The sequence below is a fragment of the Brachybacterium sacelli genome (assembly GCF_017876545.1).
In the GTDB taxonomy this organism is placed as follows: domain Bacteria; phylum Actinomycetota; class Actinomycetes; order Actinomycetales; family Dermabacteraceae; genus Brachybacterium; species Brachybacterium sacelli.
In genome coordinates this window covers 2614845-2670734 of sequence record NZ_JAGIOD010000001.1, presented here as the reverse complement: position 1 = coordinate 2670734, position 55890 = coordinate 2614845, and the positions used below count along the sequence as shown (strand labels likewise).

53 protein-coding genes, 1 tRNA gene and 2 pseudogenes (2 of these 56 running past the window's edge) are annotated in these 55890 nt (G+C 70.3%); 27 read left to right on the top strand and 29 right to left on the bottom strand.

Annotation, left to right across the window (positions count from 1 at the left end):
- The 11 genes and pseudogenes from JOF43_RS12045 to JOF43_RS22615 all read left to right on the top strand — a co-directional run.
- A protein-coding gene (locus JOF43_RS12045; protein WP_209903288.1) for a conjugal transfer protein TrbL crosses the window boundary here: on the top strand, positions 1–54 show its end. Its footprint begins 1452 nt before the window's first position; 54 of the gene's 1506 nt are visible here — the last part of the coding sequence; the start codon falls outside the window, past its left edge; the stop codon is at positions 52–54.
- 8 nt (positions 55–62) lie between these two features.
- Positions 63–1529, top strand: a complete 1467-nt coding sequence (locus tag JOF43_RS12040) for a PrgI family protein (protein WP_209902327.1) — start codon at positions 63–65, stop codon at positions 1527–1529.
- 93 nt (positions 1530–1622) lie between these two features.
- Positions 1623–2480 carry a hypothetical protein gene (locus tag JOF43_RS12035; RefSeq protein ID WP_209902325.1) on the top strand — a complete coding sequence of 286 codons (858 nt, stop codon included), beginning with the start codon at positions 1623–1625 and terminating at the stop codon, positions 2478–2480.
- Positions 2477–3967: an ATP-binding protein gene (locus JOF43_RS12030; RefSeq protein WP_209902323.1), complete on the top strand. Its 1491-nt coding sequence runs from the start codon at positions 2477–2479 to the stop codon at positions 3965–3967. The genes JOF43_RS12035 and JOF43_RS12030 overlap by 4 nt, the downstream gene beginning before the upstream one ends.
- On the top strand, positions 3967–4524 hold the full coding sequence (locus JOF43_RS12025; protein ID WP_209902321.1) for a hypothetical protein: 558 nt from the start codon (positions 3967–3969) through the stop codon (positions 4522–4524). Before JOF43_RS12030 ends, JOF43_RS12025 begins: the two co-directional genes overlap by 1 nt.
- Positions 4521–6305, top strand: coding sequence for a TraM recognition domain-containing protein (locus JOF43_RS12020; protein ID WP_209902319.1), 1785 nt, complete (start codon positions 4521–4523; stop codon positions 6303–6305). Before JOF43_RS12025 ends, JOF43_RS12020 begins: the two co-directional genes overlap by 4 nt.
- Before the next feature lie 103 nt (positions 6306–6408).
- Entirely contained in the window at positions 6409–6855 is a 447-nt protein-coding gene (locus JOF43_RS12015; protein ID WP_209902317.1) for a single-stranded DNA-binding protein, read from the top strand.
- A gap of 17 nt (positions 6856–6872) precedes the next feature.
- Positions 6873–7487 (top strand): hypothetical protein, encoded by a 615-nt coding sequence (locus JOF43_RS12010; protein WP_209902315.1) that lies wholly within the window; start codon positions 6873–6875, stop codon positions 7485–7487.
- Entirely contained in the window at positions 7487–7717 is a 231-nt protein-coding gene (locus tag JOF43_RS12005) for a hypothetical protein (RefSeq protein ID WP_209902313.1), read from the top strand. Before JOF43_RS12010 ends, JOF43_RS12005 begins: the two co-directional genes overlap by 1 nt.
- A 209-nt stretch (positions 7718–7926) precedes the next feature.
- Positions 7927–8394: pseudogene (locus JOF43_RS22620) on the top strand (recombinase family protein); the annotation flags it as partial.
- Between the two features lie 91 nt (positions 8395–8485).
- Positions 8486–8992, top strand: a pseudogene (locus tag JOF43_RS22615) (recombinase family protein); the annotation flags it as partial.
- Between the two features lie 610 nt (positions 8993–9602).
- Here JOF43_RS22615 and JOF43_RS11995 read toward each other — a convergent pair.
- From JOF43_RS11995 to JOF43_RS11970, 6 genes are all read right to left on the bottom strand, one after another.
- Positions 9603–9675: transfer RNA gene (locus JOF43_RS11995), tRNA-Ala, on the bottom strand.
- Between the two features lie 76 nt (positions 9676–9751).
- Positions 9752–10639 carry an inositol monophosphatase family protein gene (locus JOF43_RS11990; protein WP_209902312.1) on the bottom strand — a complete coding sequence of 296 codons (888 nt, stop codon included), beginning with the start codon at positions 10637–10639 and terminating at the stop codon, positions 9752–9754.
- 62 nt (positions 10640–10701) lie between these two features.
- Positions 10702–12012, bottom strand: a complete 1311-nt coding sequence (locus JOF43_RS11985) for a D-arabinono-1,4-lactone oxidase (protein WP_209902310.1) — start codon at positions 12010–12012, stop codon at positions 10702–10704.
- A gap of 66 nt (positions 12013–12078) precedes the next feature.
- The gene (locus JOF43_RS11980) at positions 12079–13284 is read right to left on the bottom strand and encodes an alanine racemase (RefSeq protein WP_209902308.1); all 1206 of its coding nucleotides are present in this window, start codon (positions 13282–13284) and stop codon (positions 12079–12081) included.
- 1 nt (position 13285) lies between these two features.
- Positions 13286–14170, bottom strand: a complete 885-nt coding sequence (locus JOF43_RS11975) for a hypothetical protein (RefSeq protein ID WP_209902306.1) — start codon at positions 14168–14170, stop codon at positions 13286–13288.
- A 36-nt stretch (positions 14171–14206) separates the two neighbouring features.
- On the bottom strand, positions 14207–14833 hold the full coding sequence (locus JOF43_RS11970; RefSeq protein WP_209902304.1) for a GNAT family N-acetyltransferase: 627 nt from the start codon (positions 14831–14833) through the stop codon (positions 14207–14209).
- Positions 14834–14898: 65 nt separating this feature from the next.
- On the opposite strand from JOF43_RS11970, the gene JOF43_RS11965 reads away from it, so the two are divergent.
- The 5 genes from JOF43_RS11965 (at position 14899) to JOF43_RS11945 (ending at position 18318) form a co-directional block, all read left to right on the top strand.
- Complete coding sequence (locus JOF43_RS11965; protein WP_209902302.1) at positions 14899–15549, top strand: 5-formyltetrahydrofolate cyclo-ligase; 651 nt, start codon at positions 14899–14901, stop codon at positions 15547–15549.
- A gap of 83 nt (positions 15550–15632) precedes the next feature.
- Positions 15633–15995: an FmdB family zinc ribbon protein gene (locus JOF43_RS11960; RefSeq protein WP_209902300.1), complete on the top strand. Its 363-nt coding sequence runs from the start codon at positions 15633–15635 to the stop codon at positions 15993–15995.
- A 230-nt stretch (positions 15996–16225) separates the two neighbouring features.
- The gene (locus JOF43_RS11955) at positions 16226–16882 is read left to right on the top strand and encodes an SAF domain-containing protein (RefSeq protein WP_209902299.1); all 657 of its coding nucleotides are present in this window, start codon (positions 16226–16228) and stop codon (positions 16880–16882) included.
- 36 nt (positions 16883–16918) lie between these two features.
- Complete coding sequence (mscL, locus tag JOF43_RS11950) at positions 16919–17347, top strand: large conductance mechanosensitive channel protein MscL (protein WP_209902297.1); 429 nt, start codon at positions 16919–16921, stop codon at positions 17345–17347.
- A gap of 113 nt (positions 17348–17460) precedes the next feature.
- On the top strand, positions 17461–18318 hold the full coding sequence (locus JOF43_RS11945) for an A/G-specific adenine glycosylase (protein WP_209902296.1): 858 nt from the start codon (positions 17461–17463) through the stop codon (positions 18316–18318).
- Positions 18319–18390: 72 nt separating this feature from the next.
- Here JOF43_RS11945 and JOF43_RS11940 read toward each other — a convergent pair whose 3' ends face one another.
- The 3 genes from JOF43_RS11940 to JOF43_RS11930 all read right to left on the bottom strand — a co-directional run bounded on the left by JOF43_RS11940 (position 18391) and on the right by JOF43_RS11930 (position 22570).
- Entirely contained in the window at positions 18391–18942 is a 552-nt protein-coding gene (locus JOF43_RS11940; RefSeq protein ID WP_209902294.1) for an amino-acid N-acetyltransferase, read from the bottom strand.
- A complete protein-coding gene (locus tag JOF43_RS11935) occupies positions 18939–19799 on the bottom strand; it encodes a DedA family protein (RefSeq protein WP_245354092.1) in 861 nt (286 codons plus the stop codon). Before JOF43_RS11935 ends, JOF43_RS11940 begins: the two co-directional genes overlap by 4 nt.
- A gap of 188 nt (positions 19800–19987) precedes the next feature.
- Positions 19988–22570, bottom strand: coding sequence for an ATP-dependent Clp protease ATP-binding subunit (locus JOF43_RS11930; protein WP_209902292.1), 2583 nt, complete (start codon positions 22568–22570; stop codon positions 19988–19990).
- 329 nt (positions 22571–22899) lie between these two features.
- Between JOF43_RS11930 and JOF43_RS11925 the strand changes: the two genes are divergently transcribed.
- On the top strand, positions 22900–23592 hold the full coding sequence (locus JOF43_RS11925; RefSeq protein WP_209902291.1) for a FadR/GntR family transcriptional regulator: 693 nt from the start codon (positions 22900–22902) through the stop codon (positions 23590–23592).
- Positions 23593–23604: 12 nt separating this feature from the next.
- On the opposite strand, the gene JOF43_RS11920 is transcribed toward JOF43_RS11925, so the two are convergent.
- Genes JOF43_RS11920 through JOF43_RS11905 form a run of 4 tightly spaced genes read right to left on the bottom strand, consistent with a single transcriptional unit; the run spans position 23605 to position 28096 of the window.
- Positions 23605–24474, bottom strand: coding sequence for an amidohydrolase family protein (locus JOF43_RS11920; protein ID WP_209902289.1), 870 nt, complete (start codon positions 24472–24474; stop codon positions 23605–23607).
- Positions 24467–25471 (bottom strand): aldo/keto reductase, encoded by a 1005-nt coding sequence (locus JOF43_RS11915; RefSeq protein WP_342592163.1) that lies wholly within the window; start codon positions 25469–25471, stop codon positions 24467–24469. The genes JOF43_RS11920 and JOF43_RS11915 overlap by 8 nt, the downstream gene beginning before the upstream one ends.
- Before the next feature lie 5 nt (positions 25472–25476).
- On the bottom strand, positions 25477–26799 hold the full coding sequence (locus tag JOF43_RS11910) for an alpha-L-fucosidase (protein WP_209902287.1): 1323 nt from the start codon (positions 26797–26799) through the stop codon (positions 25477–25479).
- Positions 26783–28096, bottom strand: coding sequence for an enolase C-terminal domain-like protein (locus tag JOF43_RS11905; RefSeq protein WP_209902285.1), 1314 nt, complete (start codon positions 28094–28096; stop codon positions 26783–26785). Before JOF43_RS11905 ends, JOF43_RS11910 begins: the two co-directional genes overlap by 17 nt.
- A 625-nt stretch (positions 28097–28721) precedes the next feature.
- Between JOF43_RS11905 and JOF43_RS11900 the strand changes: the two genes are divergently transcribed.
- Genes JOF43_RS11900 through JOF43_RS11885 form a run of 4 tightly spaced genes read left to right on the top strand, consistent with a single transcriptional unit; the run spans position 28722 to position 34314 of the window.
- Positions 28722–30509, top strand: coding sequence for a type 2 periplasmic-binding domain-containing protein (locus tag JOF43_RS11900; protein ID WP_209902283.1), 1788 nt, complete (start codon positions 28722–28724; stop codon positions 30507–30509).
- Positions 30510–30512: 3 nt separating this feature from the next.
- On the top strand, positions 30513–31487 hold the full coding sequence (locus JOF43_RS11895) for a carbohydrate ABC transporter permease (RefSeq protein ID WP_209902281.1): 975 nt from the start codon (positions 30513–30515) through the stop codon (positions 31485–31487).
- A gap of 7 nt (positions 31488–31494) precedes the next feature.
- Positions 31495–32496, top strand: a complete 1002-nt coding sequence (locus tag JOF43_RS11890; RefSeq protein ID WP_209902279.1) for an ABC transporter permease — start codon at positions 31495–31497, stop codon at positions 32494–32496.
- Positions 32497–32556: 60 nt separating this feature from the next.
- Complete coding sequence (locus tag JOF43_RS11885; protein WP_209902277.1) at positions 32557–34314, top strand: type 2 periplasmic-binding domain-containing protein; 1758 nt, start codon at positions 32557–32559, stop codon at positions 34312–34314.
- A 7-nt stretch (positions 34315–34321) separates the two neighbouring features.
- Here JOF43_RS11885 and JOF43_RS11880 read toward each other — a convergent pair whose 3' ends face one another.
- Positions 34322–35590, bottom strand: a complete 1269-nt coding sequence (locus tag JOF43_RS11880; protein ID WP_245354091.1) for an alpha-L-fucosidase — start codon at positions 35588–35590, stop codon at positions 34322–34324.
- A gap of 114 nt (positions 35591–35704) precedes the next feature.
- Here JOF43_RS11880 and JOF43_RS11875 point away from each other — a divergent pair, with 114 nt between their 5' ends.
- The 6 genes from JOF43_RS11875 (at position 35705) to JOF43_RS11850 (ending at position 42177) form a co-directional block, all read left to right on the top strand.
- Positions 35705–36382, top strand: coding sequence for a DUF624 domain-containing protein (locus JOF43_RS11875; protein ID WP_209902273.1), 678 nt, complete (start codon positions 35705–35707; stop codon positions 36380–36382).
- A 110-nt stretch (positions 36383–36492) separates the two neighbouring features.
- Positions 36493–37977, top strand: coding sequence for a malate:quinone oxidoreductase (locus JOF43_RS11870; protein WP_209902271.1), 1485 nt, complete (start codon positions 36493–36495; stop codon positions 37975–37977).
- A gap of 81 nt (positions 37978–38058) precedes the next feature.
- Positions 38059–38853 carry a (Fe-S)-binding protein gene (locus JOF43_RS11865; RefSeq protein ID WP_209902269.1) on the top strand — a complete coding sequence of 265 codons (795 nt, stop codon included), beginning with the start codon at positions 38059–38061 and terminating at the stop codon, positions 38851–38853.
- Positions 38850–40436, top strand: coding sequence for a lactate utilization protein B (locus tag JOF43_RS11860; protein ID WP_209902268.1), 1587 nt, complete (start codon positions 38850–38852; stop codon positions 40434–40436). Before JOF43_RS11865 ends, JOF43_RS11860 begins: the two co-directional genes overlap by 4 nt.
- The gene (locus tag JOF43_RS11855; protein ID WP_209902266.1) at positions 40433–41215 is read left to right on the top strand and encodes a LutC/YkgG family protein; all 783 of its coding nucleotides are present in this window, start codon (positions 40433–40435) and stop codon (positions 41213–41215) included. The genes JOF43_RS11860 and JOF43_RS11855 overlap by 4 nt, the downstream gene beginning before the upstream one ends.
- A complete protein-coding gene (locus JOF43_RS11850; protein ID WP_209902264.1) occupies positions 41212–42177 on the top strand; it encodes an aldose 1-epimerase family protein in 966 nt (321 codons plus the stop codon). Before JOF43_RS11855 ends, JOF43_RS11850 begins: the two co-directional genes overlap by 4 nt.
- Positions 42178–42304: 127 nt before the next feature.
- Here JOF43_RS11850 and JOF43_RS11845 read toward each other — a convergent pair whose 3' ends face one another.
- The 15 genes from JOF43_RS11845 to JOF43_RS11775 form a co-directional block, all read right to left on the bottom strand.
- The gene (locus tag JOF43_RS11845; protein ID WP_209902262.1) at positions 42305–42634 is read right to left on the bottom strand and encodes a histone-like nucleoid-structuring protein Lsr2; all 330 of its coding nucleotides are present in this window, start codon (positions 42632–42634) and stop codon (positions 42305–42307) included.
- Positions 42635–42764: 130 nt separating this feature from the next.
- Positions 42765–42932, bottom strand: a complete 168-nt coding sequence (locus JOF43_RS11840) for a hypothetical protein (RefSeq protein ID WP_209902261.1) — start codon at positions 42930–42932, stop codon at positions 42765–42767.
- Between the two features lies 1 nt (position 42933).
- The gene (gene lysS / locus JOF43_RS11835; RefSeq protein WP_209902259.1) at positions 42934–44442 is read right to left on the bottom strand and encodes a lysine--tRNA ligase; all 1509 of its coding nucleotides are present in this window, start codon (positions 44440–44442) and stop codon (positions 42934–42936) included.
- Between the two features lie 43 nt (positions 44443–44485).
- The gene (gene panC / locus JOF43_RS11830; protein ID WP_209902257.1) at positions 44486–45364 is read right to left on the bottom strand and encodes a pantoate--beta-alanine ligase; all 879 of its coding nucleotides are present in this window, start codon (positions 45362–45364) and stop codon (positions 44486–44488) included.
- Positions 45361–46263 (bottom strand): Rossmann-like and DUF2520 domain-containing protein, encoded by a 903-nt coding sequence (locus JOF43_RS11825; protein ID WP_209902255.1) that lies wholly within the window; start codon positions 46261–46263, stop codon positions 45361–45363. The genes panC and JOF43_RS11825 overlap by 4 nt, the downstream gene beginning before the upstream one ends.
- Positions 46260–47969: a PH domain-containing protein gene (locus JOF43_RS11820; protein ID WP_209902253.1), complete on the bottom strand. Its 1710-nt coding sequence runs from the start codon at positions 47967–47969 to the stop codon at positions 46260–46262. Before JOF43_RS11820 ends, JOF43_RS11825 begins: the two co-directional genes overlap by 4 nt.
- Complete coding sequence (locus tag JOF43_RS11815; protein ID WP_209902251.1) at positions 47966–48535, bottom strand: PH domain-containing protein; 570 nt, start codon at positions 48533–48535, stop codon at positions 47966–47968. The genes JOF43_RS11820 and JOF43_RS11815 overlap by 4 nt, the downstream gene beginning before the upstream one ends.
- A gap of 100 nt (positions 48536–48635) precedes the next feature.
- On the bottom strand, positions 48636–49145 hold the full coding sequence (locus JOF43_RS11810; protein WP_209902249.1) for a DUF3180 domain-containing protein: 510 nt from the start codon (positions 49143–49145) through the stop codon (positions 48636–48638).
- Positions 49142–50053 (bottom strand): 2-amino-4-hydroxy-6-hydroxymethyldihydropteridine diphosphokinase, encoded by a 912-nt coding sequence (gene folK / locus JOF43_RS11805; RefSeq protein WP_209902247.1) that lies wholly within the window; start codon positions 50051–50053, stop codon positions 49142–49144. Before folK ends, JOF43_RS11810 begins: the two co-directional genes overlap by 4 nt.
- The gene (gene folP, locus JOF43_RS11800) at positions 50050–50910 is read right to left on the bottom strand and encodes a dihydropteroate synthase (protein WP_342592162.1); all 861 of its coding nucleotides are present in this window, start codon (positions 50908–50910) and stop codon (positions 50050–50052) included. The genes folK and folP overlap by 4 nt, the downstream gene beginning before the upstream one ends.
- Positions 50911–50914: 4 nt before the next feature.
- Entirely contained in the window at positions 50915–51481 is a 567-nt protein-coding gene (gene folE, locus JOF43_RS11795) for a GTP cyclohydrolase I FolE (protein ID WP_209902245.1), read from the bottom strand.
- Between the two features lie 2 nt (positions 51482–51483).
- Positions 51484–53682: an ATP-dependent zinc metalloprotease FtsH gene (ftsH, locus tag JOF43_RS11790; protein WP_245354090.1), complete on the bottom strand. Its 2199-nt coding sequence runs from the start codon at positions 53680–53682 to the stop codon at positions 51484–51486.
- Position 53683: 1 nt separating this feature from the next.
- The gene (gene hpt, locus JOF43_RS11785) at positions 53684–54238 is read right to left on the bottom strand and encodes a hypoxanthine phosphoribosyltransferase (protein ID WP_209902243.1); all 555 of its coding nucleotides are present in this window, start codon (positions 54236–54238) and stop codon (positions 53684–53686) included.
- 44 nt (positions 54239–54282) lie between these two features.
- Positions 54283–55377, bottom strand: coding sequence for a tRNA lysidine(34) synthetase TilS (gene tilS, locus JOF43_RS11780; RefSeq protein ID WP_209902241.1), 1095 nt, complete (start codon positions 55375–55377; stop codon positions 54283–54285).
- Positions 55377–55890 carry the 3' end of a D-alanyl-D-alanine carboxypeptidase gene (locus JOF43_RS11775; protein WP_209902239.1) on the bottom strand. 896 nt of this gene lie beyond the right edge of the window, so the window shows 514 of its 1410 coding nt (coding positions 897–1410); its start codon lies beyond the right edge, outside the window — the gene reads right to left on this strand; its stop codon occupies positions 55377–55379. Before JOF43_RS11775 ends, tilS begins: the two co-directional genes overlap by 1 nt.

Below are 55890 nucleotides of genomic sequence, written 5' to 3'. Positions count from 1 at the left end.
CGGCCGCCGAAGCAACCACCCCCACCGGCACCGAAGCCCAACGGCAAGGAGTAAGGGCGGCCATGACCACGAAGAACGAGCGCACGGTGTCCTCGGAGCTGGTTCCGGTGAAGTTCTCCCGCCTCACCCGGCGAGGCGTGCTGCTGGGCCTCTCGCTATCCCAGCTCATCACGCTGGCGATCGGCGTGCTGGCGGTCGTCGGCGCGCTCTACGCCGGTGGCGGCATCCTGCTGGCCTACACCGCACCAATCTGGGTGCTTGCCGCGGCGCTGACCTGGATACCCGTCGCCGGACGCCCGGCTGTGGAGTGGCTGCCAGTGGCGTTCTGGTGGCTCTGGCGCACTACCGCCGGCCAACTCTTGTATCGGCGGCGCGTAGTGACACCGCGTCCGGTCGGCACCCTCGCGCTGCCCGGTGACGTGGCCCGGCTGCGCGAGTACACCGACCCCGAAACGAACGCCGGGATGATCCACGACCCCCACCAGCAGACCCTGACGGTGATCTGCGAGGTGTCGCATCCGGCGTTCGTGCTGCTCGATCCCGGCGAGCAGGAACGCCGCGTCACCTCCTGGGGGCGCGTCCTGGCCACCGCCTGCCGATCCGGTCGTATCGCCACCCTCCAAGTGCTGGAGCGCACGCTGCCGGATTCGGGAACCGGCCTCGCAGAATGGTGGGAGGCTCACGGGACCGACGACGACACCTGGGCAGCCACCACCTACGCCGAACTCATCGACCGTGCTGGCCCTGCTGGGGAGAGGCACGCCACCACGCTGTCGCTGAGCCTGGACCTGAAGAACGCCGCCCGGCAGATCAGGACCGCCGGCGGCGGCATCCGGGGTGCTGCCGCAGTCCTGCGCCAAGAGATGTCGACCCTGGTCGCCGCGCTCCGCTCGGCCGACCTCACCCCATCCGGGTGGCTCACTCCCGGGCAGATCGCGGTCATCCTCCGTGGTGCGTACGACCCGGCGATCGCTGCCACGCTCGCGCGGCACGGCGAACTCGGCCAATCTCTTGCCACCGCCGGCCCCGTCGCGGTCAACGAGTCCTGGACGAGGCTGCGCACCGACTCAGCCCACCACGGCGTGCTGTGGGTCTCGGAGTGGCCACGCTCGATGGTCTACCCCGGATTCCTCTCACCCGTGCTCTTGTCGACTGGCATCCAACGGTCGTTCTCGTTGATCTGCACCCCGATGCGTTCCGACCAGGCCGCCCGGGACATCCGCAAGAAGAAGGTCGAACACATCTCCGACCACGCCCAGCGCGCCAAGATCGGGCAGATCGAAGACGCCGCGCAAACCGCTGAGTACCAGGACGTGCTCCAGCAAGAGGCCGATCTGACCGCGGGCCACGGAGTGCTGCGCTACACCGGACTCATCAGCATCTCCGCACCCACTATCGACGAACTCGACGCGGCCGTGGCTGCGATCGAGCAGGCCGCGATCCAGGCCTCCTGTGAGACCCGGCTGCTCGTCGGGCAGCAGGCCGCCGCCTTCACCGCTGCCGCGCTGCCGCTGTGCCGCCGCATCTGACGCGACGCCTGGGTCGGTCGTGTGGCTGAGCGGGTGCACCTGACCAGCGACCCCGAATCCGGGGAACCTACTCACGTTCATGGGAGCCCGCTCATGCCCACGTTCCACGACCCACTCGCCGATGCCGCCGAAGCATCCGAAGCGCTACGCGGCCTGGCCCACGCCAGCCGGGTCTTCGAGAACCCGGCCGACACCTACACCGTGTTCGGCGACATGGTCGCCGGGATGCGGTCACTGCGCCAAGTGCTTGACCAGCTCGCCAACACGCACCTCACGCACCGCGACCGTGCGTTCGATGACAACGGCAACCACACCGCAGGAGCACAGGACGCCCTGGCCGCAGCCGACGAGCTGCACCAGGCCGGCACCCTCCTGGACCAGGCCTATGACCGACTTGATGCGGCGTTCTCCCATTCAGGACGAATCGCCTGGAACCGCGACCCCACCCTGGCCGATCCCATCGAACACCAGGGAGCCACCGAGGAACCCGTCTCGCGGTGGATCAGCGTCGTGTTCCTCCAAGGCGAGGAGGCCGACGACGTGCTGGAGCTGATCGACCGCGACGGCCCGGACGCGGGCATCGAACATCTGACGGGCTTCGACTACGGGGACGAGACGACCGACGCCGCCCTGGAGAACGGCTACGTCTACGACGAACCCCCAACCGGCCCGCTCGACCGGGTCGTCACCGAGGGCGACTACACCCTCACCTACAACCCGGCGATGGCCCACGTCAGCCTGCTCCGCGCCCATACTGTCCCGCTCGATCCGGCGCTGGACGACGCCGACGTGATCCCGGTGCGCGAGGCCATCGCCGGCAACGGTGCCCACGACCCGAGCGCACCCGCCACGACTCCGGGCGCGGCGCCAGCGCCGGCGGTGGCTGAGACGGACTGGTTCGCCGGCCCGGCCCGGTCGACCACATCTGCGGGCCGGGGGCTGTCCCTGTGACCGGGCAGGAGCCAGAGCGCCTACACACCGCCGTTCTGGTCGCCCCGGCGAGGGAGCGCCGCCGACTGCGCAAGCAGCGGCGCCAGGCGGCCGCGAAGCTCCAAGCCGAGCAGCACCGCACCGAGAAGGCAGCAGCGACAGCCAAAGCCGAAGCAGAGAGCGCCGAACGCAAAGCCACAAAGTATCTACCCGCCGCGGGGGAGCCCGGCCCGGCGGCGCTGCGCACCCCGGGCCGGTTCCGGCTACCACGACATCAGGACACGTCGGCGACGTTGGCTGGGGCGTATCCGTTCGTCGCCGAAGGCGGTCTCGGCGCCGACGGGGTGTTCGTCGGCCAAGACCTCTACTCCGGCGGCAGCTTTGTTTACGACCCGTGGGTGCTCTATGCCCGCGGGATCATCACCGCTCCCAATGTCGTGCTCGCCGGGATCGTGGGCTCCGGCAAATCGTCCCTGGCGAAGTCCCTCTACACCCGCAGCCTGCCGTTCGGGCGGCGCGTGTATGTGCCCGGTGATCCCAAGGGAGAGCACACCGCTGTGGCCGAAGCGGTCGGCGGACGGGCGATCATCCTGGGCCACGGCCTCAACACGAGACTGAATCCCCTTGATGAGGGGCTTCGGCCCTCCGGGTTCTCCGATGAGCAGTGGGCGACCACGGTCGCCTCCCGTCGCCGTGACCTCATCGGGGCACTGGCCGAGACCGTGCTGGCGCGGGGGTTGACGCCATTGGAGCACACCGCGATCGACCTCGCCCTGACCGAAACAGTCCGGGAGAACGATGTTCCGATCCTGCCGATGGTCGTCGACCACATCCTCACCCCCAACGAGGACGCCGACGATGGCAGGTTGGCCGAGGACGGCCGGCTCGTTGGACATGCACTGCGCAGACTCGTGGCCGGCGACCTCCAAGGGCTCTTCGACGGACCGTCCACGGTGGCGTTCGACCCGTCGTTGCCGATGATCTCCCTCGACCTGTCACGCGTGACCGAGAACTCCATGCTCATCAGCGTGCTGATGACGTGCTCCAGCGCGTGGATGGAGTCCGCACTGCTGGACCCTGCCGGTGGGCAGCGGTGGGTGATCTACGACGAAGCCTGGCGCCTCATGTCCCACCCCGCCCTGCTGCGGCGCATGGATGCGCACTGGCGGCTGGCCAGGCATTACGGGATAGCGAACATGCTCATCTTCCACAAGCTGAGCGACCTCGACAACGTCGGCGACGCCGGCTCCGCGATGCGCTCCCTGGCCAACTCGCTGTTGGCCAACGCCGAGACCCGCATCGTCTACCGCCAAGAATCCGATCAGCTCGGACCCACCGCCCACGCGCTGGGCCTCACCGGTACCGAGCAGAAGCTTCTCCCAACCCTTGGCGTCGGGCAGGGCCTGTGGCGGATCAAGGACAGGGCCTTCGTGACCCAGCACCAGCTGCATCCCGCTGAGCTGGAGCTGTTCGACACCAGCTCGCGGCTTACGTCGGGAGTGACGTGATGAACCGCAAATTGCCACGTCGTGCGCCCTGGCCAGAGCCGGAGCAGGCCCCGGTCGTGCTGACACACGTGATCATCAGCGTGACCGAGGCGGGCGCGCTGGACGTCACCGTCGACGGTGCCCCATATCGGCCGCCGCAGGAAGGCGGCATATGGACGCGGAGCACCTTCGGTGCCCTGCTGGATGCCATCACCGCCGACCGCACGATCGCCGTCAGGATTGAGGTGCGCGAGAGCGACGGGAGCGTGTTCACCGACATCATCCGCGCCCGCCGCCGCACCACACCTCCGCCGCCCGAGATCGACCCCGAACAACAGCGCGGCAAGAGCAAGGGCGCGCAGGGACCAGAGCTGGTCGAGGTTACCGCGGACGGGTTCGTGCCCGGTGAGGACGTGGCCGTCGCGGCCATCGTCTCCCACACCGATGCCACCAGCACCGGCTCTGCGCGATCTCTCCTCGACAAGGATCAGCTCGGCTCCCTGGTGCGTGACGGTACGGGCGAGGTCGTGTTGTTCGGCCGGGTCTCTGGCGCCGTCCATGTTCGGCGGTTGCCGTGAGCGCGCCGCAGCAGCGGCAGAGCGGGAGCATGGGCGATGAGCTGACCAACGCCGCCCTCATCGGGCTGGTCGGGATGTTCGGGGTCGCGCTCATCCTCCGCGCCGCAGGCAGTGTGTCGGCGTTCCTCACCGGCGCACCCCAACCCGAAGCGGGACCAGCATCGGGGCTCGGTGTGCTGTTCAACCCCGGCAACCCCGCGGCCACCCTCGACAGCGACGAGCTGAACTCCGTCGCGTACTGGATCACCGCCGCGGTGATGCTCGCCGGCCTCGTCGCCGCCGGGGTATCGGTATGGGTGCGGCTGCGCCGTCACTCCCGGAAGGTCGAGACCGACCCGCGCCGGCTCGTCGGAACCGCCACCAACCATGACGTGGCACAGACCGCCTCGCCGAAAGCGCTGCTGCGCCGGGCCGGGACGCTGCGCCCCTCCCTGAACGACCCCGAGCCGAGGGATGTCGGCTACCGGATCGGCACCTCCAAGGGCCGTGAGGTGTGGGCGAGCGTGGAGGACTCTATCCTGCTCATCGGCCCACCCCGCTCCGGCAAGGGCCTGCACATCGTGATCCCGGCGATCCTCGATGCACCCGGCGCCGTCGTCACCACCAGCACCCGCCCGGACAACCTCACCGCCACCCTGCGCGCCCGGCAGCGCATCGGGCCGGTGGCGGTCTTCGACCCCCAGCACCTCGCCGCAGGCATCCCCGCCGGACTGCGCTGGTCCCCGGTCCGCGGGTGCGAGAACCCGTTGACGGCGATGATCCGCGCCACCGGCCTCGCCGCAGCCACCGGACTGTCCGCGGGTGGTGTGGAGTCCGGCGGCTTCTGGGAAGGCAAAACAAGGACCGCCCTCCAAGCCCTCCTACACGCCGCCGCCCTGGACCACCGGCCACCGGCTGAGCTGTTCCGGTGGACCCTCGACCCCACGGCGGCCGCCGAGGCCGTCGCCATCCTCACCAACTCGCCGGGCGCCGCGACTGGGTGGGCGGACTCGCTCGGGGCGATGATCGACTCCGACCCCAAGACGAGAGATTCCATCTGGCAGGGTGTCGCCCTCGCCCTCGGAGCACTGGCCGACCCCCGGGTTCTCGATGCCGTCACACCACGACCAGGCGAAGACTTCGACCCCGAACGCTTCATCCAAGAACGCGGAACCCTCTACCTCCTCGCGACAGGAGCCGGCGCCGGAGCTTCGGCCGCACTGGTGGCGGCGTTCGTCGAAGACCTCATCGAGACCGCACGAAAGATCGCCGCCCGCTCACCGGGCGCAAGGCTCGACCCGCCACTGCTGCTCGCACTGGACGAGATCGGCAACCTCGCACCCTTGCCGTCGTTGCCGACACTCATGGCTGAAGGTGGCGGCACCGGCATCACCACCCTGCCCGTCCTCCAGTCCCTCGCCCAAGCCCGCGACAAGTGGAATGACAACGCCGCAGGAGCGATCTGGGACGCCTCCATCGTCAAGATCATCCTCGGCGGCACCTCCAACTCCCGAGACCTCCAAGACCTCTCCACGCTGATCGGCGAACGCGACGAATACACCGACTCCGTCACCCTCGGCGACCACGGCACCCGCTCCAACCAACGCTCCGTCCGTCGCGTGTCGATCCTGCCGCCCGATCGGATCAGAACCCTGCCATTCGGCACCGGCGTCACCCTCCTGCGCTCCGCGCCACCGATCGTGACTGACCTGCGCGCCTGGCCATCACGTCCCGACGCCGATCAGCTCCGCGAGGACCGGGCCGTGATCGAAGCGTTGCTACGCCGCCCCACCGACTCCTGACAGCCGTGTCCTGACATGCCGCGTCCACGGGCGCGCGCGTGCACCTGCCTGACACAGCGGCCCGAACGGATGGTCGCCACCGAGAAGTCAGGAAGGCTTTGTCATGGCTATTCAGACGCAGGAGTCGTTGTCGGGCTTCATCGCTTCGGACCCGCAGTTGCGCGAGACGTCCAAGGGCGATGCCCGGTTCTACGCGCGGATAGGAAAGGAGCACTTCCGCCGCGAAGACGACGGGACGTTCACCCAGATCGAGACGACCTATCACCACATGGTGATGTTCGGCCGTTCGGCCGAACACGCCAACGCGAGGCTCGCCAAGGGCGACAACTTCATCGCCGAGGGCTACACCCGCCCCGTCAGCTACGAACGTAACGGGCAGAACGTCGAGGGTGAGGAGTTCGTGGCCAAGAAGATCGGCCACGATGCCGCCCGCACCCGCTACGACGTGGACCGCACGCCGCGTCGGGCCGCGGTGGAGCGGGAGGCGGCCGCGTTCGAGACACCACACCGCCCGGCACCGGCGGGCCAGTCGTCGTCGCTGAGCCTGTGAACCCGGGGGCGGCGACGATGACTGACGACACCCCCGACATCAACCCCGGCGCCGGGACGGACGAATCCGTCCTGGACGAACCGGATGTCTTCGACGATCCGGCGCGGATCAGTGCTGCGGACGTGGCCGAGCCGCCGCACCCGGTGAACTGGAATCTGCTGACCGCGCACGACCTGGAACAGGAATGGCTGGCGCTGAACCAGTGGGTGGATTGGCTGCGGCACACCTACGGGCTGCCCGCCAGCGTGATCCCACCGTTCTGGCATCACCACCCCGAGCTGGTGTGGGAGCTGTCCGCTCTGCATCTGCATTGGCTGTGTGCCTACGACGCCGAGCAGAACGGTTCCGCCCCGAGCGGGTGGCATCGCGACTTCGCCGAGACCCGCAACCGGCTCCGGGACTGGGTGGCCGCCTCCGGCACTCGCCTGGACCGGGACCGGCCCACCCGGCAGACAGTCTGGCCCGGCGAGGACCCCGCACCGCCGGTGGAGGACATCGTCGTCGCGGACCGCGACGAGGAGTTCGTGGACTGGGTCCAAGCCGACGTGCGGCGCCGCCAGCAGGCCGAGGACGAGTTCTACACCCACATCGACCCTGACGTCGATCCCGAGACCGGGGAGGTGCGGGACTGATGGGCTCCTATGCGAAGAAGACGAATCGCCGTCGCTACGAGGACCGGTCGTTCTCCGTCCGCGCGGTCCATCGTGACCGGCCAGACCTCCACAAACTCGCCGAGGTACTGATCCGGCTGACCTTGCAGGAGACCGGCCGCACCCGCGCCGAACACCGGGCAGCCGAACCACCCGACACCTACCGCCCCGCCACCGGCGGCGCCTCGTCGGCTGCGGCTACCGAGCAGTGACGGACCGAGACGGTAGAATGAATGAAGCAAGCCTCGCGCACCGCATGAGGTGTTGTGGTCCTAAACCCCGCCGACTGGCGGGCAACACGCACCGTGACCTCCTCGGGTCTCGTCCTACAGCCTTCGGGCTGCTCTCACGATCAACACCACCGTCCGAGCCTTCACCGGCTCACGGGCGCGAGGGCCGATCCGAGTGAGAGAAGGACCCGATGACCATCGCGTCCACCAACAGCGGCCCCGTCCGCAACGACCCGGTACAGAGCCTCATCGACCCGCCCGACGGTGCCGCCGTAGCAGTGTCGTATCTGCGCGTGTCCACCAAGGAACAAGCGGAGAAGGGCGGCCGCGACGAGGGCTTCTCCATTCCGGCTCAGCGCGAAGCTAACCGGCGCAAGGCCGAACAGCTCGGTGCGGCCATCGTGGAGGAGTTCATCGACGCCGGTGAGTCCGCCCGTAAGGCCGATCGGCCCGAGCTGATGCGGATGATCCGCTACGTCAAGCAGCACAAGGTCGCCTATTGCATCGTCCACAAGGTCGATCGGCTCGCTCGTAACCGCGCCGACGACGTGACCATCCACCTCGCTCTCCAGCAAGCCGGAGTCCTACTCGTCTCAGCGACTGAGAACATCGACGAGACCCCCTCGGGGATGCTGCTGCACGGCATCATGTCCACCATCGCCGAGTTCTACTCCCGCAACCTCGCCACCGAAGTCACCAAAGGCATGACGCAGAAAAGCAGCAGGCGGTGGAACACTCGGCAAGGCGCCCATCGGCTACCTCAACGTCCGCACCCGCGACGAACTCGGCCGCGAGGACCGCACGGTCGAACTCGACCCAGAGCGAGCGCCCCTGGTCGAGTGGGCGTTCAAGACCTACGCCTCGGGGAACTGGACCGTCAGCCAGCTCCACGACGAACTCACCTCGCGCGGTCTGATGAGCCTGCCCACCCCGAAGCGCCCGTCCAAGCCGCTGGCGGTGTCCTCAGTGCACCGGATGCTCACCAACCCCTACTACAAAGGCGACGTGACCTACCGGGGCGTCACCTACAGGGGAGCCCATCAGCCACTCGTGCCCGCCGAAGTCTGGTACCAGGTCCAATCCGTGCTCACCGCGCACAAGTCCGCGGTCGAGGCGACCCAGATTCACGACCACTACCTCAAAGGCACCATCCACTGCGGACAGTGCGGCTCCCGGCTGATCGTGTCCAACGCGAAGAACCGGCACGGCAACGTGTACTGCTACTTCGTCTGCTCCGGCCGACACTCCCGACGCACCACCTGCGACCGCAGTGCCATCCTCATCGCCGATGTCGAAAAGCTGATCGAGGACTACTACCAGCGCATCCAGATCACCCCAGCTCAGCACGAAGGACTCGCCGGGATGCTGCACCACGAGTTCGACCAACTCATGTCCGCCGAAGTCGAGGAACTGGCCCAACTCACCGCCAACCGCGACCGGCTCCAACACGAGCAGGAACGGCTCCTGCAAGCCCACTACGCCGACGCGATTCCGCTCGCCCTCCTGAAGAGAGAGCAGGACCGCATCCTGGGTGAACTCGACCAAGTCAACCGGCGCATCGACGCCCACCACGGCGAGTACGCCGACGCCCGAGCCCACCTCGACGACGCGCTGAACCTGCTGGCCAACTGTGCCGACATCTACAACCGGTGCGACGACGCCAACCGGCGCCTATGCAACCAGGCGTTCTTCACCAAGGTCTACATCGACGAAGACGACGAACTCCGCGTCGAGAACAACCGGCCCTTCGAGATGCTGCTGGACCCCGAAATCAACGCCAACGCCCTCACCTGGGCCGAACACGCAGACAAGGCCCGAACCACCACCAACGATTCTGTTGGCAAGGGTTCGAGCCTTGTGCGTCGGGTGGAGCTAGGGGGATTCGAACCCCCGACCTTCTCATTGCGAACGAGACGCGCTACCAACTGCGCCATAGCCCCATGTCGCGTGGCGACCTCGACAGATTAGCACCGGTGCGCACCGGGTGACGAACCGACGAGGCCGCCTTGACGAGGATCACAGATCCGCGTCGCGGAACTCCTGGACCTGCTCGTGGAGCTGGTCGAGCAGCTCGAGTCGCTCGGGACCCGTGCAGGCGACGTAGGCGGGGTGCAGGAAGGCGGGCAGATCCTTCCTCCCGCGCCCCGGCCAGGTGCGGATCGACCCTCCGGCGCGGTGGACGAGGTGGAAGCCGGCGGCGATGTCCCAGGCGTTGATCGAGGCCAGTGCGGTCGCATCGGCCCAGCCGGCGGCGACGTAGGCGAGTTCCAGGGCCGCCGTCCCGAGGTGACGGACCGCGGAGTGCTCCTGGTGGATCTCCACGTGGGCGCGGGCGGCGAGCTCGGGGAACTCGACGGCGTCCCGCTGTCCGGGGAAGCCGGTCAGCAGCAGGGCGTCGGCCGGACCGTTCGTCGAGCGCGGGGTGAGCGGGACACCGTTCAGCATCGCGGGCCCGTCGGCGGCGGAAAACACCTGGCCGAGGATCGGGGCGTCGATGACGCCGGCGACCAGCTCGTCGTCGACCGCCACGCCGATCGAGATGCAGAACAGGGGCAGTCCCGCGGCGAAGTTGCTGGTGCCGTCGATGGGGTCGACGTAGAAGCTCACCTCCGGTCCGTCGGAGCCCGCGGCCGGGTCGTCGGCGGGGCGCTCCCCGCCTTCCTCGCCGACGATGCGGCAGGTCGGCAGCAGGCGCCGCAGCTCGGCGACGATGATCTCCTCGCTCGCGCGATCGTGCTCGGTGACGATGTCGTGGCTGGAGGTCTTGTACTCACGACCCAGGTCGTCGCGGTCCAGGGAGCGGATGTAGTCGGCTGCGGCACCCGCCGCGGTGGTGGCGATCTCGAGCAGGTGGGAGGGGCTCGGGACAGGCGTGGACGGGGAGCGGGGCGGGGAGGTGTTCATCGCCCTCAGCCTAGGCCGAGCCGGTCATGGGCGTGGAGTGGGCCGCTAGGCGGACCGTCCGATCATCGCAGCAGGTGGTGGAGGTACGGGGTCATGAGCAGCCCGCCCGGATCGGCCTCGGCGCGCACGGCCCGGAAGTCCTCGAAGCGAGGGTAGAGGGCGGCCAGCTCCTTCGCTCCCAGCCAGTGCTGCTTGCCCCAGTGGGGCCGGGCCGCGAAGGGGGCGAGAGTGCGCTGGACCATCAGCAGGTACGGCCCGGGGTCCTCGCGGTGGTAGCGGTGCGCGGCGATGTACACGCTGTCCCGGTCGTAGGCGGTGGACAGCCAGACGTCATCGGGCGCGGCACGGCGCACCTCGAGCGGGAAGGTGACACGCACGTCCTCCTCCTCGAAACGGGCCTGCAGAGCGGCGAAGGCCTCCCCGAGGTGCTCGGCGGGGATCGCCCACTCGGACTCGTGAAATCGCACCCGGCGCGGTGCCACGAACACGGAGCCGGAATCATCCAGCACCCGCGGCCCGGCGAAGGCCCGGGAGGCGAGCTCGGCGGCCGGACGGCTGAGGGAGGGGACGAGAGCGGCACCGCGGCACGCCAGTTCCCAGGCACCGTTGCCGAGCACCTCCTGCTGGAGCGTCATGGCCAGACGGCCGGGGCGGCGGCGCGGCGTCGACGCGGGCACCCGGCGCATGGTGCGCACCGTCGCGCGGTCGGTGCGGGGGAACCAGTACAGCTCGTGGTGGTCGATGATCGAAGTGTCGGCGAGGAACGATCCGAGTGCCTCGTCGAGGTCGACGGTGGACTCGACGAGGTCGAGCCGGTAACGGGGGATGCACGCCAGGGTGACCTCGAGGACCACGCCGAGGGTGCCGAGTCCGAGTCGTGCCGCCTGGAACAGGTCCGGGTCGCGGCTCGGCGAGGTCTCCACGATCGACCCGTCGGCCAGGGCCAGGCGCAGGCCGCGGACCATGCCCGCGAAACCCGTGAAGCGCGCGCCGGTACCGTGCGTGCCGGTCTGGATGGCGCCCGCGAGCGACTGATGGTCGATGTCGCCCATCACCGACAGAGCGAGGTCGTGCGGCGCGAGCAGCTCGGCGATCTCCCACAGACGCGTCCCGCCGCGCACCGTGACCAGCCCCGTGCCCGGGTCGGCGCGCACCAGTCCTCGGTAGTCGTCGAGGGAGACCAGGACGCCGTCGGTCGCCACCAGCGGGGTGAAGGAATGCCCGCCGCCGATCACCCGCAGCGGCAGCCCGGCCCCACGTGCGGTGCGCAGCGCCGTGAGGATCTCGTCCTCGCTGGTCGGGGTGAGGACCTGCTGCGGAGTCCAGCGGACCTTCCCGCTCCAGGTGCGGTGGGTGGGGCTCGAGATCGCCACGGTGGTCTCCTTCCAGGGCGGGGCGGGCGGGACCGGGCCCGACGAGTCGAGGCGGGATGGGCCCTGTCAGAGGAAGAGTGCCCCCTCGCCGCGGTAGGTGAGGGCCGAATCCACCACCTCGTCGCCGGTGACCAGCACATAGGAGGGCAGATGCTCCGCGGGCTCCCCCGCCTTCGCGTGGCGCATCCAGACGGTGTCGCCCACCCGCAGGTCGTCGGCAGCGGGACCGACGACGGGGGTCTGGACCTCGCCAGCCGCCTCCTGGGGCGCGTAGGAGAGGCCGGGCGGACGGGTGAGGGTCGGCAGCCGGTCCTCGCCGGGCACGCCGCTGGCGATCCAGCCGCCACCGAGCACAGTGGCGACCTCGCGCGCGGGACGTCGGACGACGGAGAACCCGAGATGGAGCGCAGGGCGGGGACGGAAGTCGCGATAGCGGTCGAACAGGCCCGGTCCGATCAGTCCGGAGCCGGCCGCGATCTCGGTGACGGCGGCCTCGGCGCCTGTGGACTCGATCGAGCCGGTGCCGCCGCCGTTGACGAACTCGAGGTCAGCGACCTCACGCACGGCGGCGACCGCCTCCTCGCGGCGGGCCGCGATGTCGGGACGCGAGAGCGCCTTCATGGCGCGCACTGCCGCACCGTAGGGGGTGCGGGCCGCATCGGTGACCCCGGCGATGTGCCCCTCATAGGCCATCAGGCCGACGAGCTCGAGTCCCGGACGACGAGCGATCTCCCGGGCGAGCTCACGGGCCTGCTCGGGGTGGCGCACCGGGGAGCGGTGGGCGCCGAAGCGGACACCGGGCAGCGGCGCGAAGGAGACGTCGAGCTCGAGCGCGAGGCGGATCGGCCGCGCAACGTCGCGCAGTCCCGCGGTGGCCTCGAGGAGGAGATCGAGCTGAGCCACCTCGTCCACCATCAGGGTGATCGCCTCGAGCGCGGGAGGATCGAGCATCAGCCGGCGCAGCGCCCCGCGCTCGGCCGTGGGGTAGGCGACGACGAGGTCGTCGAACCCGTGTCCCGACAGCCACAGGGCCTCGGGCAGCGTGTAGGCGAGCACTCCCCGATACCCGGGGTGCGCCAGCGCCCGCTCCAGCAGGGCGCGCACCCGCAGGGACTTCGAGGCGACCCGGATCGGGGTGCCGCCGGCGCGCCCTGCCAGCTCCGAGAGGTTCGCGTCGAAGGCGTCCAGGTCGAGCACGGCCATCGGCCGCTCGACCCAGCCCTCGCGAGCGAGGGTCCGTTCGACAGCCGCCAGGCGGGCCGACTCGCTCATCTCAGGCCCGGCGACGGGCGAGGACCTCGTCGAGCTGCAGGTCCTGTGCGGGAGCGTAGGCCTCGTCGGCCGCCTCGAGCTCCTCGACCCCCTCGCTCTCGAGCGGGACGGGCGTGGGCTGCATGCTCTGGCGGTGGGCGGCGTGACGGGTGGCGAGATCCTCGACCTCGCCGTGCAGGGCGTAGGTGGGGCGCGGGACCGGCCGCGGCATCCACTCGCCGGGCGCGGCGACCTGGTGGGCCGCGCGCTCGGTGGTGGAGTCGAGGGACTCGCGCTGAGCGGGCTCATCCGACGGAGCATGCGCGAGGGGCGGCTCCGCGGCAGGCTCTGCGGCCGTGGTCGCGGTGGCCCGACGGGCGGTCTCCCGCTCGGCCCGCGACCGGCGAGCACGGGTGGCGGCACGAGTGGTGCGTGCCCGACGCTCGAGCTCGGCGCGCCGCAGGCCGACGAGATACACAGACAGGCCGGCGACCGCGATCAGCGGCACCCACCAGGCGATGACCTGGGCGAGCGCAAGGCCGATGAGGGCCACGGTGCCCACGGCCAGCAGCGCCAGGACGGTCCGCATCAGCCGTCGCGAGCGCGCCCTCGCCTCGAGGACGTCGATGCGGGTTCCGGGCACGGCATCGAAGCGGGGACGGCTGGTGGGGTCGGCGGGGCGCAGGAGCAGGCGGTCCTGGGACATGGCGGCATTCACCTCACGGGAGGAGCGGCGGGTGTGGACGGCCTCGGACAGGTCCCGGGCCTCCGAGGTCATCTCGGTGAGCTCGGCGGCACGGGCGCGACCCATCAGGTCGCGCCGGCGCGCGGTGCGCGGCAGGGCGTAAGCCACCCACAGCAGCAGCAGAAGGCCGAAGAGAACGGCTCCGAGGTTGATCGACTCCACACCGATACAGTAATGACACCGATGTGATTTCCCTGGTCACCCCATGGGCGTGTCGGGAGGGAACTCTCGATTCAGCCGCGCGAGCACTCCGTGGCCGTCCGCGCCCGTGACGACTTCCTCGGCCGTGAGCGCGAAGACCAGATGGTCCCGCCATCCACCGTCGACGTGGATCGCCGAGCGCCGCAGGCCCTCGGGACGCAGGTGCAGCTTCTCGACCACGCGCAAGCTCGCCGTGTTCTCCGGCCGCACCGTGACCTCGATCCGGTGGAGCCCCATCTCGGCGAAGAGGTGGTCGATGACCAGCGCCGCCGCTCGCGGGACCAGGCCGGCCCCGGCCCGCTCGTGGTCGACCCAGTAGCCCAGCACCGTCGAGCGCAGCGCCCCGTACTGGATCGGGCCCGCCGTGATCTGCCCCGCCAGTCGACCGCCGACGGTGATCGTGAGCGGCAGGTACCAGCCGTGCCGCGCCTGCTGCTCGTTCCACCGACGCAGGGCGGTGAAGGGCAGCTGACGGGCGTCACGCTCGGGGTCGGTCGCGTCCCACGGGCGCAGCCAGTCCCGGTTCCGCTCGCGCAGGCGCTCGAACTCGGAGCGGTCCCGCAGACGCAGGGGCCGCAGGGTGAGCTCCCCGTCGCGCAGGGTGAGCGGCCAGACGTGAACCATCGCGTCATCGTAGACGGATGCCGATCCCGCGGGTGCGCAGGCGCTCCGCGTGAGAGCCTGGGGTCATGGACACCGCGGCGATGAGGGCTCGCAAGCAGGACCTGCGCGCAGGGCTGAGGGCGCGCCGCGCGCAGACCTACGCGGGCGAGGCGGGCGCCGCGCGCCGGTCCCGGGAAGCGCAGCAGCTCCTCGGTCGCGCCGCGCCGCTCCGGGCGCTCGTGCGCTCCGCCGTCGAGACCGGGGGCGAGGCACCGCTGGTGGCGGCCTACCATCCCACCCCCGTCGAGGCGGACGTCATGCCCCTGGCCCGCGAGCTCGCCGGACTCGGTGCCCGACTGATCTTCCCGGCAGCTGCCGGCCGCCGGCTCGAGTGGATCGCCTGGGACGGCCACTCCCCCTTCGTCGACTCCCCGGGACGCGGCTTCGGCCGGGAGCCCGAGGGGGAGCATCTCGGACCCGACGCGCTCTCGCGGGCCCTCCTGGTGCTCACTCCGGCGGTGGCCGTGGACCGCTCGGGGACCCGGATCGGGCACGGCGCCGGCTATTACGACCGGGCATTGGCCGGGGTGGGCGACGGCACGCGCGTGGTCTCCGTGATCCATCCCGACGAGCTGCTCGAGGTGGGAGCACTGCCCCGCGGCGAGCACGATGTGCCGATCCCCGCCGTCCTCACGGCCGACGCGCTCGTCCGCTTGGTCACGATCGACGTCTCCTGAACCCCGCGCCCGGTGGGAAAGGACGTAGAATCGCTCCGGCCGCGGACGCGACCGCGCTGACAGAAGATCCCGGAGGACGCCTCGTGCCCACCTATGTCTACGCCTGCAAGAGCTGCGGGCATCGGTTCGAGCAGTACCAGAGCTTCAGCGAGGACTCGCTGCTGACCTGCCCCGAGTGCACGCAGGACGCTCTGCGGAAGGTCTTCGACTCCGTGGGCATCGTCTTCAAGGGTTCCGGTTTCTACTCCACCGACTCCGCGAGCTCCGGCGCCTCCTCGTCCTCCACCGCGAACGGCGCCTCCTCGACCGCCGACGGTGCGTCCTCGAGCAGTTCCGACGCGAGCTCCTCACCCTCCGGCGACTCCTCCAGCAGTGGGTCCTCCTCCAGCGATTCCTCCGCCGGCTCCTCCTCGAGCGCGCAGCCGGCGGCCGCGGCGGCCTCCTGACCTCTCCGTCCCCTTCGCCGGCGAGGGTTTGATCCGAGCCGAGTCGATCCCGCCGGGCGCGCTCGAGCCCGGCGAGCACCTTGTGGGCCCGTATCGGCCGGGCGCGCTCCTGGCAGGTGTGACCGGGCGCCCGCGTGTTCACGTCGTGGTGCGTCCTCCACAACAGGCCGTCATCCACATGACCTGTCCGCGGCCGGCGGAGGGGCGGGTCGCCGCCTAGATTCAGGCGCATGCTCTCCCGGATCCGCGCACAGCTCCCCACCTGGCGGCGTGCCCTGCGCCGTCGCCGCCGCACTCTCGTCGTGCTCGCGCTCGCACTGGGCGTCGCCGTGCTCGCGCCCCCTCTGCTGCCCCCGAGCGTCCGGGGCACCACGGTGGTGGCCGCCGCGGTCGACCTGGAGCCCGGAACCGTCCTGGCGGAGCAGCATCTGCGCACGGTGCGGGTCGCCGACGAGCTCGCGCCCCCGGGAGTCGTGAGCTCCCCGGCGCAGCTGGTGGGACGAGAGGTCGCCCTCCGGGTCCCGGCCGGGACACCTCTCCTACCGGGCCTCCTCGTCGCAGCCGGCGCCGCCGCGATCCCCGAGGACTCCGCGTTGATGGCGCTGCCCGTGCCCGCGGCGCTGGTCCCCCGCCTGGCCCCCGGGGCGCATCTCGACCTCCTCACCTCGGGCCTCGACGCCTCCTCCGTCGCCGCGGTCCCTGCCGTCGTCGTGGAGCCCCCGGAGTCGGAGGATGCGGACGCGATGATCGGACAGAGCCCGTCCGGGACGGCGCACGTTCTGGTCTCCGTCGAGCGGTCGCGCACCCGAGAAGTCGCCCACGCTGTGCGGGAGGGCTGGGTCACGGTCTCGATCGTCAGCTACAGTCCCCTGGTGTCGCCTCGGTGACATGATCCCGATCCCAGATCCCAGTAAGGATGACCCATGAAGGGTTTCAAGGACTTCATCATGCAGGGCAACGTCATCGACCTCGCGGTCGGTGTCGTCATCGGCTCCGCTTTCACCGCTCTGATCAGCGCCTTCGTGGACAATCTGATCCAGCCCGTCATCAACATCTTCGGCGGGGGCAATGTCCATGGCCTCGCCTTCCTGATCACCAACGAGTCGACCCGCGTCGATATCGGAGCGATCCTCTCCGCTGTCATCGCCTTCCTCATCACCGCGGCGGTCGTGTACTTCGTCTTCGTCCTGCCGATCTCCCAGGCGCGTAAGGCGGACCGCAGGCGCCGCGGCCTCCCCGAGGAGGAGGAGACCGCCGAGTCCGAGGACATCGTGCTCCTCACCGAGATCCGCGACGCCCTGACGGCGCAGCGCGATCAGACCTCCGACCCCCAGGCAGGGCCGCAGGCCTGAGCGGAATCCGGGGTGCCGCGGCACCCCACCACTGCGACGCGGGGCGGGACCTGAAGGTCCCGTCCCGCGTCGGTCGTGACTGCGCCGCCCCTCGGGAACGAGCGGCTGAGGACGTGGTCGACACGGTGATCGACTGGTTCGCCGTCCAGGGCCGCGACCTGCCGTGGCGCCGTCCGGGCACCTCTGCCTGGGCGATCCTGGTCTCCGAGGTCATGCTCCAGCAGACCCCGGTGGTCCGGGTCCTCCCCCGCTGGCACGACTGGCTGGAGCACTGGCCGACCCCCGCGGATCTCGCGGACGCACCGACCGCCGAGGTGCTGCGCCGCTGGGACCGCCTCGGGTACCCCCGTCGCGCGCTGCGCCTGCAGGAGTGCGCACGCGCCATCGTGCGCGAGCACGGCGGGGAGGTCCCCCGCGGTCTCGACGCGCTGCGTTCCCTGCCCGGCATCGGTGAGTACACGGCCGCCGCCGTCACCGCCTTCGCCCACCACGGCCGCGCCGTGGTGGTCGACACGAACATCCGGCGGGTGCTCGCCCGCAGCGTGCGCGGCCGTGCCCTGCCCGACGCCTCGTATTCCGCGGCTGAGCGCGCCCTGGCCACCCGCAGCCTCCCCACCGACCGCGAGCGCTCCGTCGCCTGGAACCAGGCGGTCATGGAGCTGGGCGCTCTGGTGTGCACGGCCCGCTCCCCGCAGTGCGCCCGATGCCCACTGGCGAAGAGCGGCTGCGCCTGGTTCGCCGCAGGCCGGCCTGCCGCCGCCGAGGGCACCCGCCGCCGGCAGGCCTTCGAGGGCACCGACCGTCAGATGCGCGGGAAGATCATGGCCGTGCTCCGTCGCGACGGCGAGGCGGCCGTCACCGACCTGCTCGCCCTGGATCCCGCGGATCCCGCGCGCGTCGAGCGCTGCACGGCGACGCTGGTCGCGGACGGACTCGCGGTGCACGCAGGAGAGCGGCTGCGCCTGCCCTGAGCCGAACGGGCCGGCAGGGCCCCAGGGCCGACGAGTCGGCCGACCACCTGCTGCGTCCTGCCGTCCGGCCGCTCACCGAGTTCGGCCGCCGACCCCGTCCTCGCGTCCGACCGCCGCGTCCTGGGTGCCGAGCGCTTTGAGCATGCGGGTGTTGCCGAGGGTGTTGGGTTTGACGCGGGCGAGGTCGAGGAACTCGGCGATGCCCTCGTCGGGAGACCGCAGCAGCTGGTTGTAGACCTCGGGATCCACCTCGTCGGCCATCACCTCGAAGCCGTGGCGGGAGAAGAACTCGACCTCGAAGGTCAGGCAGAAGACCCGGCTCAGCCCGAGCTGGACCGCGCGCTCCAGCAGGGCGACCAGCATCTGGTGGCCCAGCCCGCTGCCTCGCTGGTCATCGCCGACGGCGAGGGTGCGCACCTCGGCGAGGTCCTCCCACATGACGTGGAGAGCGCCGCAGCCCACGACGGCTCCGTCGTCCTCGACGGCGACGAGGAACTCCTGCACCGCCTCGTAATAGGAGACCAGGTCCTTGCCCAGCAGGATGCCGGTGTGGGTCATGGGCTCGACGAGCCGATTGATCCCTCGCACATCGGCGGGCACGGCGGGGCGGATGACGATGCTCATGCGGGGCTGTCCTGTCCCTGGGAGGCGAGCGACGTGGAGTCGTCCGCGCTCTCGCCGTCCTCGTCCTCCTGGTCGGTCCCGGGCGCGTCGGCGCGGTGACCCTCGGCGTCGGCCTCCGTGGGGCGGACGGGCGCGTCCTCGCCGTCGCGCTCCTCGTCACCCTCCTCGGAGGATCCGTCGACGCCCAGGCGGTCCGTGACGATCTCGCCACGACGCTCGGCCCGGCGGTCCAGCATCCGGTGCATGGCAGCGATCAGCCGCTCCACGATGAGCGCGAGCACGACGGCCGCGACCAGGGCGACGGTGATCGCGAGCAGGTGGTGCTCGCCGAACCAGGCTCCGGCGACGGCCCCGATCGCGCAGGAGTACACGGCCCACACGAAGGTGGACAGCAGCGAACGCGGCCAGAACTCCTTGTGGGGGTAGTGCACCGCTCCCGCGACCAGGTTCACCGCGGTGCGGCCGAAGGGAATGTAGCGGGCGGTCATCAGGAACAGCAGGGCGCGGCGCTGGAGGCCGCGGTCGGCTGCCTCGACAGCGCGGCGCCCTTTGCCCTCGCGCAAGAACTTGAAGCGCTCCCAGCCGATCTTGCTGCCCAGCCAGTAGCCCATGTTGTCGCCGGTCCAGGCGCCCATCCAGGCGGCGAGGCCGATCAGGAGGATGTAGGGGCGCCCCGAGGAGGACCACAGGGAGGAGAGGGTGACGATGGTCGATTCGCTGGGAACCGTCGGGAAGAAGCCGTCGAAGGCGGCGAAGCCGTAGACGACCAGGTAGATCCACCAGGCATCGGCGACGCCCATGATCCAGCCCTCGATCTGACCGGTCAGGGACAGCAGCCAGTCGATGGATCCGCCCATGCGTCCTCTCCTCCGATTCCTCGGGATAGGGCCCGGCTCCGCCGCCGGGCAGGTGCTGCGTGCCCGATGCCGTCACGGGCATCGTGCCCGGGAGCGTCCCGGCCACGGTCGTTCGCGGGAGCGTCCGGACACCAGCCACGAAGCGGACGAGCCGGCCCCGCCGCTGTGGCGGGACCGGCTCGAATCGCTCAGGAGGCGCTGGCCTCCGCGCTGTCCGTGTCCGGAGCTGACGCGCCGTCGGGGCGGGTCATCTCGTCGGCACGGGCCTGCGTCATCGATTCGACATCGACCGTCTCGGTGATGGTCTCGAGCTCGCCGCTCGCGCCGCGTCGGCTGAAGGTCAGCTCGCCGAGCAGACCCTCACCCTCCGCGTCGACGATGATCGTATCGCCCACGTGGACCTGGCCGAACAGGATCTTCTCAGACAGGACGTCCTCGATGTCGCGCTGGATGGTGCGACGCAGGGGACGTGCGCCGAGGACCGGGTCGTAGCCCTTCTCGGCCAGCAGCGCCCTGGCCTTCTCGGTGAGCTCGATCGTCATGTCCTTCTCGGCCAGACGCCCGGACAGCTTGCCGATCATCAGGTCGACGATCTGCATGATCTCCGTCTGCGACAGCTGCGGGAAGACCACCGTGTCGTCGACACGGTTGAGGAACTCCGGCTTGAAGTGCTGCTTGAGCTCCTCGTGGACCTTCGCCTTCATCCGGTCGTAGTCCGTATTCAGGTCGCCGCCCGCGGTGAAGCCCAGGGAGACGCCCTTGGCGATGTCCCGGGTGCCGAGGTTGGTGGTCATGATGATCACGGTGTTCTTGAAGTCGACGATGCGACCCTGGGAATCCGTGAGCCGGCCGTCCTCGAGGATCTGCAGCAGCGAGTTGAAGATGTCCACGTGGGCCTTCTCCACCTCGTCGAACAGCACCACGGAGAACGGCTTGCGCCGCACCTTCTCGGTGAGCTGGCCGCCCTCGTCGTAGCCGACGTAACCGGGAGGCGAGCCGAACAGGCGGGAGGCCGTGTGCTTCTCGCCGAACTCGGACATGTCCAGCTGGATGAGGGCTTCCTCGTCGCCGAAGAGGAACTCCGCGAGCGCCTTGGCCAGCTCGGTCTTGCCGACGCCGGTGGAGCCGGCGAAGATGAACGAACCACCGGGACGCTTGGGGTCCTTGAGCCCGGCGCGGGTACGACGGATGGCCTGGGACAGCGCCCGGATGGCCTCGTTCTGGCCGATGACGCGCTTGTGCAGCTCGTCCTCCATGTGGAGCAGCCGCGAGGACTCCTCCTCGGTGAGCTTGACGATCGGGATGCCCGTGGAAGCGGCCAGCACCTCGGCGATGACCTCTTCGGAGACCGTGGTCACCGCGTCGGTCTCACCGTGGCGCCAGGCCTTCTCCTTCTCCTCGCGCTCGGACTTGAGCTGCTGCTCCTCGTCGCGCAGGGAAGCGGCGAGCTCGAAGTCCTGCCCGTCGATCGCCTCCTCCTTCTTCATGCGCGCGGTCTCGATGCGGGCGTCGAACTCCTTGAGCTCGGGCGGCGCGGTGAGGCGGCGGATGCGCAGCCGGGCACCGGCCTCGTCGATCAGGTCGATCGCCTTGTCCGGCAGGAAACGGTCGTTGACGTAGCGGTCGGCAAGGTTCGCCGCGGCCACGAGGGCGGAATCGGTGATGGTCACCCGGTGGTGCGCCTCGTACTTGTCGCGCAGGCCCTTGAGGATCTCCACCGTGAGCGTCACCGAGGGCTGATCCACCTGGATCGGCTGGAAGCGGCGCTCGAGAGCGGCGTCCTTCTCGATGTGCTTGCGGTACTCCTCGAGCGTGGTGGCACCGATGGTCTGCAGCTCTCCGCGGGCCAGCATCGGCTTGAGGATGCTGGCGGCGTCGATCGCGCCCTCGGCGGCACCCGCCCCGACGAGGGTGTGGATCTCGTCGATGAACAGGATGATGTCGCCGCGGGTGCGGATCTCCTTGAGCACCTTCTTCAGGCGCTCCTCGAAGTCGCCGCGGTAGCGGGAGCCGGCGACCAGGGAGCCGAGGTCGAGGGTGTAGAGCTGCTTGTCCTTGAGCGTCTCGGGGACGACCTCGGCCACGATGGCCTCGGCCAGTCCCTCGACGACGGCGGTCTTGCCGACGCCGGGCTCGCCGATCAGCACCGGGTTGTTCTTGGTGCGGCGCGAGAGCACCTGCATGACCCGCTCGGCCTCGTGCTCGCGCCCGATGACCGGGTCGAGCTTGCCCTCGCGGGCGGCCTGGGTGAGGTTGCGGCCGAACTGGTCGAGCACGAGCGAGCCGGAGGGCTGACCCTCGGAGGGCCCGCCGGAGGTGGCCGGCTCCTTGCCCTGGTAGCCCGACAGGCGCTCGATGACCTCCTGGCGCACGGCCGACGGCTCGGCCTTGAGGCGGGAGAGCACCTTGACGGCGGTGCCCTCTCCCTCGCGCAGCAGGCCCAGTAGGATGTGCTCGGTGCCGATGTAGTTGTGTCCCAGCTGCAGCGCCTCTCGCAGGCTCAGCTCGAGGACCTTCTTCGCGCGGGGCGTGAAGGGGATGTGGCCGCTGGGGGTCTGATTGCCCTCTCCGATGATGTCGCGCACCTGCTCGCGCACGGCATCGAGGGTCACGCCGAGGGCCTCGAGGGCCTTCGCTCCGACTCCCTCGGCCTCGTGGATGAGCCCCAGCAGAATGTGCTCGGTGCCGATGTAGTTGTGGTTCAGCAGCCGTGCTTCGTCCTGTGCCAGGACGACGACGCGACGGGCGCGATCTGTGAAGCGTTCGAACATGGTCCTCCCCCGTCCGGTGGTGGTGATGGATCGAGACTACGCGCGATCGGCGCGGATTCACCGCCTGTTCGCCGCGGGCGTGACCGGGCGCCCCGCGGTGGGAGCCGGACGGCGCGGACGGGTCGCCGTCGGGGCTCCGTAGTGGCGTGGTGGAGGTTCCAGCGGCTGTGGCTGTGGCACGCGTGTGATGTCTTCCGTCCGCTGCGGCGGGACGCAATGGCCGTCGTACGACGGACCGGCGGGTCCCGCCCCGGTGGGCCGGGGTCGTGAACTAGCATCGATCACGTGATGACCGGCACCTTCGCCGGTCCAGCGAGGAGTGGGACGCCATGCCAGCACCGCATGCCGTGACGGACCGTGCGATCGACGCGATCAAGCAGATGATCATCGACGGCGAGCTCGGCCCCGCCGACCGCCTGCCCCCGGAGAAGGAGTTGGCCGAGCGGATCGGGGTGAGCCGCAACTCATTGCGCGAGGCCGTCAAGGCGCTGTCGGTGATCCGCGTGCTGGACGTGCGCCAGGGCGATGGCACCTATGTCACCTCGCTCGCGCCGAGCCTGCTGGTCGAGTCGCTCGGGTTCATCCTCGATCTGCATCACGGATCCGGTGAGGAGCAGATCCTCGAGGTGCGCCGGCTGCTCGAGCCCACGGCGGTGGAGCAGGCCTGCTCCCATCTGAGCGAGCACGACTTCGCCCGTCTCGAGCAGCTGATGGTCGATCTGTCCGAGCACTCCAGCGTCGAGGAGCTGGTGCAGGCGGACATCGACTTCCATCAGCTGATCACCAGCCGCTGCCCCAACGCCTATCTCTCCTCGATGCTCGAGGGGCTCGCCAGTGCCACGGCGCGGGCCCGGGTGTGGCGCGGACTCACCGAGGACTCCGCCGTGGACTCCACTCTCGCCGAGCACCGCCGGATCCTCGATGCGCTGCGCAGCGGACGCGGGGATCTCGCGCGGGTGCACGCCGCCGCGCACATCGGGGGCGTCGAGAGCTGGGTCCTCAAGAGCGCCGCGCTCGACTGAGCACGGCAGGGATCAGGTGATGAGCCGGCGGTACACGCGCTCGGCGGTGCCGTGCAGGATCTCACCGCGGTCCGCGGCAGGCAGCTCCTCCAGCAGGGTCATCAGGCCGGCGGTTCCGGAGGCGAGATCGAAGGCGGCCGGGGCGATCGGCCAGTCGCTGCCGAACATCAGCCGGCGGGGTCCGAACACCTCCCCGGCCAGTGCAACTGCCCGGCGCAGGTCCGTCGGCGCCGCGTCTCCGGCGCCGCTGGTGGCGAGTCCGGACAGCTTGGCGATGCTGGTCCCCTGACCGGCGAGGGCGCGGAGGGACCGTTCCCAGCGCTCCATCGCCGCGGCATCGCCCAACGGGGGCTTGCCGAGATGGTCCAGCACCACCACCAGGGAGTCGACCTCGCGGCCGACGCGGACTGCCTGGTCGAGGTGACGGGGGAAAGCGTCGGGCACGTCGAGCGGGAGCCCGTGGGCGGCGAGCAGGGCCAGGCTCTCGCGAACCTCCCGACGGTCCAGGAAACCCGGGTCCGGCTCGTCGTGGATCAGGTGGCGCACCCCGACGACGTGCCGCATCGCATGCGCGTCGGCCAGCAGCTCGGCGGTGCGGGCGGGGTCCCCCAGTGGCAGCCAGCCGACCACGTCGGCGCATCGGACAGGTCCGGGACCCGCTTCGATGCGGGCCGCGGCCTCCTGCATCGCACCGGTGTCCTCGAGCGTGTCGTCGGCCTGCACCAGGACCACGCGCCGAACGCCGAGCGCGGCGTGCTGAGGTGCGGCCTCCTCCCAGCGGGCGTCGCGGCGCAGGGCCTCCGCCGCCCCCTCGAGCCATCGATAGCCGCCGCCGCTGCGGTCCCACAGGTGCAGGTGGGTATCGGTGATCGCCTCAGGCATCGATCTGGTCCCAGAGCTCCTCGGGGATCTCGCGGGCTGCCCGCTCGAGGTTCTGGCGCACCTGGTCCGCGGTGCGCATGCCGAGGACCACCGAGGAGACCGCCGGGTGGCGCAGCGGGTAGCCGACGGCGAGGTCCGGGAGCTCGACCCCGTGCTCGGCGGCGAGCGCGGCGAGGGCCCGGGCACGCTCCAGGAGCTCGGACGGTGCGCCGGCGTACTCGTACATCGCGTCCTCGGGCACCTCGGGGCGCGAGAGGATCCCGGAGTTGAACACGGAGACCGCGACCACCTCGACTCCCCGCTCGAGGCAGGCCGGCAGCAGCTGCTCGGCGGCGGGCTGTTCGAGCAGGGTGTACCGCCCGGACAGCATGATCACGTCGAGCTCTCCGGTGCGCACGGCCCGCAGGAGCACGCCGACGTCCTTCGACCCGACGCCGACATGACTGATCAGACCCTCCTCACGCATCGCCGCGAGGGTGGGAAGCGCCTCGGCGAAGGCCTGCTCGGTGGGGCCCTCCTCGGGGTCGTGCAGGTAGAGCACGTCCACCCGGTCCACGCCGAGGCGCTCGAGCGACTCGGCGTGGCTGCGACGGATCCCCTCGGCGCTCATGTCCCACACGCGCCGGCGGGTGTCCGGGACCGAGAACCCGTGGGCCGTGTCATCCCCGCCGCCGGGGCCGGGCACCAGGAGCCTTCCCACCTTCGTCGAGAGCAGGTATTCCTCGCGAGGGTGGGCGGCCAGCAGCGCGCCGAGCCGACGTTCGCTGGTGCCGACCCCGTAGTGCGGGGCGGTGTCGAACAGGCGGATGCCGCCGTCCCAGGCGGCCTCCACGGCCCCGCGCGCCTCCTCGTCGGTGGTGACCCGGTAGAGATTGCCCAGCTGGGCGGCACCGAAGCCGAGAGCGGGAAGGCGCTGAGGGATGCGCCGACGACGGCGGCCGAGAGCGGTCTGCGGATCGTCCCCGGTCGGATCGGACCGTGCCCCGCGCGGCGCCACGGCGCTCAGGATCCCGCCCCCGTCGTCCCGGCGCGCAGGCGCACCTCGAGGACCGGCAGGAGCACGTCGGGGCGGGAGATCGGCAGGGTGAAGGTCACGGTGTCCGCGCTGATCCCGTCGACGGTGGTGTGGCTGCCCTTCCGGCCCGGGTCGAGGGTGGAGAAGGCGATCTCCGACCCGTCGTTCAGCAGGCGGGCGAAACGCACCGACCCGGCGAGGCCACGCACGTGCAGGTGCGTGAGCGGCCACGCGGTCAGGTGGATGTAGAGACGGTCCCCGCGCTGCGTCATCAGCGTCCCGGGCGGCGCCTGGATCCCCGAGGACGGATCGACCGGACCTGCGCCGTGCACGGAGTCGTGATGAAGGTCCATCCAGCGCCCGAGGTCCGCCAGCGAATCCGTGTCCTCCCGCCGCAGGCCGCCCCGTCCGTCGGGGCCGATGTTCAGCAGCATGTTTCCGCCCTTGCCGACGGTGTCCACCAGCATCCGCAGGAGGAGGTCGGAGGATTTGAACTCGAGGTTGTCCCGGTCGTAGCCCCAGGAGCCGTTGGTCGTCTGGCACGCCTCCCAGCGCTCCAGCTCACCCTGATCGTCCCGCATCGGCTCGGCGGGCTGGTACTGCTCCGGGGTGACCAGGTCCGCCGGGATACCGAGTCGATCGTTGACCACGCATCCCGGCTGGAGCTCGCGCACCATGGCCAGCAGACCCTCGGAGTCCCAGTCCTCGGGCCCCTTGCCGTTCTCCCCGGGGTACGTGAAGTCGAAGAACAGGTAGTCGACCTCTCCGTACCCGGTCAGCAGCTCCCGGACCTGGCCGTGCAGGTAGGCACGGTAGCGGGCGATGTCACGGTCGGCGTTCAGCTCCGCGACGTCCTCCCGATCGCGGAGCGGGTGCACCGAGTCGATCGGGAACTGAGGATGATGCCAGTCGATCAGGGAGTGGTAGAAGCCGACCCGCAGCCCTTCCTCGCGCAGCGCCTCGACGAACTCGCGCACCAGATCTCGCCCGCAGGCGTGCACCGAGGTGTATTCGGTCAGCGCGCTGTCGTACAGGCAGAAGCCCTCGTGGTGCTTGGTGGTCAGGACCGCATAGCGCATTCCGGCCGCACGAGCGGTGCGCGCGATCAGACGTGCGTCGAAGCGGTCCGGGTCGAACAGCTCCGCGTAGCGTTCGTAGTCCTCGGGGCTTCGTCGCTCGCGGGTCATGCTCCACTCGTGGCGGGCCGGGATCGCATAGAGCCCGAAATGCACGAACAGGCCGAACCGTGCCTGGTCGAACCAGGCGGACGCACCGGCGCTCGGGGCAGTGGTCTCAGGCGACCGGGACATGGATCTCCTCCGTCCAGACCGGACCGGTGGGGTACAGGTGCGAGTCGACCGTCGAGGGGTGGATGCGGGCGCCGGAGCCTGCCGTCATCGGTGCCTGATAGGCACCGTCGAGGATCGAGACCGGAGTCTCGAAGTGCTCATGGAGGTGGTCGACGTACTCGATGTAGCGACGGGGGTGCTCCGCGCTGACCGCGGCGGCATCGAAGAAGGCGTAGTGCTGGACCAGTTCACACAGGCCGACGCCTCCTGCATGCGGGCACACGGGGATCTCGAACTTCGCGGCCAGCAGCAGGATCGCGATGTTCTCGTTGACCCCTCCCACGCGGGCGGCATCGAGCTGGAACACATCGATCGCCCCGGCCTGCATCAGCTGCTTGGCGATGATCCGATTCTGCACCTGCTCCCCCGTCGCGACCGGCAGCGGCGCGACGGCCTTCCGGATCGCCGCGTGGGCGAGGACGTCGTCGGGGCTCGTCGGCTCCTCGATCCAGGCGGGCCGGTAGGGGGCCAGCCGCTGGAGCCAGGCGATGGCCTCGTCCACGTCCCAGCGCTGGTTCGCGTCCATCGCGATGGGGACGTCCTCCCCCAGCACCCGGCGCGCGATCGCCATGCGCCGCACGTCGTCCTCGACGTCGCCCCCGACCTTGAGCTTGACCATGGCGAATCCTTCCGCGCGGGCCTCCACGAGGAGCTGGGCGAGCTTCTCGTCGCTGTACCCGAGCCAGCCGGGGGTCGTGGTGTAGGCAGGGATCCCGCGAGTGCGCAGGGCCGCGATGCGCTCCGCCTTGCCGGGCTCCGCGCGCCGCAGGATCTCGAGCGCCTCCTGGCGCGTCAGGGCGTCGGTGAGGTACCGAAAGTCGACGAGGTCGACGATCTCCTCCGGCGCGAGCTCCGCCAGCAGCAGCCACAGCGGCTTGTCCTCGCGTCGCGCCCGCAGATCCCAGGCCGCGTTGACCAGCGCGCCGATCGCCATGTGCATCACGCCCTTCTCAGGACCCAGCCAGCGCAGCTGCGAGTCCTCGATCAGGGCCCGGGAGAAAGCGCCGAGGTCACCGAGAACGCCCTCGACGTCTCGGTCCAGCACGTGAGGGGCCAGCGCCTGGATCGCGGCGGCCTGCACGTCATTGCCACGACCGATCGTGAAGACCAGTCCGAAGCCCGCCTCCTCGTCGCTCGTGCGCAGTTCGACGTAGGCGGCTGAGTAGTCGGGATCGGGATTCATCGCGTCCGACCCGTCGAGATCGCGCGAGGTCGGGAACCGGACGTCGCGGACTGCGAGCGAGGTGAACGTGGCCATGGGCACTTTCCTCCTGGAACGGGGCATGCGCCGTGCCGGTCAGGCACGTCGCGCAGACCTCGGATGTTCCGAGGAGATTACGACAGGTCGGATCCTTGAGCAACCTCGAGCCGCAGCCGATCCGCCAGACATCAGACGACGGGACGCCTCCCGGCACGGGCAGCGCGGCGTTCGGAGATGCTCCCGCCGGCCATCGACCCCTCGGATCTCTCGGTGAGAGCCGGCTCTCCGCACTCGCCACCGGACCGACCCTGTCACGTCACGTACCAGTCGGCACGGATGCCGGTTCGGCACGCCCCCCTTGCATCACTGCTGGTCGCACCGAATGTAGTCGCATCTCGCGACTCGAAGGAGCACTCCCTGGCCCGCCACGCGTCCGACGCGCTGTCGATCACGCCACCGCCGAGCATCGTGCCGATTCCTCGCACCTGGGCGCCTGACATCGGATGTGCGGTGTCCAGCAGCGTGCCGACGTAGCACGCCGACCCGGGGCTCCCCTGGCCCGGATGATGAGTTCAGCGCGCCCGAGATGACGCCGAGAGATCGGATCTCTCTCTTGCCCACCCCTCCGATCTATGCCATATTCTCCGCACCAGCATCCTCGGACGAAGGAGTCTTCGTGGACATGGACGATCAGCGTGATGCTCCGCCGGCGTCAACGACCCCTCTGGCACGCCGTACCTTCCTCGGCCGCAGCGCTGCGGCCGGCGCCGCGACCGTCGCGGTTCCCCTTGCCCTGAGCGCCTGCGGCGGTGGCGACGAGGCGACCGATGAGACCACCGGAGGTGACGAGTACGAACCCGGCAGCGCGAGCCTGAAGCACGAACTCGCGCCGGAGATCGAGGGCATCAACTACCCGGAGGACTACGTCGGGCCACGGGCTCGCGAGCTCCAGCCCTTCGGGGACGGTGAGAGAGAGTTCACGATCCTCTCCCAGATCGATCCCGGCATGGATCTCGAGACCAATTCCTACTCCACCCATCTCGAGGAGACCACCGGCGTCTCCGCGAAGTACGTGACCGTTCCCGCCGGTGAAGACGGCAAGACCAAGGTCAACGCGATCGTCGCCGGAGGCGACCTGCCCGACGCCATGATGGTGGGGCAGGACATCTTCACCCTCTCCGAGATCAGCATCTACGGCCAACAGGGCCTCTTCCTGCCGCTGGACAAGCTGATCGACGAGAACGCACCGCACATCCTGGACATGTTCAGCTCCTTCCCGGACATGCGCCCGCAGTACTCCTCGCCCGACGGCCGGCTCTATGCGGTGCCCTCGATGAACGACTGCTACCACTGCAAGGCTGCGAACGTCCGCACCTGGATCAACGCCGACTGGCTCGAGGCGGTCGGGGCCGAGGTGCCCCAGACCCTCGAGGAGTACGAGGCGGTCATGGAGGCCTTCCGTGACTGGTCCGGCCGCCCGCAGGGCTCGGCGCTGACCACCGCCAGTGCCGAGACCATGCTGCAGCTGATGCAGTTCTTCATGGGCTCCTTCCTCGAGATGCCCGACCTGCACCTGCGCCGCGCCGGCGACACCATCGAGTGGCTTCATCGCGATCCCGCCTTCCGCGAGGGCATGATCTGGATCCAGGAGCAGTTCGCGAAGGGGAATCTCGACCGCGGCATCCTCTCGAACACCGCTGAGCAGTACCAGAAGCTGGGTGACGCGGCCGACGGGCCCCTGTTCGGGATGGCCTACGGATACTCGACCTTCCACTTCGCCGCCGCCGCCGACCCGTCGGACCCCCAGGACGTCTCCCGGGTCATGAAGATCATGCCCCCGCTGGAGGGACCGGCGGGCGTGCGCTCGTGCCAGTGGGATCACTTCTCCTACGGCTACCCGAACTTCGTCATCACGCCGCAGTGCCCCGACCCGGTGCAGATGATCCGCTGGGCCGACCATCAGTTCGAGCTGGGGCTGACCATCTCCCTCACCCGTGGCGAGCAGGGCACGGACTGGGACTGGGCGGACCAAGGGCTGCAGGGGATCGACGGCCAGCAGGCCGTGTACCAGATCCTGGATCCCGGCACGGAGCTCACCAACCGCGTCTGGCGCGAGTGGGGGCCCCTGTACAAGTCGATGTCACAGCGGCACTCCGAGGCCGTTCCGGAGAACTCCCCGTCGATCGAGCCGATCCTCTACGCCGGGACCTCGATCAACGAGCCCTTCGCGACCCCGGAGGAGATCGGTGTGCCGCCGTTGATCCATGACATGGAGCAGTCCGCGCAGGTCGGCGAGATCATCACCAATCTCGAGGACCACGTGAAGCAGCTGATGGCCGACGTCGCCACCGGCCGGGCCGACGCCGGGGAGGACGCCGCGTGGAATGCCTACCTCGACGGGGCCGAGGCCATGGGTGTGGACACCTATCTCAGCATCAGCCAGGCCGCCTACGACGAGCAGTACGGCTGAGCGATGGCCGTGATCGAATCCCCTTCGCATCACGAGGAGGCGACGCCGAGCCGGCGGCCCGGAGCCTCCCCCGCCTCCCGGCCCCGCCGGATCAAGGAACCGGCTTCGGACCGGGTCCTGAACGTCGTCATGATCGTCGTGCTGATCATCTTCTGCACGACGATCATCTACCCCTTCGTCTATATCGTCAGCGCGTCACTGTCGGACCCCCGCGCCGTCTCCTCGGGGGAGATGTGGCTGTGGCCGATCGGTGTCAGCCTCGATGCGTACGAGGCGATCTTCGACTACCCCGCGATCCCCCGCGGATTCCTGAACTCTCTGTTCTACTCCGCCGCCGCGATGACGATCGGCACCGCGGTGACGATCACGGGAGGCTATGCGCTCTCCCGCAGCGACCTGGTGGGCCGCAATGCGCTGACGATCCTCTTCGTCCTGACGATGATGTTCTCCGGCGGCATGATCCCCACCTACCTGGTGGTGCAGCAGCTGGGACTGTTGAACACCGTCTGGTCCATCATCCTGCCCACCTGCGTGAGCGTGTGGCAGCTGATCGTCACCCGCACCTTCTTCCAGACCACCATCCCTCACGAGCTGCTGGAGTGCTCACTCATCGACGGAGCGAGCGACCTGCGGTTCTTCGGCCAGATCGTGCTGCCGCTGTCCAAGCCGATCATCGCGGTGAACCTGCTGCTGTACGGCGTGGCGACCTGGAACTCGTACTTCAACGCGCTCATCTACCTCACCGATGAGTCGCTCTATCCGCTGCAGCTGGTCATGCGGAACATCCTGCTGGAGAACAGCTTCGACCCCTCGGAGATGACGAACGCAGATCCCGCCCGTATCGCCGCGATGCAGAAGCTCGCGGACCAGCTGAAGTACGCGCTCATCATCATCGCATCCGTCCCTCCGCTCATCGCCTATCCGTTCGTGCAGAAGCACTTCGTCAAGGGCATGATGATCGGCTCGCTGAAGGGTTGAGGCACCAATGAGCACCGACAACTTCGTCGATCAGCTGAGGGTCGAGGACGTCCCGAAGCGGACACGCAAGCGCAAGGTCGTCCTGCCCGGGCAGCGGAAGATCTCCCTCCGGCACCGCCTGCGGACCTCCTGGCAGCTGTACCTCCTGGTGCTGCCGGCCGTGATCTGGGTCCTGATATTCATGTACTGGCCGATGTACGGGATCCAGATCGCCTTTCGCGACTTCACTCCTGTCGGCGGTCTGACGGGCTCCGAATGGGTGGGGATGAAGCACATCTCCCGCTTCGTGGAGAGCTACAACTTCTGGCCCCTGCTGCGCAACACGCTGGTCCTCGCCTTCTACGAGCTCATCGCGGGATTCCCGATCCCCATCGTCCTCGCCCTCGCGCTGAACGCGGTGCGCCAGAAGTACTTCTCCCGCGTCGTCCAGCTCATCACCTATGCGCCGAACTTCATCTCCGTGGTCGTGGTGGTCGGCATCCTGGTCATGCTGCTCGACCCCTCCACCGGGATCCTGCCCCATGCGCTGAACCTGCTGGAGATCACCCCACCGGCCTTCCTCACCGATCCCGGCTGGTTCCGCCACACCTACGTGTGGTCCGGGATCTGGCAGACCGCAGGATTCAGCGCGATCATCTACCTCGCGGCTCTGACCGCTGTGCCCCCCGAACTGCACGAGGCCGCGAAGGTCGACGGTGCCTCACAGCTGCGTCGCATGTGGCACATCGAGGTGCCGGCGATCCTCCCGATCGCCATCGTGCTGATGATCCTCAGCGTCGGGACGATCATGAGCGTCGGCTTCGAGAAGGTCCTGCTGATGCAGAACCCGCTGAACCTCACGACCTCCCAGGTGATCGACACCTACGTCTACGAGGTCGGTCTGAAGAGCCCGATCCCGCAATACAGCTATGCCACCGCGATCGGTCTGTTCCGCAGCGTCGTCGGGCTGATCCTCCTGGTCGCCGTGAACTCGCTCGCGAAGCGGGTCGCCAAGGCCGGCCTCTTCTGAGGCGCGCGACGGCGCCCGCCCCCGCTTTCCTCCCCCGCACCTCGACGTCAGGAGCACGCGATGACCCCACAGCACTCCCGGATCCCCACCTCGGGCCCGCTCAGCCGCCGCGCCCTGCTGGCAGGCGCCACCGCGCTGCCGGTGGGGGCGGCCATGGCCGGCTGTTCCGGTGACGGCACGTCATCGACAGCAGCACCCCAGGTGGAATACGCGCAGGGCAGTGCCGCCCTCGAGGTCGGGCTGGGCGCCGAGATCGACGGTGTCCCCTATCCCGAGGGATACGTGGGCCCCCGAGCACGGGAGAGCGAGCCCTTCGGGGACGGCAGCACCTCGTTCGCGATCACCACCCGCAGTCTCGCGGGATTCGACCCGAGCACCAATTGGTTCTCGGCATTTCTCGAGCGGGAGACCGGGGTGAAGGTCTCGTACAGCACGGTGCCGCGCGGCGACGAGGGGGCACCGAAGGTCAACGCGATCCTCGCCGGCGGGGAACTCCCCGACGCGCTGATGCTCGGCCCCGAATGGATGGGTGGATTCACCAAGTCGGAGCTGTACGTCTACGGGCAGCAGGGGCTGTTCCTCGCCCTGGACGAGCTGTTCGACCGCTTCGCCCCGCAGCTGCAGGAGGTGTTCTCCCAGAATCCGGAGTTCCGGAAGGCGTGGACGGCGCCCGACGGCGCCATGTACGCCTTCCCGTCGGTCAACCAGTGCTACCACTGCAAGTCCTCCCCCTTCCGCACCTGGGTCCACACTCCGTCGAGGGAAGCCGCCGGGTTCGCCGAACAGCCCGCGACGCTCGAGGAGTTCGAGCAGATGCTGCGCGGGATGAAGGAGGCCGATCCGGAGATCCGCCCGATGTCCGGAGGGAAGGACGATCTTCCGCTCCGACTGATCGGCGCGGCCTTCCTCGACCTGGGGGTGAACCAACTGCGGCGCGATGGCGACGCCATCGTCTTCACACCGACGGATCCGGCGATGCGTGACGTCTTCCGCACCGCTGCACACCTGGTGCGCGAGGGATTGCTGGACCGCAATGCCTTCACCCAGACCACCGATCAGCTGATCCGCCTCGGCATGCACGAGGCGGGCAGCCGCTTCGGCGTCTGCCAGGGCGTCTCGCAGGGAAGCTTCGTGGATGTCGAGTACACGGATCCGGAGGCTCGCTACCGCGAGTTCGAGCCGCTGCAGCCCTTCGCGGGTCCCGGTGGCGACCCCGTCATCGCCTGGGACGACCAGCCCGGAGCAGGGTCGGTGGGTCTGGTGATCCCCGCAGACACCGCCGATCCCGAGACGCTGGTCCGCTGGGCGGACTTCCAGCTGGGGCTGCTGTCCACCCTGTCCATGCGCCTGGGGCCGAAGGGCGACTTCTGGACCTGGGCCGAGGCGGGGGACCTGGGGATCGACGAGGGCCCCGCCCTGTACAAGAAGGTCCCCCAGGAGAAGGAGGCGCAGAACATCGGCTGGGAGGAGCACGGTGTGTTCAACCTGGCGCTGGACGTGCGCCACGGCGAGGCCGTCGACGAGATGACGAGCTTCGAGCCGATGCTCTACCGCGCCGGAAAGATGTACGAGAAGTATGCGGCGGCACCGGAGGCTCTGTTCATCGCCCCGTTCTTCGACCAGGATCAGGCGGCTCAGGTCGGAGAGCTGCGCACGAACATCGATGCCGCCTACGTCCGCGGGGCGACGAGCATGTGCCTGGGAGAACTCGACCCGGAGTCCGACGCGGACTGGGAGTCCTACCTGTCCTCCCTGTCCGACGCGGGCGTCGACCAGTACCTCGAGGTGCTGACGGAGGCGGACACGAACCAGGCCTGACCCCCGGTCAGTCCACCGGGGCGGTCGAGGGCGCCTTGTCCGCCTCGTCGAGCTGCGGGATGGGAGCACCGCCGGCGTCGTGGACGTACGCCGCCTCGAGGACGGCGCCCTCACCGACCACCTCGACGAGGAGGGTCCGGTCGCTGGCCGGCGCCTCCAGCCGATGGATGCGTCGCACCCCCACGGTGCCTCCCTCGGCGATCAGCCGGCCGCTCTCGGTCGTGACCCGGTGCCCCGTGATGCGCTGACCGTCCTCGAGCCACTCCCGCAGCTCGAGATGGTCGAAGCCGGCTCCCGCATCCGCGGGCATCTCGAGGCGCACCCGACCGTCCGGCTCCCGCAGGACGGCCGCTGCGACAGGAGCACCGAACCGGGCATCGAGCGCAGCGCGCAGCTCGCGACAGCGCACCTCATCGTCCTCGCCGATCCGTCCCTCGCGATCCGGGGGGATGTTCAGCAGCAGGTTCGCTCCCAGGCCGATCGATCGGTCGTGGATCCCCAACAGGTGCCCGAGGCTCTTGGGCTGCTCCCCCTCCTGCCAGAACCAGCCGCGGCGCAGGGAGACATCGCATTCGGGAGGCAGGTAGCGGGCCTCCCCATGGTCGACGACGTCGGGATCGTACTGGTTGAGATCGGTGGATCGGGTGACGTACTCGACGGGGTCGGAGGCCAGGCCGTCCTCGTTCCCGATCCAGCGGATCGTGGCCGGTCCCATGTTGAACACCATGGCCTGTGGCTGCAGCTCGGAGATGACCTCCCCGATCCGGTCCCAGGCGTACTCGCGCCCCGCCGAACCGGCACCGTCGAACCACAGTTCGTGCAGCTCGCCGTAGTTCGTGCACAGCTCATGCAGCTGCCCGAGGTAGAACTCGTCGTACTCGGCCGGATCCTCGTACTGCGGTGCATTGCGATCCCACGGAGAGAGGTACAGGCCGAGCTTCATCCCGTGACGCCGACAGGCCTCTGCCAGCTCCCCGACCACGTCCCCGCTCCCCCCGCGCCATGGCGAGGACGCCACGGAGTAGTCGGTGGTGGCCGTCGGCCAGAGGCAGAATCCGTCGTGGTGCTTCGCGGTGAGGATGACGTAGACGGCCCCCAGATCGCGTGCGGTGCGCACCCACTGGTCGGCGTCGAGCGCGACGGGGTCGAAGAGCTCAGCGGGCACGGTGCCGTCGCTCCATTCCTTCCCCGCGAAGGTGTTAATCCCGAAGTGGAAGAAGACGCCGAAGCCGTCGCGCTGCCACTGCAGCTGTTCGGGGGTGGGTCGGAGAGGCATCGGCGGGGCAGCCGGACGTCCGGGGACTGGTTCCATCGCCCAATCCCATCAGACATCGGGCCTCTGGGGAACAGATTCATCGGATGATTCATCGGGGCGGGGTAGCCTGCTCCCATGTCGAGCTCCCGTCCCTCCACCGGCCCCGCCCAGGTCCCCGCCTGGGTGATGCACATGAACGAGGCGATCGAACGCGTCTATCTGGTGCTGCGGGTCACGATCGTGTGGACGCTGCTCAGCCTGCTCGGGCTGCTGGTCATGGGCGTCGCCCCGGCGAGCGTCGCAGCGGCCGATGCCTTCATCGCTGCCCGCCACGGGGCGAAGGTGAAAGTGCTGGGGACGATGTGGGCGAGCTTCCGGATCCATCTGATCAGCGCCTCCGTGCGGATGCTCCCACTGATGATCGTCCAGCTCGGCTCGGCGTCGATGCTCTGGATCATCGTGGGCGGCGGTGCGCCGAGCGGACCGATGTCCATGGTGCTGGCCGGTCTCGCCGTGGTGAGCGGGGCGTGGTCCACCCTCAGCGTCGCCGTGCTGACGACCGTGCCCCGGGTGCGCCGGCAGGACGTCCTCGTCTCCTGGCGGCTCGCGATCCTCCTGCCCGGGGCTCTGCCGATGCGCTTCATCGCCCTGGTCCTGGGGCTCGCCGTGTGGCTCACCCTGTGCTCCTTCCTGTGGCCGCTGGCCGTGCTCGTCGGCGCCGGGACCGCGATCGATCTCGCCACGAGCCTGCTCGGCCGGCGCACGGAGCTGCTGCTGGAGGACCTCGAGCGGTCTCGGGCCGCGACCGTCTGACCGAGGCCCGGCCGTCCAGGGATACCCTGGACGGCACGACCGCCCGGGGCCGCGCGAGGATCTCGCGCCGCACCCCTCGGGCGCGCCCGAGAAAGCTGGAACGGAGAGACATGGCAGACCTGGACGTGACCCGTGCGGATGCGGTGCTGATCGGCGGCGGGATCGCGAGCGCCACGCTGGCCGCGATGCTCGCCGAGCTCGAGCCCGACTGGAACGTCGTGGTGCTCGAGAAGCTCGACCGTCTGGGCCTGGAGTCCAGCGACGGCTGGAACAACGCCGGCACCGGCCACAGCGCCCTGTGCGAGCTGAACTACACCCCCCAGGACGTCGACGGCTCCGTGAGTCCGGCCAAGGCGATCACCATCAACGAACAGTTCCAGGTCTCACGCCAGTTCTGGGCGCACCTGGTGGAGAAGGGCCGCATCGGGGACCCCTCCTCCTTCATCCATTCGGTGCCGCACATGAGCTTCGTGCACGGCATCGAGAACGTCGACTACCTGCGTCGGCGGCATGAGGCGCTGACGGCCAACCCGCTGTTCGACCGCATGGGGTTCACCACCGAGCATGCGCAGCTGACCGAATGGGCACCGCTGGTGACCGAGTCCCGACCGGTCACCGAGACGATCGCCGCGACCCACTCCCCCGACGGCACCGACGTCGACTTCGGGGCGCTGACCAATCAGCTGCTGGACCACGCCGACCGCGTCGGCACCACGGTCTCGACCGGCTCCGAGGTCATCGACCTGCGCCGGATGGGGACCGACTGGGGCGTCATGGTGCGATCCGTCGCGGACGACTCGATCCAGGTGATCCGCACCCCCTTCGTCTTCGTCGGCGCCGGCGGCGCATCCCTGCCGCTGCTGCAGAAGTCGGGCATCGACGAGATCCGTGGCTTCGGCGGCTTCCCGATCTCCGGCCAGTGGCTGCGCTGCACCGACCCGGACGTGATCTCCCGCCACGACGCGAAGGTCTACGGCAAGGCCGCCGTCGGTGCCCCGCCGATGAGCGTCCCCCACCTCGACACCCGATACGTCGGGGGTCGCCGTTCGCTGATGTTCGGTCCCTACGCCGGCTGGTCGCCGAAGTTCCTCAAGTCCGGGCGCTACAGCGATCTGTTCGCCTCGGTGAAGCCCTCGAACCTCACCCAGATGATGGCCGTGGCGCCGCCGAACCTCGACCTCATGGTCTACCTCGGCTCCCAGCTCGCCGCGACCCGGCACCAGCGCTTCGAGGCGCTGCTGGAGTACATGCCCTCGGCGCACCTGGAGGACTGGGAGGAGGTCACCGCAGGCCAGCGCGTCCAGGTGATCGCCCCCGATGCGGACAAGCACGGCGTGCTGCAGTTCGGCACCCAGGTGATCACCGCGGAGGACGGCTCGATCGGCGGCATGCTGGGCGCCTCCCCCGGCGCCTCGACCGCGACCAGCATCATGCTGGGACTGCTCGAGCGCATGTTCCCCGACCGCATCGAGGGCTGGCGCCCGGGCATCGCGGAGATGGTGCCGAGCTGGGGCACGCACCTGTCCGACGACCCCGACGCCGCCCACCGCAGCCTCGCGGCCACCGCCGACGCGCTCGGGCTCGAGCACCACTGACCCCTCGAGCGCTGCGGGACCCGGCGCCGACGGCCCTCCCTCCCGCAGCGGCTCCCGGACAACCAGGAAGAAGGACGTCGGATGCGAATCTCGCTGATGACCACGTGCTTGGTGGATGTGATGGCCCCGGACGTCGCCCGGGCCACCGTGACCGTGCTGGAGCGCCTCGGGCACGAGGTGGTGTTCGACAAGCGGCAGACCTGCTGCGGGCAGATGCACACCAACACCGGCTATTACACCGAGGCGGCTCCGGTGGTGCGCAGCTTCGTGGACACCTTCGAACCGGCCCTGGAGACGGTCGACGCGATCGTGATGCCCTCGGGGTCCTGCGCGGGATGCGTCCGCGATCAGCATCAGCTGGTCGCCCGGCACGAGGGGGACGCGGAGCTCGAGGAGCGGGCCGCGGCGGTGTCGGCGAAGACCTACGAGCTCTCCGAGCTGCTGGTGGACGTGCTCAAGGTGACCGACGTCGGCGCCTACTTCCCCCACAGTGTCACCTACCACCCCACCTGCCACTCGATGCGTGTGCTCAAGGTCGGCCCGCGCCCGGTGAAGCTCCTGCGCGGGGTCGAGGGCATCGAGGTGAAGAAGCTCCCGGAGTCCGATGCCTGCTGCGGGTTCGGCGGCACCTTCTCGGTGAAGAACGACGCCACCTCCGATGCGATGGTCACCGACAAGGCGGACAACGTGGTCTCCACGGGCGCGGAGTACGTGGTCGCCGGCGACGCCTCCTGCCTCATGAACATCGGCGGCAAGCTGCGCCGCACCGACACCTCGGACGCCGGGCCCCGCGTCATCCATCTCGCACAGATCCTCGCCTCCACCCGCGAGGAGCCCTTCGTCCCGTCCGAGACCATCCTGGGGAGGGCCTCATGAGCACCGTCGACCTCGGCATCCCGTCCGTGCGGCCGCAGCACGCCTCGCCGTCCTCGAACCTGCGCGGGTCCCGCTCCTTCCCCGAGGCGGCACGGGAGGAGCTCGGTGACGAGACCCTGCGCGGCAATCTCCGCCACGCCACCTCCACCATCCAGACCAAGCGCGCCTCGGCGGTGCGCGAGGTGCGCGACTGGCAGAAGCTGCGCGACGCCGGCAGCGCCTTGAAATGGCAGGTCACCGATCACCTCCCGGAGCTGCTCGAGCAGCTCGAGGAGTCCGTGACCGCTGCCGGCGGGGTGGTGCACTGGGCCCGCGACGCCGACGAGGCCGGGGAGATCGTCACCCGTCTCGCCCTCGAGCGCGGCGCCGAGGAGGTGCTCAAGGTCAAATCGATGGCCACCCAGGAGATCGGCCTGAACGAGACCCTCGCGCACGCCGGGATCCATGCCCTCGAGTCCGATCTCGCCGAGCTCATCGTGCAGCTCGCCGAGGACACCCCCTCGCACATCCTGGTCCCCGCGATCCACCGCAATCGCGCCCAGATCCGGGAGATCTTCCTGCGGGCGATGCCGGATCTGGACGAGTCGATCACCGACCACCCGGCCGAGCTCGCCGAGGCCGCCCGTCGCTTCCTGCGCGAGAAGTTCCTCGACATGCCCGGCTCGGTCGCGATCTCCGGGGCGAACTTCGCCGTCGCCGAGACCGGCACGATGGTGGTCGTCGAGTCCGAGGGCAACGGGCGGATGTGCCTCACGCTGCCGAAGACCCTCATCTCCGTGGTCGGGATCGAGAAGATCGTCCCGACCTTCCAGGACCTCGAGGTGTTCCTGCAGCTGTTGCCGCGCTCCTCGACCGGGGAGCGGATGAACCCCTACACCACGCTGTTCACCGGCGTGACCGAGGGGGACGGTCCCGAGGAGTTCCACCTCGTCCTGCTCGACAACGGGCGCAGCGCGGTGCTCGAGGACCCCGAGGGGCGCAGCGCCCTGCACTGCATCCGCTGCTCGGCCTGCCTGAACGTGTGCCCCGTGTACTCCCGCGCGGGCGGGCACGCCTACGGCTCCACCTATCCGGGGCCCATCGGCGCGATCCTCTCGCCGCAGATGACGGGGATGAACGGTCCCGACGACCCCAGCACCTCCCTCCCCTACGCCTCCAGCCTCTGCGGCGCCTGCTACGACGTGTGCCCGGTCAAGATCGACATCCCCAAGATCCTGGTTCACCTGCGCGCCGAGGACGTCGACGGGCGACGTGACACGAAGGGACAGTTCCGCGGGACCTGGGACATCGCCATGAAGGGCGCGAGCTCGCTGATGTCCTCCCCGCGCGCCTACGACACGGCGGTGCGCTCGGCGGGTCCGCTGTCCAAGGTGCTGCCCGGGAAGAACATCGGGAAGCTGCCGGGGATCGTCCCGCTGGTGCCCGGATGGACGGATCACCGCGACCTGCCCAAGCCGGGCCGGTCCTTCCGCAGCTGGTGGGACGAGCGCGAGAAGAACGCCGCCGGGGAGGCCGGGGCCACGCCGGGGGACGCGCCGAACGGCTCCGACGAGGACGGCTCGCGGGACGAGGAACGGTCATGAACGACTGGGAGGACCAGCGCCCGGCCCGCACCCCCGGGCTGAGCGCGAAGGACGAGATCCTGGCCCGGGTGCGCACCGCTCTCGCGGCGCCCCGCCGCGACCAGGTCACCGAGGCGGGGGACGTCCCCCGCGCCTACCAGCGCGCCGACGACAAGCAGGAGATCTCCACGGATCCCGCGAAGGTGCGTGACGTGCTCGTCCAGCGCCTGGAGGACTACACCGCCGTCGTGCATCGCACCACGGCCGCGGAGGCCCCGACCGCCGTCGCCACGGCGCTCGCCGATGCCCGCGGCGTCATCGCACCGCCCGGCGTCCCGGAGACCTGGACCGGTGCGCTGGATCTCCCGGTGACCCGCGACGACGGCACCGCCGGGCCGCGGGACCTCGACGCGATCGATGCGGTCCTCACCGGCTGCCACACGGCGATCGCGCTCACCGGCACCCTCGTGCTGCGCGGCGACGAACTCGGCGGGCGACGGGCGATCTCGCTGGTGCCGGACCGGCACGTCGTCGTGGTCGACGCCGAGCAGGTGGTGCTCGGTGTCCCCAAGGCCATCGAGCGCATGGGCACCGACCCGGGCACGCCCTGGACCATGGTCTCCGGCCCGAGCGCCACCAGCGACATCGAGCTCGAACGCGTCGAGGGCGTCCACGGTCCGCGGCGGCTCGAGGTGGTGCTGATCGAGCCCGAGCCCGAGGAGCCCGAGCCGGAGGAGCAGCAACCCGAGCCGGAGCAGAAGACCCCGACCCCCCAGCAGGACCAGGAGAGGACAGCATGAGCCGCAGCGAGATCATCGACGGGACCGACGCCGCCCAGGGGGCCAGGGTCCGCGACCGTGGATCCCTATACACCCTCGCCGCCGGGACCTACCGCGCGGAGGTCTCCTCCCTCGGCGCGATCGTCGAATCCCTCACGGCCGACGGGCGCGACCTGCTGGTGCGCAATCCCGAGCAGGGTCCGATGCAGTTCTACCGCGGCGCGGTCGTGGCCCCGTGGCCCAATCGCATCGGCGACGGGGCCTACACCTGGGGCGGGCAGCAGATCCAGGCGCCCCTCAACGAGCCCGAGCGAAGCAACGCCCTGCACGGACTGATCTCCTTCCAGTCCTTCACGGCGACCTCCGTCGAGGAGAACGCGGTGGAGTTGGGCACGGAGCTGTTCCCCTCCCCCGGCTACCCCTTCCACCTGCTGCTGACCGTCCGCCATGCCCTCGATCCCCAGACCGGGCTCACCACCACGGTGACGGCCCGCAACCTCGGGGAGCAGGTCGCCCCGTACGGCGTCTGCCCGCACCCGTACCTGGTGGCGGGTCCTGAGGCTCTCGACCAGTGGTCGCTGCAGTTCTCCGCCGGCACGGTGCTCACCGTCACCGAGGACCGGCTGCTGCCCACGGGCACCGAGCCCGTGGCTCCCGGCAGCGACTTCGACTTCCACGAGCCGCGGGTGATCGGCGAGACGTTCATCGATCATGCCTTCACCGACCTGGGCCGGGACGAGCACGGCCGACTGTCGGTCACGGTCACCGCCCCCGGCGGCACCGGGGTCGCGCTCACGGCCGGACCGGAGTGCGGGTGGCTGCAGGTGCACACCGGGGATCGCCCGGAGCCGGAGAACGATCGCCTCGGACTCGCGGTCGAGCCGATGACCTGCCCGCCCGACGCCTTCCGCAGCGGCACCGACGTGGTGTCCCTGGCTCCCGGTCAGGAGGCCGCCGCGGCCTGGTCGATCCGGGGCTGGTGAGAGCTCGCCCCCTCCGACCGGCGGCGTCCTCCCTCCGCACGGCCCCGCGCATGACGAGAGCCCGTCGCCGGCAACGGCGACGGGCTCTCGTCGGGTCGGGGACGGATCCCCGCGGGGTGCGCCGCGATCAGTTCGCGTGCGCCTCCTCGTAAGCCTTGCGGATCGTGCCCGAGATGCGGCCGCGGTCGGGGACCTCGTAGCCGGCCTCGCGGGCCCACTCGCGGATCCGTGCGGAGTCGTTCGAGCCGGCCGAGCGGGATCCCGTGCCGCGGCTGCGGCGACCGCCGACGCGGCGGGCCTTCGCGACCCATCCGCCGAGCTCCTCGCGGAACTTCACGGCGTTGTCCTCGGACAGATCGATCTCATAGGCGACGCCGTCGACGGCGAAGCTCACGGTCTCCGCGGCGGTGCCGCCGTCGAGATCGTCCACGAGCTCCACGTAAGTCTTCCGTGCCATAAGGGTGCTCCCTCGCTGATGTGGGTATTCATGTCCGGCGGTGCCATGGGGCACCGCGGGCGTGCTCCAGTATCAAGGGAGAACGGAAGAATATCAATCCGACACACGCACATATTGCGATGTCGTGATCCTATTCATCCGAGGCGTGGAGTTCCCGATAATCCTGTTCCGCCTGGCGCTGGGCCTCACGTTCGCGTCGATCAGCGCGGAGAATGGCACGCATCACGAACCAGAACAGCAGGCCGACACCGATCGACGGGAGCAGGGAACCCGCCTCGTACAAGAATCCGCTGTCCATCTCAGGCCTCCGGCTTCACGAGCGGGAACAGAATGGTCTCGCGGATCCCGAGACCGGTCAGCGCCATGAGCAGGCGGTCGACGCCCATGCCCATGCCGCCCGTCGGCGGCAGTGCGTACTCCATCGCCTCGAGGAAGTCCTCGTCCAGACGCATCGCCTCGTCGTCGCCCTGGGCGGCCAGGGCGGCCTGCTGGGCGAAGCGCTCGCGCTGGATGACCGGGTCGACGAGCTCGGAGTACCCGGTGCCGAGCTCGAAGCCACGCACGTACAGATCCCACTTCTCGACCACACCCGGGCTCGAGCGGTGCTCGCGCACCAGCGGGCTGGTCTCGACGGGGAAGTCCCGCACGAACGTCGGCGCGTGGAGGTGGTCGCCCACGCGGTGCTCGAACAGCTCCTCGACGAGCTTGCCGTGCCCGTACTTGGGATGGTCGAGATCCAGCTCGAAGGACCGGGCGATCTCCCGCAGGCGCTGCGGAGAGGTCTCGGGGGTGACCTCCTCCCCGAGGGAATCCGAGAGGGAGCCGTAGACGGTGATGTTCTCCCATTCCCCGGAGAAGTCGTATTCCGAGCCGTCGGCGAGGGTCACCACCTGGGAGCCGGTGGCCCGCTCGGCCGCCTCCTGGACGAGGGTGCGGGTCAGGTCCCCGATCGAGTCGTAATCCCCGTACGCCTGGTACGCCTCGAGCATCGCGAACTCGGGGGAATGGGTGGAATCAGCACCCTCGTTGCGGAAGTTGCGGTTGATCTCGAAGACGCGCTCGAGACCGCCCACGGCAGCCCTCTTCAGGAAAAGCTCAGGGGCGATTCGCAGGAAAAGGTCCAGGTCGAACGCATTCATGTGCGTCACGAAGGGGCGGGCCGCAGCACCGGAGGGGATGACCTGCAGCATCGGGGTCTCGACCTCGACGAAGTCGCGGTCGTGGAAGGAGGTGCGCAGCGAGTGCATCACCTCGGCGCGCTGCCGCACCGCGTCCCGAGCCTGCTGGCGCACGATGAGATCGACATAGCGGTGGCGGACCTGGGACTCCTCGGACAGCTCCGCGTGCAGCACCGGCAGCGGGCGGACCGCCTTCGCGGCCATCTGCCAGGAGTCCGCGAACACGCTCAGCTCACCACGGCGGGAGGCCCCCACCCGGCCGTGGAAGAAGACGTGGTCCCCGAGGTCGACGTCGGCCTTCAGGTCGGCCAGTCGCTGCTCGCCGATCTCTGCGAGCGAGGCCATGATCTGCAGGCGCAGGCCCTCGCCGTCCTGGACGGTGATGAATGCGAGCTTGCCGGTGTTGCGCTGGAACACGACGCGGCCGGCGACGCCGACGACGTCCTCGGTCTCCTGGCCGGCCTCGAGGTGACCGTAGCCCTCCCGCACCGCGGCGATCGTGGTGGTCACCGGGACCGAGACCGGGTAGGCCTCCTCCCCGCGCTCCAGCAGTCGCTCCCGCTTGGACTTGCGGACCGCGACCTGGTCGGAGGTGTCCGTCGGGTCGGGGGCAGGCGCGTTCTCGTTCATGGGTTCCATTGTCGCATCACTGCCCGGGGAAGGGCCCGTCGGCTCAGGGTGCTGTCGCCACCACCACAGCGGCGTCCAGCAGCCGGGTGCCCTCGACCCGCCCGGCGAGCGCCACCAGCACCTCGCCGCGATGGTCCGGGCCGATCTCCTCGAGGGTGGAGGGGTCCAGGGCGAGGGCGTAGGCCCAGTCGATCTCCGCGCGGGCGAGAGCCTCGGCCAGGGCGGCGCGGATCGCGGCGAGGGAGGGCGCTGCGGCCCGGACCGCCGCGAGGGTCCGCGACAGGGCCAGGGCCTGCTCCCGGCCGGCGTCGCTGAGGTAGCCGTTGCGGCTCGAGCGGGCAAGTCCGGAGGGTTCGCGCTGGATCTCGACCGGTTCGATCCGCACCGGGAGGTCGAGATCGGCGACCAGGCGCTGGATGATCGCGAGCTGCTGGGCGTCCTTGCGGCCGAACACGGTGACGTCCGGGGCGGTCAGCTGCAGCAACTTGGCGACGACGGTGACCACGCCGTCGAAGTGTCCGGGCCGGGCCGCCCCCTCGAGGACGGTGCCGGCGCGGCCCGCGGTCACCGAGACCGTCGGCGGCAGCACCGGGTACATCTCGTGGACCGACGGGGCGAAGACGAGGTCCACCAGGCCGTCGACGAGGTCGAGATCCTGCGCGAGGGGGCGGGGGTAGGCCTCGTAGTCCTCCCCCGGGCCGAACTGGAGGGGATTGACGAAATCGGTGAGGATCACGTGGTCGGCGACCTCCCGAGCCCGCTGGACCAGGGCCAGGTGCCCGGTGTGGAGGGCGCCCATCGTGAACACGGCCGCGACGGAGCCGTCCATCGCCGCCCGTTCCGCGCGCAGCTGCGCCTTGGTGGTGACCAGGCGCGTGCTGCCTGCGGCGCCGGGGTCCCCGGCCGCCTCGTCCTCGTTCATGCATCCTCCGTCGGCGGGTCGTGCGCGAGCAGCTCCCGGATCCGCTCCCGGGTGCCCTCCGGGAGTCTCGCACGGCCGAGGGCGGCCAGGGCGAGAGCGCGGTAGGTGTCGGCCGTGTCACCGCGCACCCCGCCGATCGCGGTCGCGTCGAGGTCGTCGAGCGCCTCGAGGTGCGCGGTCACGGTGCCGGCGTCGCCGCGCATCACGGGGCCGGTGAGCGCCTGCGAGCCGTGCCGCAGGGACTCCTCGAGCGCTGCCTCCAGCAGCGGGCGGAGATAGGCGCCGGGATCCTCGATGCCGAGCCGACCGAGGGCCTCGCGGGCCTGGTCGACGAGGACCACGAGGTGGTTCGCGGCGTGGGCGAGGGAGGCGTGGTAGAGCGGGCGATCGCCCTCGGCCAGCACCACGGCCTCGCCCCCGAGCTCGACGACGAGGGCGCCGGCGACCGGGAGGAAGGTGGGCGACCCGGTGATCGCCATCGGGCAGCCGATGAGCCGGGAGAGGTCCGCGCGGGTGCCGGTGAAGGTCATGGCGGGGTGCAGCGCGAGCGTGGCGCTGCCCGCGGCGGCCAGGGGCTCGAGCACCTGGGTCCCGTAGCGGCCGGAGGTGTGCACGACCAGTTGGCCGCCCGGGGACAGCCCGGTGGCGGCGATGCCGGCGGCCAGCGGGCCCAGCTGATCGTCGGGGACGGCGAGCAGCAGCATCTCGCTACGTTCGACGAGCGCGGGCACGTCGAGCAGCGGCACACCAGGCAACAGCTCCTCGGCGCGGGCGCGGGAGGCGTCGGAGACGGCGTAGGCGCCGGTGAGGGCGTGGCCTTCGGCGCGCAGCGCGGCACCGAGGACGGCGCCCACACGTCCTGCGCCGATCACGCCGATCCCGAGCCGGGGTGCGTTCATCGGCCGTCCTGCCCGGTGGCGGGGGCGGAGGTCGCGGCGGCGGGGACCGACGGGGTGCTGCCCGCCGGGGCCGAGGCCGTGCCCGCCGGCTCGATGCGCCCCAGGGCGGGCCGAGGCCAGTGGTCCCGGTCCCGGTAGCGGCGCAGGGTGCGGGCGTCCCGGGCGAGCACCTGGTGCAGGGCGCGGGCGTCATCGCGGGCGAGATTCTGCAGGTGGAGCGTGTACCCGGCGATGCCGACGTCCAGGTCGAGAGTGCCCAGCCGCCGCCCGAGGGAATCGTCCTGGAACGAGAGCTGCTGGATCCGCTCGCGGGGGACGATCTGCAGGGTGCGGGTGAGGATCCCGCTGCGATGGATGACGGCGCCCGGCAGCAGCACGGTGACCGCCGTGCGCCGGTCGATCCAGAAGGCTCGCACCGGGGTGCGGAGTCCCTCGATCCGTCGGGCCGGGGTCGTCAGCAGATGCTCGAGGGCGGCGAGATCGTCACCTGTTCCCAGTGGTGCGGCGAGGCGGCCCAGCGTGGCGCGCAGCTCCTCCCGGGTGCCGACGGGCAGGGCGTTCTGCGCCCCGTTCTCGCTGTCGTCCTCGATGCCGGCGACGGTCACCGAGACGGCGGTCCAGTCGGGTGCGCGCCACAGCAGCGGTCGACGCAGCTCGAAGCGCTGGATACGACCGGTGGCGATGTTGTCGGTGCGGGTGTTGGCGAGCCCGCGCCGCATCCGCAGCCCGCGGTCGGTGATGCGGGAGACGAAGCCCCAGCCCGACTCGATGCGGCCGAAGACGTACTTGGGGATGGCGATCGCAGTGGGCAGCAGGGCGATGAACACCGCGACGGACACCCCGTCCTGCCAGATCGCGAGGGAGACCGCGACCGCCACGCCGACCGCGCTCATGATCGTGCCGATCAGGAAGCCGAGGTCACGCAGCAGCGACCTCACGAGCCGCTCGGTGGGGATCTGCGCGATCAGCTCGCCGTCGGTGACGCCGTCATGGAGGATGCTCTCGAGGGTGCCGCCCTGCGAGGGGTCGGTGTCCCCGGCCGCCGGTGTCGCGGATCCGGCGGCGGTCGGGGCGCGGCTGCTGTCGGTTCCGCCGCCCTCCTGCTCGGAAGGCACGACCGTGGCGTCGGCCGACTGCTCGGCGGCATCCGGAGGCGCGAGGTCGGCGACCCCGAGGATCTGTCCGCGCAGCTGCTCGGAGTCGACCGAGCGCACGTACTCGATGTCGAGATAGGACTCCCCTCCTCCGGCGACCTCGATCCGCACCTTCGCCAGCCCCAGGAGGCGCGCCAGCAGCGGGCGCTCGACGGAGACGGACTCGATCCGGGCCCGCGGGGCGTACTCGCGGGACCTGCTGATCATCCCCGTGTGCAGGGAGACCCCGTCGTCGTCGACCGCGTAGGTCGTGAACCACCAGGAGACGCCCGACAGGAGGATCGCAATGATGATCGCCGCGACCAGCACGCCCGCCCCGATCAGAGCGCGGGTCACGGTGAAGTCGTCGGCCAGCTGGGCGATGTTCTGGGCGGAGACCACCGCCACGATGCCCACGACGATCTTCCAGCCGGTCACCAGCGGCGTGATGGGATGGGTGCGGCGGCGCGGCGCGGAGGACCGCCCGGCCGCGGGCTGCTCCGCGTCCGTCCGGCCCGGGTCCTCGGGCCCGGCTAGTCCGTCGGGCCGGTCGGGACCGTCGGGAGTGCTCACAGCGCCGCCATGGTCTCGAGGCCGCGGTCGGTCAGCAGTGCGCGCAGCCGCTCCGCCTCCTGCTTGGGCAGTCCCGGCAGGACGACCGTGGAACCGTCGGCCGCGGTGCTCACGGTGAGCTTCGCGAGGCCGTAACGGCGGTCGACGGGACCCTCGTCGATCTTCACCGACTGCACCCGGCCGTAGGGAATCGTGTGGAGCTGGCGGAACATGATGCCCTGGGCGATCGTGAGGTCCTCCTCCGCGTCCAGGTAGCCGATGGCCCGCACCCGGCGCGGGGTCAGGGCGAGGCTCTGGACCAGGATGAGCAGCGGCAGCAGGCCGATCAGGGCGAGCCACCACCACCCCGTCAGAGACGCGGCGACGATCGCGCCGGCGATCATGAGCACCCAGATGACGTAGGCGACGATGCTCGCCACGTAGCGGGCGCGGACCAGGCGCGGGGAGACCGGACGCAGCGCGTCGGCGCCGAGGAGGCCCTCGGGGTCGTCACTCGTCGGCTCGCCCGCGGGGGCGAGGTGGACCGGTGCGGCGGGTCGCTCGGCGGGGTCAGGGGCGGAGGTCATGGGCACCATCGTGTCACCTCACGGCCACGGGTGCTCGTCGACCACGGTGGACACGTCCTCCCCCGGAGGTCGGTGCCGGCGCAGAGCGCCGACGGCGACGTCAGTGCCCGGCGCCGGCGCCCTCCGCCGAGCCCTCGCCGTCCTCCGGAGGCAGGCGGCCCCAGCGCTCCACGAGGACACCGAGCACGCCGAGCACGATGCCGGAGACGGCTGCGGCGCCGGTGGGCAGGGTGGCACGGAGCAGGTCACCGGTGCCCGTCAGGAGCAGGTACAGCGCCTGCCCGGTGAAGATGCCGCCGACGACGGCCCCCGTGTAGGCGCAGGCGCGGGCCAGCAGCACGGTGCGGAACGCGGTGGGCAGGTCGATCTGGTGGCGCCGGGGGGCGAGACTGGGCTGCAGCCGACGCTCCTCGCTCTCGAGCATGTACTGACGCAGCGGGAGGCCGTAGGCCAGCAGCACTCCCACCAGCACGAGCAGCACCACCGTGGTCAGCCAGCCGGCGACCGGCAGCGAGTGGCCGCGCGCGGCGAGGGTCTCCAGCATCTGTGCCCCGAACCCTGCACCGACCACGAGGATCAGCACCAGGAGCGGGATGTTCAGGGGCTTCATGAGTGCTCGAAACCCGTCAGGTGCGGACCCGGCCGCAGCCCGTCCCGGTCCTCGGCTCCCTCCAGCAGTGCCGCCACCGGGCCGTGGCCCGGCAGCTCCGCCTGCGGACGGGCGGCGTGCCAGGGGGCGAGCACGAAGGCGCGCTGGTGCGCGCGCGGGTGCGGGAGGGTGAGCTCCTCGTCGTCGCTGCGGTAGCTGCCGTAGGTGATGACGTCGACGTCCAGCGTGCGCGGGCCCCACCGCACTAGGCGCTCGCGGCGGGCGTCGCGCTCGGCCCGGTGCGCCGTCTCGAGCAGGTCGAACGGCCCCAGCGTGGTGACCACCCCGATCGCCGAGTTGAGGTAGGCGCCCTGACCCTCCGGTCCGCCCACGGGAGCGGTCTCCAGGACCGGGCCGGTCCACTCCACCTCGAGACCCTCGGTGCCCGCGAGCAGCTCGAGAGCGCGGGCCAGGTGCGCCTCGCGGTCCCCGAGATTGGTGCCGAGGGCGAGCACTGCCTGAACCGGCGCGGCGTCGCGCTCGAGGGAGATCACGACGTCGCCGACGGGCAGGCCGACCGGGGCAGCGGGCTTGTGCACCCGGACCCCGACGCGCCGCACCAGTGGATGGCCGGTGTCGGTGAGGATCCGTGCGGCGATGGATTCGGCCAGGGCCTCCACCAGGTCGTGGGGACCGCCGCCGATCTCCTCGGCCACCGCCGCGGCGACCTCGGCGTAGTTCACGGTACGCGCCAGAGTGTCCGTGCGACCGGCCGGAGCGGTCGAGAGGTGCAGCGTCACGTCGACCACGAACTGCTGGCCGAGCTCCTTCTCCGCGGCGAGGACGCCATGGCGCCCCCAGGCCCGGATCCCGGTGACCTCGATGCGGTCCAGGGAGCCGAGCGGCCGTCGTGCCTGCGGGGCGGTCATCGCCGCCGGCTCCGTCGCAGACGATCCCCCACGCGCACCGCCGCCAGCGAGGAGGGGACCTCGTGCACGCGGACGGCCCAGGCGCCGTGCTCCGCGCCGTAGGCGCTGATGGCAGCCGTGGCGGCGTCGCGGTCGACGCCCAGGGAGCTGACGAAGCGCTTGCGCGAGGCGCCGATCAGGATCGGCAGCGCGTGGGAGGCGATCGTCTCCCAGTCCGCGAGCACGTCCCAGTTCTGCTCCCCGGTCTTGGAGAACCCGAGCCCGGGGTCGACCACCAGGAAGCGCTCTTCGACCCCGGCCTCGCGCAGGGCGGTCAGCCGGTCCTCGAGCTCGCGTGCGCTGTCGCGGGCGGCGTCCTCGTAGACGGCCAGCTCGTTCATGACGTCGCTGTGCCCGCGCCAATGCATCGCGATGAACACGGGCGGGGTGCCGCGGCAGGTCCGCAGCCGGGCGGCCTCGGCGCCCATGTCCCCGTCGGCGCGCCCGGCGGAGACGTCGTTGACGATCAGGGCGCCCGCCTCGACGCTCGCGGCGGCCACGGAGGCACGCATGGTGTCCACGCTGATCACGAGCTCCTCGGCGGCCAGGGCCTCAACCACGGGCAGCACCCGGCGCAGCTCCTCGTCCTCGTCGACCCGGGGCGCACCGGGGCGGGTGGACTCCCCGCCGACGTCGACGATCGCGGCGCCCTGGGCCGCGAGCAGCCGCCCGTGCGCGATCGCGTCCGCGCTCGCGAAGTGTGTCCCGCCGTCGGAGAACGAGTCGGGGGTGACGTTCAGGACGCCCATCACCAGGGTGTCGTCACGCCCGAGGGACTCGGGAAGTCCCTCCGGACGGCGCCGCGCCGGGGTGCTCACGCGCTCACCCCCGGTTGATGAGGCTCATGGCCTCGGCCCGGGTGCTCGAGCTCTCGCGCAGCATGCCCCGCACGGCGCTGGTGACGGTGCGGGCGCCCTCGGCCCGCACCCCGCGCATCGACATGCACATGTGCTCGGCCTCGATCACGACGATCGCGCCGCCCGCCCCGAGCTCGCTCACCAGGGCGTCGGCGATCTGGGAGGTGAGGCGCTCCTGCACCTGGGGTCGCCGCGCGTAGACGTTCACCAGGCGGGCGAGCTTGCTCAACCCCGTCACCGCGCCGCCGTCGGGGATGTATCCGACGTGGGCGACGCCGACGAAGGGCAGCAGGTGGTGCTCACACATCGAGTGGAAGCCGATGTCGCGCACCAGCACCAGCTCCTGGTGGTCGATGTCGAAGGTGGTCGACAGCGGCTGGCGGGGATCCTGGTCCAGCCCTTCGAAGACCTCGGCATACATGCGGGCGACCCGGGCGGGGGTCTCCATCAGGCCGTCGCGGTCCGGGTCCTCGCCGATGCCGACGAGGATCTCCCGGACCGCGGCCTCCACGCGGGCGTGGTCGACGGCCATGCTCAGCGACCTGGTCCCTCGTCGTGCGGGGAGCCCTCGCCATGGCGATCGCCGTAGCCGGTGCCCTCGTCCCCGCCGCGGGTGTCGGTGCGCCCGTAGTCGGATCCGTACGGACCGTAGGGGCCAGGTCCCTCGGGGCCCTCGCCGTGCGGTGCACCCGGGATCTCGGGACCCTCGCCGCCCGGGTGCGGGAGCTCCGGCGGATTCGGCTGCAGGGGTTCGCCCGCGTCGTGCGACTCGGTGCCGGTCGCGGTGGTCGTCGAACCCGCCTGCGGCGCATCCAGCGAGGGGCGTTCCTGGCTGGACTGCCAGACCTCGCGTGGCGGCCGCTTGGTGACGTCGGCGAAGACCGCCCCGAGCTCGTGCTCGTTGAGGGTCTCCTTCTCCAGCAGCTCCTCCACCAGGCGGTCGAGCACGTGACGGTTCTCGACGATCACGGACCACGCCTCGTCCAGGGCGTTGTCCAGCAGGGTGCGCACCTCCTGGTCGATCACGCTCGCGGTCTCCGCGCTGAAGCGGGGGCCCTGCCCCTGCTGCATGCCGACGAACACCTCGTCCTGCTCTCCCGAGAGCGCGACCTGGCCCACGGCCTCGCTCATGCCCAGCTGCATGACCATGGTGCGTGCGATCTTGGTGGCGTTCTGCAGATCGGAGCTGGGACCGGTGGTGACGTCGTGGAAGATGCTCTCCTCCACGGCGTAACCGCCCATCGCGTAGGCCAGACGATCCAGCAGCTCGTTGCGCGACTGGTAGTTGCGGTCCTGCGTGGGCACCACCATCGTATAGCCGCCGGCGCGGCCGCGCGGCAGGATCGTCACCTTGGTGACCGGTGCAGAGTTGTTCATCGCAGCGGCGACCAGGGCGTGGCCGCCCTCGTGGTACGCCGTCATCTGGCGCTCGCGGTCCGTCATCACCTTCGAGTACCGCTGCGGCCCCATGGAGACGCGGTCGATGGCCTCGTCCAGGGCACGGTCGTCGATGATCTGATTGCCGCTGCGGGCGGTCAGCAGCGCGGCCTCGTTGAGCACGTTGGCCAGGTCAGCACCGGACATCCCGATGGTGCGCTTGGCGACGGCCTCGAGGTCGACGTCGTGCGCCAGCGGCTTGCCCTTGGCGTGGACGCCGAGGATGTGCAGCCGCCCCTTGAGGTCCGGGGCCTCGACACCGATCTGGCGGTCGAAGCGGCCCGGGCGCAGCAGCGCCGGGTCCAGGATGTCCACCCGGTTGGTGGCGGCGATGAGGATGACGTTCTGGTTCTCCTCGAACCCGTCCATCTCCACCAGCATCTGGTTCAGCGTCTGCTCGCGCTCGTCGTGACCGCCGCCCATGCCGGCGCCGCGGTGGCGGCCGACGGCGTCGATCTCGTCGACGAAGATGATCGCCGGGGCGTTCTCCTTCGCGGTCGAGAACAGGTCGCGCACACGGGAGGCGCCGACGCCGACGAACATCTCCACGAAGTCCGAGCCGGAGATCGAGTAGAAGGGCACATTGGCCTCGCCGGCGACGGCGCGCGCCAGCAGCGTCTTGCCGGTGCCGGGCGGGCCGTACAGCAGCACACCCTTGGGGATCTTGGCGCCGACGGCCTGGTAGCGGGCGGGTTCGACGAGGAACTGCTTGATCTCGTCGAGCTCCTCGACGGCCTCCTCGGCACCGGCGACGTCGGCGAAGGTGACTTTCGGCTGCTCCTTGTTGAACAGCTTGGCCTTGGACTTGCCGAACTGCATGGCCTTGCCGCCGCCGCCCTGCGCGTTCATGATCAGGAACCAGAACAGGCCGATGAAGATCAGCAGCGGCAGGAACGACAGCAGCAGCGTCGACCACCAGGAACTGGTGGCGATCTCGTCCGTGTAGCCGTTCTCGGGTGCGGCCTCGCTGACCGCCTGGACCACCGCGTCCCCGCGGGCGCCGACGTAGGAGAACCGCACCTGGGTGCCCTTGTTCTCGTCGCCGACGACGAAGTCCTCGCTCAGCACCAGTTCGACCCGCTGCTGATTGCCGTCGATGATCTTCGCCTGCTCGACCGTGTCGCCCGCCAGCAGCTCGAGACCCTGTTCGGTGTCGATCTGCTGGTAGCCGTCGCGACCGAACAGGGAGAACAGCGCCATGCCCAGCAGCAGGGCGACGAGGATCCAGATCGCGACCCCGGCGAGCGGGCGACGCTTCTTGTTCTTGGTCTTGTTCTTGGAGGAGGAGTCCGCCATATCAGTCCTCGTAGATCGAGCGCTCGAGCACGCCCACGTAGGGAAGGTTTCGGTAGTTCTCCGCGTAGTCGAGCCCGTAGCCGATGACGAACTCGTTCGGGATGTCGAAGCCGACGTACTTGACGTCGATCTCGACCCGCGCGGCTTCCGGCTTGCGCAGCAGGGTGGCGACCTCGACGCTGCGGGGTCCGCGCGAGCGCAGGTTGGACAGCAGCCACTTCAGGGTGAGGCCGGAGTCGATGATGTCCTCGACGATGAGCACGTTGCGCTCGGAGATGTCGGCGGAGAGATCCTTGAGGATCCGCACGACGCCGGAGGACCTGGTGCCCGAGCCGTAGGAGGAGACGGCCATCCAGTCCATCTCGACCTGCAGGTCGATCTGACGGGCCAGGTCCGCCATCACCATCACCGCCCCCTTGAGCACGCCCACGAGGATCGGCGGCTCGTCCGCGTAGTCCGCGGCGATCCGCTCTCCGAGCTCGGCGAGCCGATCACGGATCTGCTGTTCGTCCAGCAGGACCCGTTCGACATCAGGGTGGGGGTGCGTCTGGGGCACGCGGATCTCCTCCAGGGGACGTGGTGGGGTGCGGTCGCCGCATCTCATGTTCCTGTGCGGCGCCACACCAGCAGGCCGTCGCGACGAGCGATCTCGATCCTACCCGGAACGGCTACAGGTGCCTGACCGTGCCATGAGACGACCAGGGCGTCGATCGCGAGCACCTGTCTGCGCAGCAGGGACTTCGTGGCGCCGGGGGCCCCGTCGGCCCGCGCTGCGCCCTCAGCGGAACGTGAGGCATCGCGCAGGACGCGGGTCCGCAGCGGGGCGGGGGCGGCCGCGAGGGCGTGGACGTCGAGCAGGAGCAGATCCTGCGCCCCGCGATCCGCTCCCCCGTCGCGACGCAGTGCCTCGAACAGGTCACGGGCCTCCGCGTCGAGGTGGTCGACGTCGGGCCGCACCAGGTCGGCGGTGCGGGCGAGGTTCTCGTCGATCTGCTCCCCGAGCAGCTCTCGCAGCAGCGGCAGCGCCCGGTGCCGGACCCGGGCGCGCAGCATCGTCGTGTCCGCGTTCATCGGGTCCTCCCACCACTGAAGGTCGTGCAGGCGGCAGATCTCCTCGGTGTCCCCGCGTCGCAGTGCTGTGGTCTCGTCGCGTCCGCTGCCCAGGAAGGGCCGCAGCAGGGGCCCGCGGGAACGGGGGATCCCGGCCACGGCGCGGGGGCCCGCTCCCCGGGCGAGCCCCATCAGCACCTGCTCGGCCTGGTCGTCGAGGGTGTGGGCCATGAGCAGCGCGAGCCCGCCGAGCTCGGTGAGCAGGTGCTCCAGAGCGTCGTGGCGGGCCCGGCGGGCGGCGTTCTCCAGGCCGCCGGCGCCGGCGGGATCGACGTGGACCTGCAGCACGCGCGCGCTCACACCCAGGCGCTCGGCCTGGGCGCGGGCCCGCTCGGCGACCTGTGCGGAGCCCTCCTGCAGACCGTGGTCGACGATCGCCGCTTCGGTCTCCAGGCCCATCCGGGACCCGACCCAGGCGGTGGTCGCGAGCAGGGCGAGGGAGTCGGCACCGCCGCTGAGGCCGACCAGCAGGCGCGGGGCGAGCTGCCCGGCGGCGGTGTCGTCAGCCAGCCGCTCGAGGCGGGCGGTCACCGCGACACGCACGGCGGTGCGGGCGCGCGCCACGACGGGAGGGGGCCCGGCCATCAGGAGGTCCGCACCATCTCGGCAGCGACCGCGTCGACCGCGGCGCGGGCGGCATCGGCGTCGGATCCGTCGAAGCCGTGCACCACGATCGAGTATCCGGCGGTGCGCCCGTTCGGGAGGAGGACCACGCCGGCCAGGGTGGCGGAGCCGCCCAGGTATCCCGTCTTCCCGCGCACCAGGCCGCGCGCGCTCTCGGTGCCGGCGGTGTCGAACCGGTCGGCGAGGGTCCCGTTCAGGCCCGCGACCGGAACGTCGAAGAGGATCTGCTCGAGCACCGGAGCATTCCCGGAGGCGACCTCGCCGAGCACCGCCGCCAGCAGCGCGGGCGGGACCTGGTCGTTCTCCGAGAGCCCCGAGCCGTCGCGGATGTCGAGGTCCGCGAGCACGTCCTCGGTCAGGCCGAGCTCCGCGGCGAGCTCGCGGATCTCCGCCTCGACCGCGGCGGCGGCCCCCTGCGGCGACGTCTCCTCGCCCCGGGCGTCGGCCACCAGGTGGGCGAGCAGCTCGGACGTG

Excerpts from the sequence above, each read along its gene's own strand:
- JOF43_RS11885 (WP_209902277.1), top strand. The coding sequence starts at position 32,557 with ATGACCCCACAGCACTCCCGGATCCCCACCTCGGGCCCGCTCAGCCGC.
- JOF43_RS11920 (WP_209902289.1), bottom strand. The coding sequence starts at position 24,474 with ATGCCTGAGGCGATCACCGATACCCACCTGCACCTGTGGGACCGCAGC.
- JOF43_RS11905 (WP_209902285.1), bottom strand. The coding sequence starts at position 28,096 with ATGGCCACGTTCACCTCGCTCGCAGTCCGCGACGTCCGGTTCCCGACC.
- ftsH (WP_245354090.1), bottom strand. The coding sequence starts at position 53,682 with ATGGCGGACTCCTCCTCCAAGAACAAGACCAAGAACAAGAAGCGTCGC.
- JOF43_RS11845 (WP_209902262.1), bottom strand. The coding sequence starts at position 42,634 with ATGGCACGGAAGACTTACGTGGAGCTCGTGGACGATCTCGACGGCGGC.
- JOF43_RS12035 (WP_209902325.1), top strand. The coding sequence starts at position 1,623 with ATGCCCACGTTCCACGACCCACTCGCCGATGCCGCCGAAGCATCCGAA.
- JOF43_RS11930 (WP_209902292.1), bottom strand. The coding sequence starts at position 22,570 with ATGTTCGAACGCTTCACAGATCGCGCCCGTCGCGTCGTCGTCCTGGCA.
- JOF43_RS11880 (WP_245354091.1), bottom strand. The coding sequence starts at position 35,590 with ATGCCTCTCCGACCCACCCCCGAACAGCTGCAGTGGCAGCGCGACGGC.
- JOF43_RS11910 (WP_209902287.1), bottom strand. The coding sequence starts at position 26,799 with ATGTCCCGGTCGCCTGAGACCACTGCCCCGAGCGCCGGTGCGTCCGCC.
- JOF43_RS11980 (WP_209902308.1), bottom strand. The coding sequence starts at position 13,284 with ATGAGCGAGTCGGCCCGCCTGGCGGCTGTCGAACGGACCCTCGCTCGC.
- JOF43_RS11965 (WP_209902302.1), top strand. The coding sequence starts at position 14,899 with ATGGACACCGCGGCGATGAGGGCTCGCAAGCAGGACCTGCGCGCAGGG.
- JOF43_RS11970 (WP_209902304.1), bottom strand. The coding sequence starts at position 14,833 with ATGGTTCACGTCTGGCCGCTCACCCTGCGCGACGGGGAGCTCACCCTG.
- JOF43_RS11855 (WP_209902266.1), top strand. The coding sequence starts at position 40,433 with ATGAACGACTGGGAGGACCAGCGCCCGGCCCGCACCCCCGGGCTGAGC.
- JOF43_RS12040 (WP_209902327.1), top strand. The coding sequence starts at position 63 with ATGACCACGAAGAACGAGCGCACGGTGTCCTCGGAGCTGGTTCCGGTG.
- JOF43_RS11860 (WP_209902268.1), top strand. The coding sequence starts at position 38,850 with ATGAGCACCGTCGACCTCGGCATCCCGTCCGTGCGGCCGCAGCACGCC.
- JOF43_RS11895 (WP_209902281.1), top strand. The coding sequence starts at position 30,513 with ATGGCCGTGATCGAATCCCCTTCGCATCACGAGGAGGCGACGCCGAGC.
- folE (WP_209902245.1), bottom strand. The coding sequence starts at position 51,481 with ATGGCCGTCGACCACGCCCGCGTGGAGGCCGCGGTCCGGGAGATCCTC.
- folK (WP_209902247.1), bottom strand. The coding sequence starts at position 50,053 with ATGACCGCCCCGCAGGCACGACGGCCGCTCGGCTCCCTGGACCGCATC.
- JOF43_RS11850 (WP_209902264.1), top strand. The coding sequence starts at position 41,212 with ATGAGCCGCAGCGAGATCATCGACGGGACCGACGCCGCCCAGGGGGCC.
- JOF43_RS11900 (WP_209902283.1), top strand. The coding sequence starts at position 28,722 with ATGGACGATCAGCGTGATGCTCCGCCGGCGTCAACGACCCCTCTGGCA.
- JOF43_RS11955 (WP_209902299.1), top strand. The coding sequence starts at position 16,226 with ATGCTCTCCCGGATCCGCGCACAGCTCCCCACCTGGCGGCGTGCCCTG.
- JOF43_RS11870 (WP_209902271.1), top strand. The coding sequence starts at position 36,493 with ATGGCAGACCTGGACGTGACCCGTGCGGATGCGGTGCTGATCGGCGGC.
- JOF43_RS11875 (WP_209902273.1), top strand. The coding sequence starts at position 35,705 with ATGTCGAGCTCCCGTCCCTCCACCGGCCCCGCCCAGGTCCCCGCCTGG.
- JOF43_RS11825 (WP_209902255.1), bottom strand. The coding sequence starts at position 46,263 with ATGAACGCACCCCGGCTCGGGATCGGCGTGATCGGCGCAGGACGTGTG.
- JOF43_RS12010 (WP_209902315.1), top strand. The coding sequence starts at position 6,873 with ATGACTGACGACACCCCCGACATCAACCCCGGCGCCGGGACGGACGAA.
- JOF43_RS11810 (WP_209902249.1), bottom strand. The coding sequence starts at position 49,145 with ATGAAGCCCCTGAACATCCCGCTCCTGGTGCTGATCCTCGTGGTCGGT.
- JOF43_RS11990 (WP_209902312.1), bottom strand. The coding sequence starts at position 10,639 with ATGAACACCTCCCCGCCCCGCTCCCCGTCCACGCCTGTCCCGAGCCCC.
- JOF43_RS12005 (WP_209902313.1), top strand. The coding sequence starts at position 7,487 with ATGGGCTCCTATGCGAAGAAGACGAATCGCCGTCGCTACGAGGACCGG.
- panC (WP_209902257.1), bottom strand. The coding sequence starts at position 45,364 with ATGAACGAGGACGAGGCGGCCGGGGACCCCGGCGCCGCAGGCAGCACG.
- JOF43_RS11925 (WP_209902291.1), top strand. The coding sequence starts at position 22,900 with ATGCCAGCACCGCATGCCGTGACGGACCGTGCGATCGACGCGATCAAG.
- tilS (WP_209902241.1), bottom strand. The coding sequence starts at position 55,377 with ATGGCCGGGCCCCCTCCCGTCGTGGCGCGCGCCCGCACCGCCGTGCGT.
- JOF43_RS11840 (WP_209902261.1), bottom strand. The coding sequence starts at position 42,932 with ATGGACAGCGGATTCTTGTACGAGGCGGGTTCCCTGCTCCCGTCGATC.
- mscL (WP_209902297.1), top strand. The coding sequence starts at position 16,919 with ATGAAGGGTTTCAAGGACTTCATCATGCAGGGCAACGTCATCGACCTC.
- JOF43_RS11940 (WP_209902294.1), bottom strand. The coding sequence starts at position 18,942 with ATGAGCATCGTCATCCGCCCCGCCGTGCCCGCCGATGTGCGAGGGATC.
- JOF43_RS11935 (WP_245354092.1), bottom strand. The coding sequence starts at position 19,799 with ATGGGCGGATCCATCGACTGGCTGCTGTCCCTGACCGGTCAGATCGAG.
- JOF43_RS11815 (WP_209902251.1), bottom strand. The coding sequence starts at position 48,535 with ATGACCTCCGCCCCTGACCCCGCCGAGCGACCCGCCGCACCGGTCCAC.
- lysS (WP_209902259.1), bottom strand. The coding sequence starts at position 44,442 with ATGAACGAGAACGCGCCTGCCCCCGACCCGACGGACACCTCCGACCAG.
- JOF43_RS11865 (WP_209902269.1), top strand. The coding sequence starts at position 38,059 with ATGCGAATCTCGCTGATGACCACGTGCTTGGTGGATGTGATGGCCCCG.
- JOF43_RS11890 (WP_209902279.1), top strand. The coding sequence starts at position 31,495 with ATGAGCACCGACAACTTCGTCGATCAGCTGAGGGTCGAGGACGTCCCG.
- JOF43_RS12015 (WP_209902317.1), top strand. The coding sequence starts at position 6,409 with ATGGCTATTCAGACGCAGGAGTCGTTGTCGGGCTTCATCGCTTCGGAC.
- JOF43_RS12025 (WP_209902321.1), top strand. The coding sequence starts at position 3,967 with ATGAACCGCAAATTGCCACGTCGTGCGCCCTGGCCAGAGCCGGAGCAG.